49 protein-coding genes (2 of these 49 only partly in view) are annotated in these 55672 nt (G+C 69.6%); 23 read left to right on the plus strand and 26 right to left on the minus strand.

Annotated features, from left to right (window positions below; genetic code table 11):
- Window positions 1-90, minus strand: partial view of a LysR family transcriptional regulator gene (locus MKD50_RS24160; protein WP_115699381.1) — the 5' portion only. The gene continues 810 nt to the left of window position 1, outside the view; only the first 90 of its 900 coding nucleotides appear in the window; its start codon is at window positions 88-90; its stop codon lies beyond the left edge, outside the window.
- Between the two features lie 120 nt (window positions 91-210).
- Between MKD50_RS24160 and MKD50_RS24165 the strand changes: the two genes are divergently transcribed.
- From MKD50_RS24165 to MKD50_RS24175, 3 genes are all read left to right on the plus strand, one after another.
- Window positions 211-2004, plus strand: a complete 1794-nt coding sequence (locus MKD50_RS24165) for an acyl-CoA dehydrogenase family protein (RefSeq protein WP_252669005.1) — start codon at window positions 211-213, stop codon at window positions 2002-2004.
- 221 nt (window positions 2005-2225) lie between these two features.
- A complete protein-coding gene (locus tag MKD50_RS24170; protein ID WP_115699383.1) occupies window positions 2226-3200 on the plus strand; it encodes a Bug family tripartite tricarboxylate transporter substrate binding protein in 975 nt (324 codons plus the stop codon).
- Between the two features lie 22 nt (window positions 3201-3222).
- On the plus strand, window positions 3223-4344 hold the full coding sequence (locus tag MKD50_RS24175; protein ID WP_115699384.1) for a CaiB/BaiF CoA transferase family protein: 1122 nt from the start codon (window positions 3223-3225) through the stop codon (window positions 4342-4344).
- An 86-nt stretch (window positions 4345-4430) separates the two neighbouring features.
- Here the strand turns inward: MKD50_RS24175 and MKD50_RS24180 are convergent, their stop codons facing one another.
- The 4 genes from MKD50_RS24180 to MKD50_RS24195 all read right to left on the minus strand — a co-directional run bounded on the left by MKD50_RS24180 (window position 4431) and on the right by MKD50_RS24195 (window position 9326).
- Complete coding sequence (locus MKD50_RS24180; protein ID WP_115699385.1) at window positions 4431-6140, minus strand: lactate permease LctP family transporter; 1710 nt, start codon at window positions 6138-6140, stop codon at window positions 4431-4433.
- 263 nt (window positions 6141-6403) lie between these two features.
- Window positions 6404-7849, minus strand: a complete 1446-nt coding sequence (locus MKD50_RS24185) for a LutB/LldF family L-lactate oxidation iron-sulfur protein (RefSeq protein WP_252669006.1) — start codon at window positions 7847-7849, stop codon at window positions 6404-6406.
- Window positions 7849-8547, minus strand: a complete 699-nt coding sequence (locus MKD50_RS24190; RefSeq protein ID WP_252669007.1) for a LutC/YkgG family protein — start codon at window positions 8545-8547, stop codon at window positions 7849-7851. The genes MKD50_RS24185 and MKD50_RS24190 overlap by 1 nt, the downstream gene beginning before the upstream one ends.
- Window positions 8544-9326 (minus strand): (Fe-S)-binding protein, encoded by a 783-nt coding sequence (locus tag MKD50_RS24195; RefSeq protein ID WP_252669008.1) that lies wholly within the window; start codon window positions 9324-9326, stop codon window positions 8544-8546. The genes MKD50_RS24190 and MKD50_RS24195 overlap by 4 nt, the downstream gene beginning before the upstream one ends.
- A 125-nt stretch (window positions 9327-9451) precedes the next feature.
- Here MKD50_RS24195 and MKD50_RS24200 point away from each other — a divergent pair, with 125 nt between their 5' ends.
- Complete coding sequence (locus MKD50_RS24200; protein WP_172582319.1) at window positions 9452-10171, plus strand: FadR/GntR family transcriptional regulator; 720 nt, start codon at window positions 9452-9454, stop codon at window positions 10169-10171.
- Between the two features lie 166 nt (window positions 10172-10337).
- Here the strand turns inward: MKD50_RS24200 and MKD50_RS24205 are convergent, their stop codons facing one another.
- The gene (locus MKD50_RS24205; protein ID WP_115699390.1) at window positions 10338-11375 is read right to left on the minus strand and encodes an AI-2E family transporter; all 1038 of its coding nucleotides are present in this window, start codon (window positions 11373-11375) and stop codon (window positions 10338-10340) included.
- A gap of 223 nt (window positions 11376-11598) precedes the next feature.
- Here MKD50_RS24205 and MKD50_RS24210 point away from each other — a divergent pair, with 223 nt between their 5' ends.
- Window positions 11599-12981 (plus strand): ethanolamine ammonia-lyase subunit EutB, encoded by a 1383-nt coding sequence (locus MKD50_RS24210; protein ID WP_252669009.1) that lies wholly within the window; start codon window positions 11599-11601, stop codon window positions 12979-12981.
- Window positions 12982-13017: 36 nt separating this feature from the next.
- Complete coding sequence (gene eutC, locus MKD50_RS24215; RefSeq protein WP_371925391.1) at window positions 13018-13815, plus strand: ethanolamine ammonia-lyase subunit EutC; 798 nt, start codon at window positions 13018-13020, stop codon at window positions 13813-13815.
- Window positions 13816-13876: 61 nt separating this feature from the next.
- Here the strand turns inward: eutC and MKD50_RS24220 are convergent, their stop codons facing one another.
- Together MKD50_RS24220 and MKD50_RS24225 are read right to left on the minus strand one after the other, a co-directional pair.
- On the minus strand, window positions 13877-14350 hold the full coding sequence (locus tag MKD50_RS24220) for an aminoacyl-tRNA deacylase (RefSeq protein ID WP_115699392.1): 474 nt from the start codon (window positions 14348-14350) through the stop codon (window positions 13877-13879).
- 83 nt (window positions 14351-14433) lie between these two features.
- A complete protein-coding gene (locus MKD50_RS24225; protein ID WP_111520885.1) occupies window positions 14434-15357 on the minus strand; it encodes a LysR family transcriptional regulator in 924 nt (307 codons plus the stop codon).
- A 170-nt stretch (window positions 15358-15527) separates the two neighbouring features.
- Here MKD50_RS24225 and MKD50_RS24230 point away from each other — a divergent pair, with 170 nt between their 5' ends.
- A complete protein-coding gene (locus MKD50_RS24230) occupies window positions 15528-15869 on the plus strand; it encodes a hypothetical protein (protein WP_111520887.1) in 342 nt (113 codons plus the stop codon).
- Between the two features lie 15 nt (window positions 15870-15884).
- Here the strand turns inward: MKD50_RS24230 and MKD50_RS24235 are convergent, their stop codons facing one another.
- Window positions 15885-16634: an SDR family oxidoreductase gene (locus tag MKD50_RS24235; protein WP_115699393.1), complete on the minus strand. Its 750-nt coding sequence runs from the start codon at window positions 16632-16634 to the stop codon at window positions 15885-15887.
- A 259-nt stretch (window positions 16635-16893) separates the two neighbouring features.
- On the opposite strand from MKD50_RS24235, the gene MKD50_RS24240 reads away from it, so the two are divergent.
- Window positions 16894-17664, plus strand: coding sequence for a ferredoxin--NADP reductase (locus MKD50_RS24240; protein ID WP_240071387.1), 771 nt, complete (start codon window positions 16894-16896; stop codon window positions 17662-17664).
- Between the two features lie 58 nt (window positions 17665-17722).
- Here MKD50_RS24240 and fumC read toward each other — a convergent pair whose 3' ends face one another.
- On the minus strand, window positions 17723-19129 hold the full coding sequence (gene fumC / locus MKD50_RS24245; RefSeq protein WP_115699395.1) for a class II fumarate hydratase: 1407 nt from the start codon (window positions 19127-19129) through the stop codon (window positions 17723-17725).
- A gap of 130 nt (window positions 19130-19259) precedes the next feature.
- On the opposite strand from fumC, the gene MKD50_RS24250 reads away from it, so the two are divergent.
- On the plus strand, window positions 19260-20144 hold the full coding sequence (locus MKD50_RS24250) for a LysR family transcriptional regulator (protein WP_240071388.1): 885 nt from the start codon (window positions 19260-19262) through the stop codon (window positions 20142-20144).
- A 27-nt stretch (window positions 20145-20171) separates the two neighbouring features.
- On the opposite strand, the gene MKD50_RS24255 is transcribed toward MKD50_RS24250, so the two are convergent.
- Window positions 20172-20522, minus strand: coding sequence for a four-helix bundle copper-binding protein (locus MKD50_RS24255; RefSeq protein ID WP_018006016.1), 351 nt, complete (start codon window positions 20520-20522; stop codon window positions 20172-20174).
- Between the two features lie 322 nt (window positions 20523-20844).
- Between MKD50_RS24255 and MKD50_RS24260 the strand changes: the two genes are divergently transcribed.
- Entirely contained in the window at window positions 20845-21219 is a 375-nt protein-coding gene (locus tag MKD50_RS24260) for a hypothetical protein (RefSeq protein ID WP_240071389.1), read from the plus strand.
- On the opposite strand, the gene MKD50_RS24265 is transcribed toward MKD50_RS24260, so the two are convergent.
- Window positions 21213-23228 carry a sensor domain-containing diguanylate cyclase gene (locus MKD50_RS24265; protein WP_252669012.1) on the minus strand — a complete coding sequence of 672 codons (2016 nt, stop codon included), beginning with the start codon at window positions 23226-23228 and terminating at the stop codon, window positions 21213-21215. The two genes, MKD50_RS24260 and MKD50_RS24265, sit on opposite strands and share 7 nt — an antisense overlap.
- Window positions 23229-23490: 262 nt before the next feature.
- Between MKD50_RS24265 and MKD50_RS24270 the strand changes: the two genes are divergently transcribed.
- From MKD50_RS24270 to MKD50_RS24285, 4 genes are all read left to right on the plus strand, one after another.
- Window positions 23491-26691 (plus strand): bifunctional diguanylate cyclase/phosphodiesterase, encoded by a 3201-nt coding sequence (locus MKD50_RS24270; protein ID WP_252669014.1) that lies wholly within the window; start codon window positions 23491-23493, stop codon window positions 26689-26691.
- Between the two features lie 128 nt (window positions 26692-26819).
- Window positions 26820-27923 (plus strand): putative 2-aminoethylphosphonate ABC transporter ATP-binding protein, encoded by a 1104-nt coding sequence (locus tag MKD50_RS24275; protein ID WP_252669065.1) that lies wholly within the window; start codon window positions 26820-26822, stop codon window positions 27921-27923.
- Complete coding sequence (locus MKD50_RS24280; RefSeq protein ID WP_252669016.1) at window positions 27920-29647, plus strand: putative 2-aminoethylphosphonate ABC transporter permease subunit; 1728 nt, start codon at window positions 27920-27922, stop codon at window positions 29645-29647. The genes MKD50_RS24275 and MKD50_RS24280 overlap by 4 nt, the downstream gene beginning before the upstream one ends.
- A 65-nt stretch (window positions 29648-29712) precedes the next feature.
- Window positions 29713-30747: a putative 2-aminoethylphosphonate ABC transporter substrate-binding protein gene (locus MKD50_RS24285; RefSeq protein WP_252669018.1), complete on the plus strand. Its 1035-nt coding sequence runs from the start codon at window positions 29713-29715 to the stop codon at window positions 30745-30747.
- 87 nt (window positions 30748-30834) lie between these two features.
- Here the strand turns inward: MKD50_RS24285 and MKD50_RS24290 are convergent, their stop codons facing one another.
- Window positions 30835-31158 (minus strand): PadR family transcriptional regulator, encoded by a 324-nt coding sequence (locus MKD50_RS24290; protein ID WP_115682144.1) that lies wholly within the window; start codon window positions 31156-31158, stop codon window positions 30835-30837.
- Window positions 31159-31663: 505 nt separating this feature from the next.
- On the opposite strand from MKD50_RS24290, the gene MKD50_RS24295 reads away from it, so the two are divergent.
- Window positions 31664-32593, plus strand: coding sequence for a DMT family transporter (locus tag MKD50_RS24295; RefSeq protein WP_240071393.1), 930 nt, complete (start codon window positions 31664-31666; stop codon window positions 32591-32593).
- Between the two features lie 84 nt (window positions 32594-32677).
- On the opposite strand, the gene MKD50_RS24300 is transcribed toward MKD50_RS24295, so the two are convergent.
- The 4 genes from MKD50_RS24300 to MKD50_RS24315 all read right to left on the minus strand — a co-directional run bounded on the left by MKD50_RS24300 (window position 32678) and on the right by MKD50_RS24315 (window position 36601).
- Window positions 32678-32935 carry a hypothetical protein gene (locus MKD50_RS24300; protein ID WP_240071394.1) on the minus strand — a complete coding sequence of 86 codons (258 nt, stop codon included), beginning with the start codon at window positions 32933-32935 and terminating at the stop codon, window positions 32678-32680.
- Between the two features lie 35 nt (window positions 32936-32970).
- Window positions 32971-33459: a ferric iron uptake transcriptional regulator gene (fur, locus tag MKD50_RS24305; protein WP_115699403.1), complete on the minus strand. Its 489-nt coding sequence runs from the start codon at window positions 33457-33459 to the stop codon at window positions 32971-32973.
- 507 nt (window positions 33460-33966) lie between these two features.
- Entirely contained in the window at window positions 33967-35574 is a 1608-nt protein-coding gene (ggt, locus tag MKD50_RS24310) for a gamma-glutamyltransferase (protein WP_252669020.1), read from the minus strand.
- 43 nt (window positions 35575-35617) lie between these two features.
- Entirely contained in the window at window positions 35618-36601 is a 984-nt protein-coding gene (locus MKD50_RS24315) for a Bug family tripartite tricarboxylate transporter substrate binding protein (RefSeq protein ID WP_252669022.1), read from the minus strand.
- A 121-nt stretch (window positions 36602-36722) separates the two neighbouring features.
- On the opposite strand from MKD50_RS24315, the gene MKD50_RS24320 reads away from it, so the two are divergent.
- The 3 genes from MKD50_RS24320 (at window position 36723) to MKD50_RS24330 (ending at window position 38731) form a co-directional block, all read left to right on the plus strand.
- Window positions 36723-37688 (plus strand): LysR family transcriptional regulator, encoded by a 966-nt coding sequence (locus tag MKD50_RS24320; protein ID WP_240987428.1) that lies wholly within the window; start codon window positions 36723-36725, stop codon window positions 37686-37688.
- 209 nt (window positions 37689-37897) lie between these two features.
- The gene (locus MKD50_RS24325) at window positions 37898-38248 is read left to right on the plus strand and encodes a hydroxyquinol 1,2-dioxygenase (RefSeq protein ID WP_115682150.1); all 351 of its coding nucleotides are present in this window, start codon (window positions 37898-37900) and stop codon (window positions 38246-38248) included.
- A gap of 63 nt (window positions 38249-38311) precedes the next feature.
- Window positions 38312-38731 (plus strand): organic hydroperoxide resistance protein, encoded by a 420-nt coding sequence (locus MKD50_RS24330; RefSeq protein WP_115702394.1) that lies wholly within the window; start codon window positions 38312-38314, stop codon window positions 38729-38731.
- Window positions 38732-38820: 89 nt separating this feature from the next.
- Here the strand turns inward: MKD50_RS24330 and MKD50_RS24335 are convergent, their stop codons facing one another.
- Complete coding sequence (locus tag MKD50_RS24335; RefSeq protein WP_115699406.1) at window positions 38821-39531, minus strand: SDR family NAD(P)-dependent oxidoreductase; 711 nt, start codon at window positions 39529-39531, stop codon at window positions 38821-38823.
- 230 nt (window positions 39532-39761) lie between these two features.
- Between MKD50_RS24335 and MKD50_RS24340 the strand changes: the two genes are divergently transcribed.
- The gene (locus MKD50_RS24340; protein WP_115699407.1) at window positions 39762-40673 is read left to right on the plus strand and encodes a LysR family transcriptional regulator; all 912 of its coding nucleotides are present in this window, start codon (window positions 39762-39764) and stop codon (window positions 40671-40673) included.
- A gap of 9 nt (window positions 40674-40682) precedes the next feature.
- Here the strand turns inward: MKD50_RS24340 and MKD50_RS24345 are convergent, their stop codons facing one another.
- The 3 genes from MKD50_RS24345 to MKD50_RS24355 form a co-directional block, all read right to left on the minus strand.
- The gene (locus MKD50_RS24345; protein WP_115699408.1) at window positions 40683-41147 is read right to left on the minus strand and encodes a RidA family protein; all 465 of its coding nucleotides are present in this window, start codon (window positions 41145-41147) and stop codon (window positions 40683-40685) included.
- A 145-nt stretch (window positions 41148-41292) separates the two neighbouring features.
- Window positions 41293-42042, minus strand: coding sequence for a creatininase family protein (locus MKD50_RS24350; protein WP_252669024.1), 750 nt, complete (start codon window positions 42040-42042; stop codon window positions 41293-41295).
- 51 nt (window positions 42043-42093) lie between these two features.
- A complete protein-coding gene (locus MKD50_RS24355) occupies window positions 42094-43380 on the minus strand; it encodes an MFS transporter (RefSeq protein WP_252669025.1) in 1287 nt (428 codons plus the stop codon).
- A gap of 235 nt (window positions 43381-43615) precedes the next feature.
- Between MKD50_RS24355 and MKD50_RS24360 the strand changes: the two genes are divergently transcribed.
- On the plus strand, window positions 43616-44533 hold the full coding sequence (locus MKD50_RS24360) for a LysR family transcriptional regulator (protein WP_115699411.1): 918 nt from the start codon (window positions 43616-43618) through the stop codon (window positions 44531-44533).
- Between the two features lie 186 nt (window positions 44534-44719).
- Here the strand turns inward: MKD50_RS24360 and MKD50_RS24365 are convergent, their stop codons facing one another.
- A complete protein-coding gene (locus tag MKD50_RS24365) occupies window positions 44720-45418 on the minus strand; it encodes a hydrolase (RefSeq protein ID WP_252669026.1) in 699 nt (232 codons plus the stop codon).
- 367 nt (window positions 45419-45785) lie between these two features.
- Here MKD50_RS24365 and MKD50_RS24370 point away from each other — a divergent pair, with 367 nt between their 5' ends.
- Genes MKD50_RS24370 through MKD50_RS24380 form a run of 3 tightly spaced genes read left to right on the plus strand, consistent with a single transcriptional unit; the run spans window position 45786 to window position 48063 of the window.
- Window positions 45786-46082 carry a DUF3649 domain-containing protein gene (locus tag MKD50_RS24370; RefSeq protein WP_252669028.1) on the plus strand — a complete coding sequence of 99 codons (297 nt, stop codon included), beginning with the start codon at window positions 45786-45788 and terminating at the stop codon, window positions 46080-46082.
- Window positions 46082-47722 carry a PepSY-associated TM helix domain-containing protein gene (locus MKD50_RS24375; protein WP_252669030.1) on the plus strand — a complete coding sequence of 547 codons (1641 nt, stop codon included), beginning with the start codon at window positions 46082-46084 and terminating at the stop codon, window positions 47720-47722. The genes MKD50_RS24370 and MKD50_RS24375 overlap by 1 nt, the downstream gene beginning before the upstream one ends.
- Window positions 47719-48063 (plus strand): DUF3325 domain-containing protein, encoded by a 345-nt coding sequence (locus MKD50_RS24380; protein WP_252669032.1) that lies wholly within the window; start codon window positions 47719-47721, stop codon window positions 48061-48063. The genes MKD50_RS24375 and MKD50_RS24380 overlap by 4 nt, the downstream gene beginning before the upstream one ends.
- 33 nt (window positions 48064-48096) lie before the next feature.
- On the opposite strand, the gene MKD50_RS24385 is transcribed toward MKD50_RS24380, so the two are convergent.
- The 4 genes from MKD50_RS24385 to fusA all read right to left on the minus strand — a co-directional run.
- Window positions 48097-52536, minus strand: a complete 4440-nt coding sequence (locus MKD50_RS24385; RefSeq protein WP_371925390.1) for a response regulator — start codon at window positions 52534-52536, stop codon at window positions 48097-48099.
- Between the two features lie 145 nt (window positions 52537-52681).
- The gene (locus tag MKD50_RS24390) at window positions 52682-53107 is read right to left on the minus strand and encodes a PRC-barrel domain-containing protein (protein ID WP_062804057.1); all 426 of its coding nucleotides are present in this window, start codon (window positions 53105-53107) and stop codon (window positions 52682-52684) included.
- Window positions 53108-53301: 194 nt separating this feature from the next.
- On the minus strand, window positions 53302-54423 hold the full coding sequence (locus MKD50_RS24395) for a porin (protein ID WP_115699414.1): 1122 nt from the start codon (window positions 54421-54423) through the stop codon (window positions 53302-53304).
- A 529-nt stretch (window positions 54424-54952) separates the two neighbouring features.
- Window positions 54953-55672 carry the final stretch of an elongation factor G gene (gene fusA / locus MKD50_RS24400; RefSeq protein ID WP_115699415.1) on the minus strand. 1389 nt of this gene lie beyond the right edge of the window, so 720 of the gene's 2109 nt are visible here — the last part of the coding sequence; its start codon lies off the right edge, out of view; it ends in the stop codon at window positions 54953-54955.

A 55672-nucleotide genomic window follows, 5' to 3' on the forward strand; every position in this document is an offset into this window, starting at 1 on the left:
CGGCTGCGAAATGGCCAGCCGGCGCGCGGCGCGGCCGAAGTGCAGTTCCTCGGCGAGCACGAGGAAGTAACGCAGGTGGCGGAATTCCATGGCGATACAGAAATTATATGGATCAAGCCAATTTTAGAATTAGACGCAAATCCTTGGGGTTTGAATAATGGAGGCCAAAGGGGCCGCAAGCCGGCGCCCAAGCAAACCAGGAGACCAGCCATGCCATCCAGCGCCGTGCGCGACATCCCCCAGCAACACCCGGCCGCGCCCGCTGCGCATCCGGTGCCGGACCGCCACGGCGGCAGCCTGTTTGCCGCCGACCCGGACCTGCGCGCGCTGCTGCCGCTGTACCTGCCGCCCGACCTGTTCAACCACCTGTTGCCCCACCTTGAGCGCATGGGCGCGCTGGCCGGCGGCGTGCTCGACGAGCTGGCCGGCGTGGCCGATCGCAACCCGCCGGAACTGACTTACCGCACCCGCGCCGGCGTGGATGCGCAGCGCATCGACAAGCACCCGGCCTATGTCGAGATGGAGCGCGTGGCCTTTGCCGAATTCGGGCTTGCCGCAGCCTCGCACCGCGGCGGCGTGCTGGGCTGGGACAAGCCCATGCCGCCAGCGGCAAAGTACGCGCTCACGTATTTGTTCGTGCAGGCTGAGTTCGGCCTGTGCTGCCCGCTGTCGATGACTGATTCGCTGACGCGCACGCTGCGCAAGTTCGGCGACCCGGCGCTGGTCGGGCGCTTCCTGCCCAACCTGACCACGCAGGTCTTTGACGACCTGTACCAGGGCGCGATGTTCATGACCGAGCAGGGCGCCGGCTCCGACGTCGCCGCCACCGCCACCCGCGCGGTGCGCGATGCCTCGGCCGAGGGCGGCTGGCGCCTGCATGGCGACAAGTGGTTCTGCTCCAATCCCGATGCCGCGCTGGCGATGGTGCTGGCACGCGTGGAAGACGAGGCCGGCAACGCCGTGCCCGGCCACAAGGGCGTATCGCTGTTCCTGCTGCCGCGCAAGCTGGAACACGGCAGCGCCAACCACTACCGCATCATCCGGCTCAAGGACAAGCTGGGCACGCGCTCGATGGCCAGCGGCGAGATCCGTCTGGAAGGCGCGCACGCTTACCTGGTCGGCGAACCCGGCCGCGGCTTCGTGCAGATGGCGGACATGATCAACAACTCGCGCCTGTCCAACGGCGTGCGCGCCGCCGGGCTGATGCGCCGCGCGCTGACCGAAGGCCTGTTCATCGCGCGCGAGCGCCAGGCCTTCGGCAAGTACCTGCAAGACATGCCGCTGATGCGCCGCCAGTTGCTCAAGCTGACGCTGCCCACCGAGCAGGCGCGCACCATGGTATTCCAGACCGCCGAAGCGCTGCGCCGCGCCGACGCTGGCGAGCCCGATGCCTACGCGCTGATGCGCATCCTGACCCCGCTGATCAAGTTCCGCGCCTGCCGCGATGCGCGCAAGGTCACCGGCGACGCCATGGAGATTCGCGGCGGCTGCGGCTATATCGAGGAATGGAGCGACCCGCGCCTGGTACGCGACGCCCACCTGGGCTCGATCTGGGAAGGCACCAGCAATATCGTCGCGCTCGACGTGCTGCGCGCGGTCCGGCGCGAGGGTGCATTGCCGGTGCTGCAGGCGCACCTGGCCGCGCTGCTGGCCGATACCCCGATGCAGGCTGACGCCCGCGCCGTGTTCGAAGGCGCCGTCACCGCCGCCGCGCAGCTGGCCGGCCAAGCCGCAGCGGCCGGTGCCGACGGCGAGCTGCTGGCGCGCCAGGCGGCCTCGGCGCTGTACCACGTGACCAGCGCGGTGGCGATGGCCTGGGAAGCCGGGCGCATCGGCTCGGTGCGCCGCATGCGGCTGGCGCAGCTGGTGCTGCGCCACCGCGTGCTGCCGCAGGACCCGCTGGCGGCAAGCGAGGAGCCGGCATGGCTGGCCGAGACCGTGGCGCCCCCTGCTGACGGCGTGGTGCGCGCCACTGGCGCGGTCGATGCGGTTAACGTGTTCTGACATCGCTTGCCCGAACCCGCTGTTTGCTCCCCTCTCCCGCGTGCGGGAGAGGGGCCGGGGGTGAGGGCAGGCGGTGGCATACCGAAAGCACCGACTTCGTGAGAGGCTCCCGCCCTCACCCCAACCCTCTCCCGCAAGCGGGAGAGGGAGCACCCCCAACCCCAGCGCCCCAACCATCCCGCCTACCCCGCGGGAGACGTCCTACACCAGGAGACAACGCCATGAAACTCTGGCACCGCGTCGCGGCCCTCGCCGCGTGTTCGCTGTTTATCGCCCCCGCCTTCGCGCAGAAGGACTTTCCCTCCAAGCCGATCATGATGGTGGTCACCTATCCGCCGGGCGGCCCCACCGATGCCATGGCGCGCACGCTTGCCGCCGCGCTCAAGACCAGCCTGGGCCAGCCGGTGGTGGTGGAGAACCGTGCCGGCGCCGGCGGCAATATCGGCGCCGAGGCGGTGGCGCGCGCCGAGCCCGACGGCTACACGCTGATGTTCGGCACCTCGGCGCCGCTGGCGATCAACGTCAGCCTGTACCGCAAGATCAACTACGACCCGGTCAAGAGCTTCACCCCGGTGATCCAGATCGGCCAGCTGCCCAACGTGCTGGTGGTCAATCCGTCGGTGCCGGCGAAGAACGTCACCGAGCTGATCGCCTACGGCAAGGCGCATCCCGGCAAGCTGACCTATGCCTCGTCCGGCAATGGCGCTTCGTCGCACCTGGCTGGCGTACTGTTCAACAACGTCACCGGCACCGATTTCCAGCACATCCCGTACAAGGGCACCGGCCCGGCGCTGAACGACCTGCTGGGCGGCCAGGTCAGCATGACCTTCACCGATGTGCTGACCGCGATGCCCTTCATCAAGAGCGGCAAAGTGCGCGCGCTGGGCGTGACCACCAGGGCGCGCTCGCAGGCGCTGCCCGACGTGCCGACGGTGGCCGAGCAGGGCGTGCCCGGATTCGACGTGTCGGTGTTCTTCGGCGTGGTCGCGCCGGCCGGCACGCCGGCGGAGGTGGTCGGCAAGCTCAACCGCGCCTTTGCCGAGGCGCTCAAGCAGCCCGACGTGCGCAAGACGCTGCAGGCGCAGGGGCTGGAGTTCGCGCCGTCGACCACGCCGGAGCAGCTCGGCAGCTTCGTCAAGGCCGAGGTGGGCAAGTGGCGCGCCGTGGTGCAGAAGTCCGGCGCCCAGCTTGACTGACAACGCCCGGAGGATTGCAGCCATGACCCAAGCCCGTCCCGGCGCGCTCGCCGGCATCCGCGTGGTCGACCTGTCGCGCATCCTGGGCGGCCCGTACTGCGGCCAGATCCTGGGTGACCACGGCGCCGACGTGCTCAAGATCGAACCGCCGCAGGGCGACGACACCCGTACCTGGGGGCCGCCGTTCAAGGACGGCGTGGCCTCCTACTACTTCGGCCTGAACCGCAACAAGCGCGTGATGCGGCTGGACCTGACGGCCGAGCCGGACCGCGAGGTGCTGCTGGCGCTGCTGGCCGAGGCCGACGTGCTGGTCGAGAACTTCAAGACCGGCACGCTGGAGAAGTGGGGGCTGGGCTACGACGTGCTGTCGGCGCGCTTCCCGCGGCTGGTCCATTGCCGCGTGTCCGGCTTCGGCGCCGACGGCCCGCTGGGCGGCCTGCCCGGGTACGATGCCGCGATCCAGGCCATGTCCGGCATCCTGAGCATCAACGGCGAGGCCGATGGCGAGCCGCTGCGCGTGGGCTTGCCGGTGGTCGACATGGTGACCGGCCTCAACGCCGTGATCGGCGTGCTGTTGGCCCTGCAGGAGCGCGCCCGCAGCGGGCGTGGTCAGTTCGTCGAGGCCGCGCTCTATGACTCGGGGCTGTCGCTGCTGCATCCGCATGCGGCCAACTGGTTCATGAGCGGCAAGACGCCGCAGCGCACCGGCAATGCGCATCCCAACATCTATCCGTACGACACCGTCGCCACGGCCACCGACCCGGTGTTCCTGGCGGTGGGCAACGACCGGCAGTTCCGCATCCTGTGCGAGCACCTGCAGCTGCCGGCGCTGGCCGACGACGAGCGCTACGCCACCGCCGGCGCGCGTTCGGTCAATCGCGTGGCGCTGAAGGCCGAGCTGGAAGCGCGCATGCGCACGCTCGACGGCAAGGCGCTGGCGGATACGCTGGTGGCCGCGGGCGTGCCGTGCGCGCCGGTGCTGTCGGTGGCCGATGCCTTGCAGCATCCGCATACGCGGCACCGCGAGATGGTGGTGGAGATGGAAGGGGGGTACCGGGGCCTGGGTGCGCCGGTGAAGCTGAGCCGGACGCCGGCGACGTACCGGTATGCGCCGCTCACTGAAGGGAACGAGTTCCTGGAGTAGAGGCGACGTGGTCAGACTCTCACCGCTGGTTTGCTCCCCTCTCCCGCAAGCGGGAGAGGGAGCACGCAAGCGGTGCGATACGGGCGTTACCCCGGAATCATCCCCGGCAGCCAATACGCCTGCACCATCGTCATCACCCCGATGATCACAGCGAACAGCAGGCTGTGCTTCACGGTGAAGCGGAACAGCTCCGATTCCTTGCCCACCAGGCCGGTCGCGGCACAGGCCACCGCGATCGATTGCGGCGAGATCATCTTGGCGGTGACGCCGCCGGTGGTGTTGGCCGCGACCATCAGCGTGTCAGACACGCCGATCTGGTGCGCGGTGGTGTTCTGCAGCGCGCAGAACAGCGCATTCGACGAGGTGTCGGACCCGGTCAGGAACACGCCCAGCCAGCCCAGGAACGGCGAGAAGAACGGGAACGCCGCACCGGTGCCGGCCAGCAGCAGCGCCAGTGTCGAAGACATGCCGGAGTAGTTGGCGACAAAGGCGAACGCCAGCACCAGCCCGATCGACAGCACCGGGCGCGCCAGTTCCACCAGCGTTTCGCCGAACGTGGCCAGCAGGTGGCGCGGCTTCATGCGCAGCAGCACGGCGGAGATCAGCGCGGTCAGCAGGATCGCGGTGCCGACGGCGGAGAGCAGGTCGATCTTCAGCACCGCGTCATAGGCCTTGGGCGTGGTCACGATCGGCGCGGCCTTGATCACCAGTTGATCCAGACCCGGGACCTTGAACTTCAGCACCGTGCCCGCCAGCGGGCCGTTGGCGCCGAACAGCGCCTTGAACGGCTGCAGGCTCCACACCGTGACGATGGCGGTCAGGATGCCGAACGGCGCCCACGCGCGCAGCGTCTGCGCTAGCGTGTAGGGCGATGCCTTGCGGCTCTGCACCGCGCCGCCGAAGCCGCCGCCAAAGCCCGCCAGCGCGACCGTGCCGCCGCTGACGTTGCCGGTGCCGCCGCCGGCGCGCTGCGATGCGCTGCGCGGCTGCCACACCTTCAGGAACGCCGCCAGCGATACCAGGCTCACCAGCGCCGAGGTGATATCCGGGAGTTCCGGCCCGATATGGTTGGAGGTGAAGTACTGCGTCACGGCAAAGCTGCCGCCGCACACCAGCGCCGCCGGCCAGGTCTCGCGCACGCCCTTGGCGCCATCCATCATGAACACCAGCCAGAACGGCACCAGCAGCGACAGCAGCGGCAACTGGCGACCGGCCATGGCGCCGATATGGAACGGGTCCAGGCCCGTCACCTGCCCGGCCACGATGATGGGAATGCCCATCGCGCCGAACGCCACCGGCGCGGTATTGGCGATCAGGCACAGCCCCGCCGCGTACAGCGGGTTGAAGCCCAGCCCCACCAGCAGCGCCGCGGTGATCGCCACCGGCGCGCCGAAGCCCGCCGCGCCTTCCAGGAAGGCGCCGAAGGCAAAGCCGATCAGCAGCATCTGCAGGCGCTGGTCGTCGGTGATCGACAGTACCGAGGCGCGGATCACCTCGAACTGGCCGGTCTTGACCACGATCTTGTAGAGGAACACCGCGGTCACGATGATCCACGCAATCGGCCACAGGCCGTAGGCAAAGCCGAATCCGGCCGCGGCCAGCGCCTGCTGCGCGGGCATGCCGTAAGCGAAGATCGCCACGGCCAGGGCCAGCAGCAGCGTCACCGCCGCGGCGACATGGCCCTTCATCCGCCATACCGCGAGCGCGATGAAGAAGAACAGGATGGGGATTGCTGCCGCCAGCGAGGACAGCCACAGGCTGCCTAGTGGTGTGTAGAGTTGGGTCCAGGGTTGCAAGGGTGGTCTCCTGATTTGGTGGTGGTTCGGGAAAATTCTTGTTTTGTGTGCGAGTACCGAGGCCGTCCCCGTTCCCGCTTGTTTGCTCCCCTCTCCCGCTCGCGGGAGAGGGGCGGGGGAGAGGGCAGGCCGTCGTTATGCGGCAGCGTTGTACTTCGTCGATGCTCTCGCCCTCTCCCCAACCCTCTCCCGCAAGCGGGAGAGGGAGTACACAGTCGGGTGCTGGAAGCGTCAGCGCTGTACTGCGCCGCGCCTGGCGCCGCTTACTCCGGCTGCCCCTTTTCCTTCAGCAGGTCCGCCAGGCTCTTCGCCGCCGGTTTCAGCGGCGTGCGGTGCTGCGTCCAGCCCAGCTGCCGCGCCGGAGTCAGCGCGCGCAGCCGCGTCGCGGCCCAGCGGAACAGCCGGTACGCCGCCGGGTGCGCATAGGCGCCGCTCCAGAAGCGCCACACCAGGTGCTCGCCGCGGCTGTACTTCGCGCCCTGGCCGCGCAGCGGGTTGGCGACCTGCTCTTCGGGATCGCGATTGGCCTCGGTGCGCAGTCGCACCAGCAGCTGCGGGATCGGGATGCGCACCGGGCACACTTCGCCGCAGGCGCCGCAGAGGCTCGATGCCGTGGCCAGGTCCGCGGTCGCCTCCAGCCCCAGCAGGTGGGGAGAGATGATCTTGCCGATGGGGCCGGGATAGGTCGTGCCATAGGCGTGGCCGCCGATGCGGGTGTAGACCGGGCAGTGGTTCATGCACGCGCCGCAGCGGATGCATTGCAGCGTGGCGCGCAATTGCGCATCGGCATAGGCCTGGGTGCGGCCGTTGTCGAGCAGCACCAGGTGCACTTCGCGCGGGCCGTCGCGCTCGCCCGCGCGGCGCGGGCCCGAGATCAGGTTGAAATAGGTGGTGATGGCCTGGCCCGTGGCCGAGCGCGTCAGCAGCGTCGACAGCGGCACGATGTGCTCGAGCCGGGCCACCACCTTCTCCATGCCCATGATGGCGATATGCACGTCGGGCACGGTGGTGGACAGCCTGCCGTTGCCCTCGTTCTCCACCAGCCACAGCGTGCCGGTGTCGGCGGCGGCGAAGTTCACGCCGGACAGGCCGATATCGGCCTCGACAAAGGCCTGGCGCAGCGCGCGGCGGCCGGTCTGGATCAGCGCGTCGACGTCCTCGGTATAGGGCGTGTCGGGGATATGCTCGGTGAACAGCTGCGCGATATCACCCTTGGTCTTGTGGATCGCCGGCATCACGATATGCGAGGGTTTCTCGCCGGCCAGCTGGACGATGTACTCGCCCATGTCCGACTCGATGCATTCCACGCCGCGTTCAGCCAGGTAATGGTTCAGCTCGATTTCCTCGCTGGCCATCGACTTGCCCTTGATCACGCGCCTTGCCTGCCTGGCGCTGGCGATGCCGTGGATGATGGCGTTGGCCTCGTCGGCGGTCTCGGCCCAGTGCACCTGCACGCCGGCGGCGGTCAGCTTCTGTTCCAGCTGCACCAGCAGGTCCGGCAGGTTGGCCAGCGCGTGCTGGCGCACCGCCTCGCCCAGGTCGCGCAGGCGTTCGAGCTCGTCGGCGTCGGGAAACTGCGCCAGGCGCTTGCCTTGCAGGAAGTCCATCGCGCCGCGGAAGCTCTGGCGCAGCTTGGGGTCGTCCAGCGCCTCGCGGGCGCGGGCCTTGAACTCTCGCGGCGCAACGAATTGCAGGGTCTGCTGGCTCATCACGCGGCCTCCGCGGTGTCGGTTTCGATCACGACCCACAGCCGGCGCGGACCATGCGCGCCGTAGGCCAGGGTTTGCTGGATGTCCGAGGTCTTGGACGGGCCGGAGACCAGCACCAGGTTGGTCGGCATGCCGTTGGCCCAGCGCTCGGCGCGCGCGGCCATGTGCAGGTCGTCATGCAGCGTCGAAGCCCGCACCAGCGCCACATGCAGCGGCGGCACCAGCGACACCGTGCGCGGCGAGCCCGCATCGGGCGCCAGCACCAGCGTGCCGGTGGCGGCGATGCCGGAGCGCGCGACGGTGAAGCCGGCATCGACGGTGTCGAACAGTTCGGCCTTCCACGCCTCGATCGGGCGGTCGTAGCCGATCACTTCGATCCCCGCCGGCAACGCGGCTGCCAGCGCCGCGCCAGCCGCGCTGGCCGGATCGAGCAGCAGCCGCTTCACGCCGGCGCTGGCCAGTTCCGCAGCCAGCAAGGCCGGCCAGGCGGTGGCGTCGGCGCGCCAGACCTCGGCATGCAGGCCCTGCAGCGCCGCCTGCATCGCGGCGACGCGCTCGTCCGTCGCGGGCGTGCCGTGGCGGCGCGCTTCGAAATGGCTGTCGATGCGGCGATCGAGCTCGGTAGTTTGCGGCGACGGCACGGGCGCGGCGGCGCGCAGCCGCCCCAGCATGCGTTCGCGGGCGCCAGGTGTGCTCATGCGGCACCTCCGGTACGGCGCCACAGGAAGCTGGCCAGGTGTTCCACCTGCAGCGGGGCGCGGTCGTGCGCGGCGGTATGGCCGATATTGAGCAGGCAGCCGCAGTCTGCCGAAACCAGGCGGTCGCAGCCGGTGGCACAGGCCGAGGCCACCTTGTCGCGCACCATGGCGCCCGAGATATCGGGATGCTTGAGCGAGAAGGTGCCGCCGAAGCCGCAGCATTCTGACTCGCGCGCATGCTCGACGCGGGTCACGCCCGGCAGTGCATCGACCAGCGCCACGCCGTGCCCGCGCGTGCCCATTTCGCGGCGCGCGCCGCACGAGGTATGCAGCACGATGCGCTCCGGTGGCGGGGCCGACGGCGCGGCGGTGCCGAAGTCCACCTTCAGCACGTGCAGCAGGAACTCGCCCAGCTCATAGACGCGCCCGGCCAGTTCGCGGGCCTTCGGGCCGGCCACCGGATCGTCGGCAAAGAGCTGCGGCCAGTGGTGGCGCATCATGCCGGCGCACGAGCCGGACGGCACGATCACCGGCCAGGGCTGGCCGAATAGGTCGAGCTGGGCGCGCGCCACCGCACGCGCCGCGTCGGGGTTGCCGCTGCTGTAGGCGGGCTGGCCGCAGCAGCTCTGGCCGCGCGGGAAATGCACGGTCAGGCCTTCGCGCTCGAGCAGCCGCACGGCATCGAGGCCGGCCTGCGGCACGAACATGTCGACCAGGCAGGTGGCAAACAGGTAGGCCTGCGTGGGGGCAGGGCCGCTGGGGTACTGACGATCCTTCATGTCTCGCTCCACACGTGCTGGGTCGCACGTTTGGGCGCATAATTCCCGCTTCCGCGCGGCGGTTCAAATTGGTCGGACCAATTCAAAATGAGCGCCGCGCACGTTCAGGAGCGAGGGAGTACGGCATGACGGCAGCCAGGCACGGGCATTCCCGCGGACGCGTGGAGTCGGTGATGCGGCGCATGGAAACCGCGCTGCTCGACGGCACCTGGCCGCCCGGCACGCGTCTGCCGGCGGAGCGCGTGCTGGCCGAGCAGTACGCGGTGGCGCGCAACACCGTGCGCGAGGCGATCCAGCGCCTGGCCGCGCGCGGCCTGCTGCAGAGCCGGCGCGGCGCGGGCGTCTATGCCACCGACCAGCTGCGCGCCGGCATTGCCTCGCCGTGGGGCCAGCTGGTGGCCGACCATCCCGCGCTGCGCGAAGACATCCTCGAGTTCCGCCGCGTGCTGGAAGGCGCCACGGCCTACTTCGCGGCGTTGCGCGCGGATGCCGCCGACGTGAAGCGCATCCGCGCGCTGATGGCCGAACTGGAGCGGGCGCGCGCCGCCGACGACAAGCAGGCCGAGGCCGATGCCGACGCGCAGCTGCATGACGCCATCGCCCAGGCCTCGCACAACACCATGTTCCTGCACCTGCATACCAGCGTGATCGGCATGCTGCGCGAGCACATCACCATCAACGGCACCGGCCTGCGCGAACAGGACGATGGCGCCTCGGACCTGCTGTTGCTGCAGCACCGCACGCTGTGCGATGCCATCTGCGCGCGCCGGCCCGAAGAAGCGCGCACGGCGATGCAGACTCACATCGACTTCGTGCGCAGCCGCGTGGAGCAGGACGGGGCCTGAATACAGGGTAGAGGAATACCGTCATTCCTTCGCAGGCGGGAATCCAGCGTCTTTGAAAGTCACTGGGTTCCCGCCTGCGCGGGAACGACGGTCGTTAACTTAACGGCATTTGGGTAGAGGCCCGCTTATTGGTCCTACCACCGGCCCGGCGTGCCGGCTGCGGCATTCAGATCAGACCGGCGCCGGCGAGCTCGCGCTTCAGGTACGCGTAGAAAATCGGCCCGGCGATCACGCCCGGGATGCCGTACAGCGTCTCCATCAGCAACATCACCATCAGCAGTTCCCACGCCGCGGCCTGGATGCGCGCGCCGATGATGCGCGCGTTCAGGAAATACTCGAGCTTGTGGATCACCACCAGGAACACCATCGATGCCACCGCGATCGGCAGCGACACCGACAGCGAGGCCACCACGATCGCCGTGTTCGAGATCAGGTTGCCGAGCACCGGCAGCAGCCCCGCCACGAAGGTGATGACCACCAGGGTCTTGCTCAGCGGCAGGTGCACACCGAACAGCGGCAGCACCAGCAGCAGGTAGACCGCGGTCAGCACGGTGTTGATCGCCGAGATCTGGATCTGCGCGAAGATAAACTGCGAGAACGCCAGCTGCAGCGTACGCGCGCGCGCCACCAGCGCGGCCGCCAGCGGGCGCCGGTTGGGGCGCGCCACCGCGCGGTACAGCGCCACCATCGCGCCGATCACCAGGCCGATCAGGATATGCACCAGCGTGCGCAGTACCTCGGCGCCCAGCTTCTGCGCCATCGCGGCGTGTTCGCGCAGCGTCTCGATCAGCGTGTTGGCCAGTTCGTCGACGCCGTTGGGCAGCGCGTCGCTGACCCACGGCGGCAGCTGCCCGCGCGAGCGGTCGATGATGTCGGCGACGTGGTTGAGCAGGCCGTCCAGGGTATTGCCCTCGCCGCTGACGAAGCGCACCAGCAGCCAGCCCGCCAGCGTCAGCCCCAGCAGGATCAGCGCCGACAGGATCGCCACCGCGAGCGCGTCGTGGCGCTGGTGCAGGCGCTTCAGGCGCGGCGCCAGCACGTCCACCAGCGAATACAGCAGCAGCCCGGACAGCAGCGCCGCCACCAGGTTGGCGTGCAGCACGGTCCAGAGCGCCAGCGCGGTCAGCAGGTAGGCGACAGTGCCGACGCTGTACCACGCGGCCGGCGGCAGGCGCGGGGTGGCGGTCGGTTCGGGCTCTTTCATTGGTGTCTCCGGCATGCAATTTGCTGAAAAATTATTCCTGGATTCTCGCCGATCCAGATGTAACGGCTGCGTCAGTCGCGGTTTCGGTCGCCCGGCCGCCGCGACCTGGCGCCGATGTTGGCATATCGGCACACGCAAAGGGTGTCTATATTAGGGGGAATCGTGCACGGCCAGCCGTTCGCCGCGCTGTCTTCGATTGTCGCCCGGTACAGGAACGCAACGCATGGCCTACACCCATACCATCGGCAACCACCGCCACGTCTTTGCCGACCTGCGCTCGCTGCTGGCCAGGGCCAGCCCGGCGCGCTCCGGCGACGCGCTGGCGGGCCTCGCCGCGCAAAGCGAACAGGAGCGGATGGCGGCACGGCTGGCGCTGGCCGAGGTGCCGCTGACGCGCTTCCTGAGCGAGGCGCTGGTGCCTTATGAAGACGACGAGGTCACGCGCCTGATCCAAGACCGCCATGACGCCGCTGCCTTTGCCGCGATCGATGCCACCACCGTGGGCGATCTGCGCAACTGGCTGCTGCGGCATGAGACCGACAGCGCCATGCTGGCGCGGGTGGCGCCCGGCATCACGCCGGAGATGGCGGCGGCGGTCAGCAAGCTGATGCGCAACCAGGACCTGGTCGCGGTGGCGCGCAAGTGCCAGGTGGTCACGCGCTTTCGCAGCACGGTGGGCCTGCCGGGCCGGCTGGCGGTGCGGCTGCAGCCCAACCATCCGACCGACGATCCCAAGGGCATCGCCGCCTCGATCATCGACGGGCTGCTCTATGGCTGCGGCGATGCCACCATCGGCGTCAATCCGGCCTCGGACAACCTCGGCGCGATCGTCTCGCTGCTGCGCATGATCGACGAGCTGCGCAGCCGCTTCGACATCCCCACGCAGTCCTGCGTGCTGACCCATGTCACCAACACGCTGCGCGCGATCGGCCAGGGCGCGCCGGTGGACCTGGTGTTCCAGTCCGTGGCCGGCAGCGAGCGCGCCAATGCGGCCTTCGGCATCAGCCTGTCGCTGCTGGCCGAGGCGCACGACGCCGCGCAGGCGCTGGCGCGCGGCACCGTGGGCGACAACCTGATGTATTTCGAGACCGGGCAGGGCAGCGCGCTGTCGGCCGACGCGCACCATGGCGTCGACCAGCAGACCATGGAGGCGCGCGCCTATGCGGTGGCGCGCGCGTTCTCGCCGCTGCTGGTCAATACCGTGGTCGGCTTTATCGGGCCGGAGTACCTGTACGACGGCAAGCAGATCATCCGCGCCGGGCTGGAAGACCACTTCTGCGGCAAGCTGATGGGCGTGCCGATGGGCTGCGACGTCTGCTACACCAACCATGCCGAGGCCGACCAGGACGACATGGATACGCTGCTGACGCTGTTCGGCGTGGCCGGCATCAACTTCATCATGGGCGTGCCTGGTGCCGACGACATCATGCTCAACTACCAGAGCACCTCGTTCCACGACGCGCTGTACCTGCGCGAAGTGCTGGGGCTGCGCCCGGCGCCGGAATTCGAGGCCTGGCTGCAGCGCATGGGCATTGCCGACGGCGCCGGCCGGCTGCTGGAGCCCGCGGCGCGCCAGCCGCTGCTGCAGATGGCCCACAGCTTGTAAGGAGCCGCGATGACCTCCGAACACCAGGCTCCCGCCATGCCGGACCCCGACCCCGCGGTGGCGGCCGAAGCCGACCCGTGGCAACGGCTGCGCCGCTTCACGCGCGCGCGCATCGCGCTGGGCCGCACCGGCCACAGCCAGCCCACCGACGCCGTGCTGGCGTTCGGCCTGGCCCACGCGCAGGCGCGCGATGCGGTGCACCTGGCGCTGGAGGTGGGCGCGGTCACCGCGGCGCTGGATGCGGCCGGGCTGGCGCACGTGGCAGTGCACAGCGCGGCGCCGGACCGCGAACACTACCTGCGCCGCCCCGACCTGGGCCGTCGTCTCGACGACGTCAGCCGTAAGCGGCTGGACGCGGCGCGGCCGCAGCAGGCGCCTGATGTGGTATTCGTGATTGCCGACGGCCTGTCCGCGCTGGCCACGCAGCGCCATGCGCTGCCGCTGCTTCAGGCGGCGCGCGAGCGCCTGCCGCCGGACTGGCAGATCGGTCCCGTGGTGGTGGCCGAGCAGTCGCGCGTGGCGCTGGGCGACGAGATCGGCGAGCGCCTGGGCGCGCGCCAGGTGGTGATGCTGATCGGCGAGCGGCCCGGGCTGAGTTCGCCCGACAGCCTCGGCATCTACCTGACCCATGCACCGCGCGTCGGCCGCACCGATGCCGAGCGCAACTGCATCTCTAACGTGCGCCCGGAGGGGCTGTCCTACGCACAGGCCGCCGACCGGCTGGTGTTTCTGCTTTGCGGCGCGGCGGCGCTCGGGCGCTCAGGCGTGGACCTGAAGGACGACAGCGCGGCGGCGTTGTCCGCAGGCGGCGAGGCCTCGCCACAGATCCGCTGAAACAGCAAAACGGCCACCGCGCGGGCCGCGACCCGCGTGTTGGCCGTTGCCGTCGCACCGCTTACATCATGCGGCGCGAGAATTGCCCATGCCCCGCATCCGACATCAGTTGCTTGAACTGGTCGCCACTCATGTGCACCAGGTCCTGGTGGTCGCCGCCCTCGAAATACACTTCGGGCTGCTGCATCAGGCTGTCGTCCACATAAGTTGTCATGCCGTATGCCATCGCCACCGGCGGAATCGCACCGAGGTCGCAATCCTTGAATATCTCGCGGATCTCGTCCTCGTGCGCCAGCACCAGGTCGCGCCCGGTCTGTTCGCAGATGGCGGCCATCTGCAGGTGATGGCTCGAAGGGATCACAGCGGCGACATAGCCGCGTTCATCCTCCAGCAACAGCGTCTTGGCCAGCCGGTCCCCGGGCACGTGCGCGGCCTCTGCCGTGGCCATGCTGCTCAGGGTGTAGGGGTGGCGGATGATGTCGTAGCGGGTGTTCTTGCTGCTCAGGCAGTTTGCGAGCGTACTAGCCAGGGCCATGGTTGCTCCTAGGTTCCGGATGCGCCGACGGTTATCCTTGTGCTCCTAATATAGTGCCCCGGCGCCATGGCGATGGCCTGTTGCTAGCGGTGCAGCCGCGGCCACACCGCCTGCAGTTCGGTCTTCAGGAAATTCAGCAGGTAGCGCGTGGCCAGGGTCTGGTAACGGTTGGGCATGGTCAGCATGTAGAGCTTGCTGCCGAACACGCTGATGCGGTAGTCGGACAGCAGCGGCACCAGTGCGCCGCTGTCCAGTTCCGCGCCGATCGCATAGATCGGGAAGATGCCGACGCCCAGGCCGGCCAGCACCGCCTCTTTCAGGAAGGCGAAATTCTCCGAGCTGAGCGTGGGCTCGAGCACCACTTGTTCGCGCACCTCGCCATCGTTGCCGCCTGCGCGCGAGCCCGATGCCTTGAGCTTCTGCCCCACCGGCGACGCGCACACGATGGCATGCGACTGCAGCCCCGCCAGTGCCTGCGGCGCCGGGTGGCCGGCAAGATACGCGGGCGCGGCGCAGACGATCCAGTCGACCGCGCCGATCTCGGTGGCGACCACCGAATCGGGCGGCGTCGAGATGATGCGCAGCGCCACTTCCACGTCCTCGGACACCAGGTTGTGCACGCGGTTGTCGAACACGACATCCAGCGTAATGTCCGGGTAGCGCTGCTTGAACCGCACCAGCAGCGGCGACAGCAGCGAATGGCCCAGCCCGGTGGGCACCGACAGCCGCACATGGCCCTGCAGGCTCTTGCCCATGTTGCTGATCAGCGCATTGGCCGCCGCGACCTCGCCCAGGATATTGCGGCCGTGCTCGTACAGCCCGGCGCCGACCGGCGTCGGCTCGACGTGGCGCGTGGTCCGGCGCAGCAGCTGCACGCCCAGCTCTTCTTCCAGCGCCTTGAGCCGGTAGCTGACATTGGCGCGCGTCATCTTGAGCTTGCGCGCGGCCGCGCTCAGGTTGCCGGCGTCGACGATGTCGACGAACAGGCGCAGGGCGTTCAGGTCCATGGGGATGATCAGAGCAAGACGGCGGGCGGTGACAGGCCCCCGTATACTGCCACGCCGGCGCCGCCGCGCGCCGCAATGCGATGTTGCGCGCACTGCGGCTTGCACTGTGCGCGGGTCTGGGCAATGATTCGAGCCGGACCCTCAACTGGCCTACTGCGCCCCCGTTTGCCATGCACCGCTCGTTGCGCCGATGGCTGTGCCTGCCTTTGTTCTTTGCCGGCGCCAGCGCCTCCGCCCAGGATCTGGTCGACTGCAAGCGGATCGAGCATGACCAGCTCATCATCGCCTCCCAGGAAACCCTGCTGTTCCTGCGCTGCCGCGCGCGCCAGGTTGCGTACGAGGCGCCGCGCCTGAAGGGCGTGTCGCAACGCGTCAAGGACGACCTGGTGTTCGCGTGCCTGGACCAGGCCGACGCCGTCGAACACCAGCTGCGCGTGCGCCATGGCTATTCGCGCGAAGCGCTGGCGCGCCAGCGCTGCGAACTGTCCGGCGCGCTCACGCCCGGCGGGTGAAGCCGGGACGTCGCTTCAGGCATAGCCGCCATTGGCGCGCAGCACCTGTGCATTGACCCACGCACCGTCCGGCCCCGCCAGGAAGGCCACCGCCGCGGCGATGTCGTCGGGCGTGCCGAGCCGCTCCAGCGGCGCCAGTTTTGCCAGCTGCGCCACCTGCTCCTCTGACTTGCCGTCGAAGAACAGGTCGGTCGCGACCGGGCCCGGCGCCACCGCGTTGACAGTGATGCCGCGGCCGCGCAGTTCGTTGGCCAGCACCCGCACCAGCCCTTCGACGCCCGCCTTGGCCGCGATATACGGCCCGTAGCCTGGGAAGGCGCGCGCAATCACGCTGGTCGACAGCGCGATGATCCGTCCGCCCTGGCCCAGCCGCGCGGCGGCCTCGCCCAGCACCAGGAAGGCGCCGCGCAGGTTGGTGGCGATGGTCTGGTCGAAGGCGTCGACGCCGGCCGGCGCCACCGGCTTCAGCGTCATGATGCCGGCGCTGTTGACCACCACGTCGAGCCGGCCGAAGGCGTGTTGCGCGGCATCGAACAGGCGCGCCACGTCCGGCGCCTGCGCCACGTCGCCCTGGACGGCGATCGCGTTGGCGCCGGCCGATCGTGCCGCGGCGACGGTCTCTTCGGCGCGGGCCGCGTTGCCGGCATAGCCGATGGCTACGTCAAAGCCGTCGGCGGCCAGCCGCAAGGCAATGGCGCGGCCAATGCCGCGGGAGGCGCCGGTGACGAGCGCGGCACGGCGGGAAGTAGCGGGAACGGAGGTCATGGCAGTTTCCTGGTCGGGTTGGGGATGGCTGCATGATGGATGTTGGCGCTTCCTGGATAAATGCCCTCCGGAAAAAAGGATTAGCCAAAACCGATCAACAATCCCGGACGTGATGGCTTCGTCTCACGCGCGCCGGATTGGCGCTAATCCCTTGCTGGCGTTGCAGGCTCCGCCTGCGCCGAGCCGGGGCTTGCGTTAAGATCGCTTCCTTCCCAGCCGTTTTTTTGGCGCGCCGTTGCGCTGTATTCCGCGTCTTGCCATGAGCAATCTGAACCAGCAATCCATCCTTTCCGTCCATCACTGGACCGACACCCTTTTCAGCTTCACCTGCACGCGCGACCCCGGTTTCCGCTTTGAAAACGGCCAGTTCGCGATGGTCGGCCTGGAAGTGAATGGCCGCCCGCTGCTGCGCGCCTACAGCATCGCCAGCGCCAACTACGAAGAGACGCTGGAATTCTTCAGCATCAAGGTGCCCGACGGCCCGCTGACCTCGCGCCTGCAGCATCTGCGCGAGGGCGACCAGATCTACGTCGGCAAGAAGCCGACCGGCACGCTGCTGGTGGACAACCTGCTGCCCGGCAAGACCCTGTGGCTGCTGGCCACCGGCACTGGCCTGGCGCCGTTCCTGTCGATCATCCGCGATCCCGACGTCTACGAGCGCTACGACAGGGTGGTGCTGACCCATACCTGCCGCTTCGTCGAAGAGCTGGCCTACCGCGAACTGATCCAGGAACACCTGCCGCAGCACGAGCACCTGGGCGAGCTGGTGCGCGAGAAGCTGGTGTACTTCCCGACCGTGACCCGCGAAGAGTTCGACAACCGCGGCCGCATCACCGACCTGATCGCCTCCGGCGAGCTGTTCGAGCGCCTGGGCGTGGCGCCGTTCTCGACCGAGAACGACCGCATCATGCTGTGCGGCAGCCCGGATATGCTGAAGGACGTGCGCGCCATCCTGGAAGCGCGCGGCTTTGCCGAAGGCAATATGAGCCACCCCGGCCATTTCGTGCTGGAAAAGGCCTTCGTCGGCTAAGGCCGGCCCACCCCGGCGCGGAACCGCGCCGGGCGTCCCGGTTGTGTCCCCTCGCGCGCTACACCTCGCGCGTCATCCCCTTCAAATCGATCCACTCGGCAAACTGCGCCTCGGTGACATGCCCCGAGGCGATCGCGGCCTCGCGCAGCGACAGGTTGCGCTTGACCGCGAGCTTGGCGATTTCCGCGGCGCGGTCGTAGCCGATATGCGGATTGAGCGCGGTCACCGGCATCAGCGAGCGCTCCAGCAGTTCGGCGATGCGTGCGCGGTCGGCCTCGACCCCCTCGACCATATGCTCGGCGAAGCTCGACGCCGCGCCTGCCAGCAGGCTCACCGATTGCAGCAGGCTGTAGATGATCACCGGCTTGTAGGCGTTCAGCTCGAGCGTGCCCAGTCCGTTCGCCAGCGTCACCGTGGTGTGGTTGCCGATCACGCGGCAGCACACCATCGCCAGCGCCTCGGCCTGGGTCGGGTTGACCTTGCCCGGCATGATCGACGAGCCCGGCTCGTTGGCCGGCAGCACCAGCTCGGCAAAGCCGGCGCGCGGGCCCGAGCCCAGCAGCATGAAATCGCGCGCGATCTTCAGGAATGACGAGGCGGTGGTGTTGAGCGCGCCCGACAGGTCGGCCAGCGCGTCGTGCGCGGCCTGCAGCGCATAGCGGTTAGGCGCGGGCTCGAACGGCAGGCCGGTGTAGTCGGCCAGCGCGCGCGCAAAGGCGGCGGCAAAGCCGTGCGGCGCGTTCAGGCCGGTGCCGACCGCGGTGCCGCCCTGCGCCACCGGCATCGCCCGCAGCATGGCCTGCTGCAGGCGCGACTGGGCATCGGCCACCTGCGCCATGTAGCCGGAGAATTCCTGCCCCAGCGTCAGCGGCACCGCGTCCTGCAGGTGGGTGCGGCCCACCTTGACGATATCGGCAAAGGCTTCGACCTTGCGCGCGAAAGTCTGCTGCAACTGTTCCAGTGCGGGCAGCAGTTCCTGCTGGATCGCGCGCGTGGCGGCGATGTGCATCGCGGTGGGGAAGCTGTCGTTGGACGACTGGCTGGCGTTGACGTGGTCGTTGGGGTGCACCGGGGTCTTGCTGCCGACCTCGCCGCCCAGCAACTGGATGGCGCGGTTGGCGATGACCTCGTTCAGGTTCATGTTGGTCTGCGTGCCCGAGCCGGTCTGCCAGACCGACAGCGGGAACTCGTCAGGCCAGCGGCCTTCGATGACCTCGGCGGCGGCCTGCTCGATGGCATGCGCCAGTTCGGGCCGCAGCACGCCCAGTTCGCCGTTGGCGCGCGCCGCGCACAGCTTCAGGATGGCAAAGGCCTCGATCAGCGCGGGCGGCATTTTCTCGGTGCCGATGCGGAAGTTCTGGCGCGAGCGTTCGGTCTGCGCCCCCCACAAGTGGTCGGCGGGCACGGGCACGTCGCCCAGGCTGTCTTTTTCGATGCGGGTGGCGGCGGTGGACGGGTCTGGCATGGGCTGGCTCCTTGGCAAGGCGGCGGACGGCTGGGCCGGAGGGCATGGTGCGGTCCATTAGAATACCGCTTCGCCAAGGCGGGTGCCCGCGCCCCGCTGTCTTGCCGGCTATCGCGACAACTTCCGCCGCATGCTCATCGCCCAGCTCAAATCCTTCTTCATGGTGGCCCGCATCGGCAGCGTCACGCAGGCGGCCAAGCGCCTGGGCCTGTCGCAGCCCACCATCACCGCGCAGATCCGCGCGCTGGAAGAGGCCTACGGGGTCGAGCTGTTCCATCGCGGCGGGCGCCGGCTGGCGCTGTCCGACGCCGGTCTGGCACTGCTGCCCCGGGTCGAGGCGCTGGTGCAGCAGGAAACCGAGATCGATTTCTTCCTGCGCCATTCTGGCGACCTGCGCACCGGCAGCCTGCGCGTGGGCGCCACCGCGCCTTACTACGTGCTGGAACTGATCCGCCGCTTCAGCGAGCGGTTCCCGGCCATCGACGTGAGCGTGGTCACCGGCAACTCGCGGGAGGTGCTGGAGGCGCTGCAGGAATACCGCGTCGACCTCGCCACCTCGTCGCAGCGCGTCGACGATGCGCGCCTGTCGCGCATGCTGCTGGGGGTGGACCCACTGATGCTGGTGGTGCACCGCACCCATGCGCTGGCCGGGCATACCGAAGTGCCGGTGAGCGCGCTGGCGGGCTGTCGGCTGCTGATGCGCGAGCTGGGGTCGACCACGCGCATCGCCACCGAGGACATGCTGGCGCAGGCGCGCGTCAGCCCGGCGGCGCAGATGGAAATCGGCAGCCGGGAATCGATCCGCGAAGCGGTGATCCGCAACCTCGGGGTTTCGGTGATCGCCCGGCATGAGGTGCCGAGCCATCCTGACCTGCGCGTGCTGGGCTTCACCGATGCCGCGCCGTGCCTGCACGAATACCTGTATTGCCTGCGCGAGCGGCGCGGCGCGCGGCTGATCGATGCCTTCGCCGCGCTGGCGGATTCGCCGCCGGGGCAGGCGCCCGGCGGCGACTGAGCCAGGCGGCGCCCGAGCGCGCCCGCGCTACGCGGTCATTTTCAGGCACTGCTCCATGCAGGCGGCGCAGGCGCGCGCGCATTCCTGGCAGTGCTCGGCATCATGGCGCTCGCATTCCTCCTTGCACCACTTGCAGACCTCGGCGCAGTCCTCGCACACCAGCGGCGCGAACTCGCTGTTGCGCAGCATGTAGGACGCGGCCAGCTGGGCGATGCCGGCGCAATCCATGTCCAGCGCAATGCAGCGCGCCATCTTGCGCACGTCCTGTTCTTCCAGGCAGGCGGCCGCGCACTTGAGGGCGGCCGCCGCCGCGGCATTGCAGGCGGCAATGCAGTCGGCGTAGCGGGCGGCGTTTTCCTGCACGGTGGGTCGGATCATGGAACGTCCTCCTTCGGGGTAGGTGGATGGAACCGGCATGCCCGCGGTGCGGCAGGCGGCGCATCCGCGCCCGCACGGGGCATCGTTATCCACAATAGCAGGCGCTGCCGCTTCCTGTCGGCCCGGTATTTGCAGCGCCGCGCTGGTTACAATGCCGGGTAGGCGCGGACGGCAGGCGCCGGCCCGCAGGCATCGCGGCCGTCACCTGGCCACGGTCCGGGGCACCACCGGCCCGCATTGCGCATCTAACAGGCACGGCACCGGCCAGAGCGGCCGGCCGCTGCAAACACACACACCGGCAGCACGGGAAGGAAGGAACATCATGGGCGAGGCAAAACGGCGGGGAACTCCCGAGGAGCGTGCGGCACAGGCACGCGCAAAGATCGAGGCCTTGCGCCCCGCCCAACTGGTGTGCGGGCACTGCAAGACCGCGTTTGCGCAGTTCGACGCGCTCGACGTGCCGGGCCTGCCCGGCATCGACGCGGTGTTCGGCGGCGAATGCCCCAGCTGCGGCAACGACGTGGTGGTGTTCAAGGGCGCGCCCGAGGCCGTCGCCCAGGCCATGATCGCCTGGGAAAAGATGCTTGGCGCCGACGCCCAGCTCGGCTACCAGTCCAGCGACGGCCGCCACGTGCCGTTCGAGCCCGAGGGCGCGGCCGGCGCGGTGCCGGACAAGCCCGCCGGCACGCTTCACTGAGCCGCGGACGGGCCCGCGTGCTGCGGGCTGGGTTCATCCGCCAGCTCGGGCGGGCCGATCTCGTAGCGGCCGCGGCCCGCGCCCTTGGCGCGGTATAGCAGCACGTCCGCGAGCCGCATCAGCTCGTGGTCCTGCGCCGGGCCGCCGCGGTACAGCGCCAAGCCGATGCTGACGTCGACGTCGGCGCGCACGCCCTCGAAGCTGAACGGGACATCCATCGCCTGCAGGATCGCCTGCGCCACGCGGCGTGCCGCCGCGGGCCGGGGCAGTTCTTCCAGCACCACGGCGAACTCGTCGCCGCCCAGGCGGGCCACGGTATCGGTGTCGCGCACGCAGTGGCGCACGCGCCGGGCAAAGTCTTGCAACAGCAGGTCGCCGGCGGCGTGCCCGTGGATATCGTTGACCGCCTTGAAGCGGTCCATGTCCAGATACAGCAGCGCCATCAGCGTGCCCTGCTCGCGGCTGCGCGCCATGGCCGCGTGCAGCTGGCCTTCGAAGGCGCTGCGGTTGAGCAGCTGCGTCAGGTGGTCGGTGCGCGACATGCGCGCCAGGCGCTGGGTTTCGAGCTTGCGCTGGGTGATGTCCTGCACGTGGACATGCACGCCCACCACTTCGCGGCCGTCGGGGCTCCATTCCGGACGCAGGCTGGTTTCCATGCAGTGGTAGTCGGGACTCTCGTCCTCGGTTTCGAAGGTCACCGCGCTGCCGGCCAGCGCGCGCTCCAGGAACGGCCGCACGCGCGCGAAGCGGGCTTCGCCGAGTACCTCCCGCATGGCCTTGCCGCGCAGTTCTTCGGGCTTCAGGCCGAACACGCGCTCATAGGCCAGGTTGTTGAACACATAGCGCGCTTCGGTATCGACAAAGGCCAGCAGCGACGGCAACGTGTCGGTCACCGCGCGCAGCCGCCGCTCGCTGCGGTCCAGCGCCTGGCGGCGCTCGCGCACGTCGCGCATCAGCTTGATGAAGGCGCGCGTCAGGTCGCCGATCTCGTCGCGCTGCTGGCGCGTGGGCAGCCGCTCGAATGCGGACAGGTCGTTGGCGCTCGCCAGCACCACCCGGTGCAGGCGCGACAGCGGCATCAGCTGGCGCCGCACCGCTAGCCAGATCAGCAGCGCCACCCCTGCCATCGCCACCCCCGCCATGCCGAGAAAGCGCTGCTGCATCTGTCGCAGCGGCGCGTAGGCTTCGCGCGCCGGCAGCAATGCCACCAGTTCCCAGCCGGTGCTCGACATCAGGTAGCGCGCGATCACCGGCCGCGCCGGCGTCAGGAATTCCAGCGGCGCGGGGCTGTCGTCCTCGCCGCAGGTATCGGCCACGGGCCGGGCCGGCTGGCGTGCCTGGGAGGGATCGGGATGGCGCACGTAGACCGGCTCGCGCCCGGCCGAGACCAGGCAGTAGTAGCCGGTGGTGCCGAGCCGGTTGTGCAGGATGTCGACCAGGAAGTTGGCGCTGGACAGGTCCAGCCATCCGCCCACCAGACCCAGGAAGCCGCGCTGCGGCGACAGCACCGGCACCGCCACCAGCACGCCCATCTGGCCGCTGGTGCGCGAGCGGATCGGCGGCGACACCACCGGGGCCAGGGTGCGCGCGGCCTCGCGGAAGTAGGCGCGGTCGCTGACTGCGGCGCCGTCGCCCTGGTCGCTGAGGACATTGCCGTGCTGGTCGGCGACCAGCAGCGCGTTGAACGCCGCCGGCACCGGGATCGCGGCGGACAGCGCCTGCAGCGTGCGCTGCCGCGCCGCGGCAGCCTGCGCGCCGTGCGCCTGCGCGAGCAGGCCGCCGAGCTGGTCGGCCTGGTGCGCCAGCAACTGGATACGGTCGTTCATGGCCGTGTCGAGCTGGTTGGCGGTCAGCTTGACCACGGAATCCTGCTGGCCTTCGAGCGCATCGTGCAGATCGCTGTGCGCGTCATACAGGGCGATCAGTACGATGCCGGTGCCGAATACCGCGGCCAGCACGGTGGTGATGATCGCTATGCGCGCTTTCAGCGTGGGCGTGTAAACGGGCATGTCGGGTGCAGTGGGGGCGCAAGGCCAGCGAGGAACGGCGCAGGCTTGTCGCAAACTGCAGGTCGAGTCTCGGGTGCAACCCTACCATACCCCTGCCTTGGTGGGGTATCGGGCATTTCACCCGCACCGCTTGCCATGCCGCGGCGGGGCTGTGCGCGCTGCCTGCGCCACGGTATAGTCCCCCGCTAAGGCGAAGGCCGGCCGCGTGGCGGCATGCCTGCGCAGGGGCGGTGCCCCTGCCGCATGCCGGAACCCACCGACCATGAGACTGACTTCGCTTTCTCCCGCCCTGTTGTCATTGCTGGTCGCGGCCGGCGGCGCGCTGCTGACGGCGGGGGCATGGCTGCAGGCCGACCGGCTCGAGCGCCGCGCCGCGCAGCAGCACTTCGATGCGCTGCTGGCGCAGGCCGGCAGCGCGCTGCGCGAGCGCATGCTGGAGAACGAACGGCTGCTGCGCGGCGTGGCCGCGGTGATGACGGCCAATCCCGGCAGCTCGCGCGCGCAATGGCGCAACTACCTCTATACCGCGCAGCGCGACGACCTGCCGGCCGGCACCCAGGCCATCGGCTATGCGCCGCTCGCCACGCCACGGCAGGTGCCGCAACTGGTGCAGGCCGCCCGCGCCGACGGCCTTGCCGATTACAGCGTCCATCCCGCCGGCGCGCGGGAGCTGTACGCGCCCATCCTCTACATCGATCCGCTGGACGGGCGCAGCATGCGCATCGCCGGTTTCGACATGCTGTCCGAGCCCACCCGCCGGGCCGCGCTCGAAGCCGCGCGCGACAGCGGCGAGCCGCGCCTGAGCGCCGGCCTGGATCCGATCGGCGAAGTCGAAGCCACCGGGGCCGCGGCGCGCCAGCGCGGCGCGCTGGTGTTCCTGCCGGTCTATGGCGGCGGTGCTCCGGTCGGCACGGTGGCGCAGCGGCGCGAAGCCGTGCTCGGCTACGTCTACCTGTCGCTGCGTTTGGGCGACCTGATGCGCGCGGTCGGGGCCTCGGCGTCGAACGAACTCGAGCTGTCGCTGCACGAAGGCGGCCCCGCCGCTGCCGGCGCGCTGCTGTCGGGCGGTCCCACCGAAGGCGAGCTGCGCGAGGACGGCAGTGCCCCGCAGCTGCGGGGCGAGCGCCAGTTCCACTACGGTGGCCGCAGCTGGACGCTGCGCGCCGCTACCCGTCCGGCTTTCGAAGCCGCGCATGGCCCGCGGCCCGCCTTGCTGGTCCCGGCCGCGGGTGCGCTGGCGACGCTGCTGCTGGCCTGGCTGACCCATGCGCTGGCGCGCCAGGGCCGCGCCGCGCGCCAGCGCGAGGCGCGGGCCGTGCACGCCTGGGAAGACGACAGCGCCATGCTGCAGGCCTGCCTGGCGCAGTCCGCCGACGGCTTTGTCGTGACCGATGCGCAGGGCGTGGTGGTGCGCGCCAGCGAGCGCGCCGGGCAATTGCTGGGCACCGATGCCAGGCGCCTGGCCGGACGCAGCCTGGACGCGCTGATTCCCGGCGCCGCCGGGGTGGTGCCCGCCGACGCCGCCGCGGGTTCCGCGACCCACCGCGAACTGGCCGGCGTGCGTGCCGACGGCGACAGCTTCGCGCTGCGCGTCAGCGTCGCGCGCCTGCCCGCTGGCGACGGCGTCGCGCCGCACCGGCTGTGGGCGGTCACCGACCTCGCGCCCGCGCGGCGCGCACAGGATGCCGCCGCGGTGCAGGCGGCGCGCTATGCCGGCCTGCTCGACCATGCCGCCTTCTGCGTCATCACCTTCGACGAGCACGGCCTGATCACCGGCATCAACGCGGCCGGCCAGCGCATGCTGTGGTACAGCAGCGCCGAGCTGGTCGGCCACATGCCCATGACCGGCCTGCATGTCGCCGCCGAACTGGCCGACCACGCGCGCGCGCTCAGCGCCGAGCTGGGCGCGCCGGTGCCGCCGGGCCTGCCCGCGCTGCTGGCCAAGCCGCGGCTGGGGCTGACCGATGAACGCGAATGGACCTGGGTGCGCAAGGGCGGCTCGCGCATGCCGGTGCGGCTGGCGGTGTCGGCGCTGCCGATGACTGCAAGCGCCGCGCCGACCGGCTACCAGGCGCTCGGCCATGACCTGACCGAGCGCCTGCGCGTGGACGAGTACATCCGGCACCTGGCGCTGCACGATCCGCTGACCGGCCTGCCCAACCGCGCCGAACTGAGCGAGCGCGCGCAGGCCTTGCTGCTGCACGCGCGCACCCGCGGCGAGCGCGTCGCGCTGCTGCTGCTCGACCTGGACCACTTCAAGCGCATCAACGATTCGCTCGGCCACCCGGTGGGCGACGACGTGCTGCGCACCATGGCCGACCGCATCAAGGGCACGGTGCGCCAGGGCGACCTGGTGGCGCGCATGGGCGGCGACGAGTTCGGCGTGGTGCTGGCCGGCCTGCGCCACGACAGCGAAGCCGAGCTGATCGCCGCCAAGATCCAGGCGCGCGTCAATGAAGAACTGGTGGCCGGCGGCCAGCGCCTGCGCGTGACGCCGTCGATCGGCATGGCGGTCTTCCCCGACGACGGCGACACGCTGACCGAGCTGCTCAAGTCCGCCGACTCGGCGGTCTACGCCGCCAAGCAGGGCGGGCGCGCGCGCCTGTGCCGCTTTGCCAGCGCGATGGCCGAGGCCTCGCTGACGCGCTTCACCATCGAAGGCCTGCTGCGGCGCGCGCTGGCCGGCAACGAATTCCGGCTGCGCTACCAGCCGATCGTCGATACCGCCACGCTGACCATTCCCGCGGTCGAGGCGCTGATCACCTGGGAGACCGCCGAGCGCGGCGCAATGCAGCCGGCCGAGTTCATCCCCATTGCCGAACAGAGCGGCCTGGTGGTGCCGCTGGGCGAATGGGCCCTGGCCACCGCCTGCCGCGAGATCCAGGCCTTGCGCGAGGAACTGGGCCGCGAGCTAGAAGTGGCGGTCAATATCTCGCCGCTGCAGCTGCGCCAGGCCGACTTTCCCGACACCGTGGCGCGCTGCCTGCAGCAGGCCGGCCTGCCGCCGCAGGGGCTGGTGATCGAAGTCACCGAGGGCATCCTGGTCGATGGCGGCGAGACCACCATCGAAACCTTCCGCCGCCTGCGCGAACTGGGCGTGGGGCTGTCGATCGACGACTTCGGCACCGGCTACTCGGGGCTCAATTACCTGACCCGTCTGCCGATCAGCCGGCTCAAGATCGACAAGTCCTTCGTCGACGGCGTGGACACGCCCGGCCATGACCAGGCCGTGGCCGCGGCCATCATCGCGCTGGGGCACCAGCTGCATCTCAAGGTGATCGCCGAAGGGGTGGAGACCGCGGCGCAGTTTGCCTTCCTGCGCGCGCAGGGATGCGACGGGCTGCAGGGCTTCCTGTTCAGCCAGGGCGTGCCGCAGCAGGCGCTGCGCGAGGTGCTGCGCACGCCGCTGGCAGTGCCGGATACGGCCGAGATCCCCCCGGCGTCCACAACTCAACAGGCCTGAGCGCGCCTGCGCCGCATCCCAAATCCCCCGATACCTCCATCGAAAACCTTTGCCGATCTGCCATATGGCTGGCATCTGCGCTGCCTATGCTGGCGGCCAATTCGATCGAGATGCAGGGAGATTCGGTGATGCAGGCAGGCAAGCCAACGCAGGGCAGGGCATTCCTGGCCGTGGAGCAGGTCAGCAAGCGCTTTGGCGGCTCCGGCGGCTTCCTCGCACTGGACGGCGTGTCGCTGTCGGTCGGGCAGGGCGAGCTGCTGTGCCTGCTGGGCCCGTCCGGCTGCGGCAAGACCACGCTGCTGCGCATCATCGCCGGCCTGGAGCGAGAGGACGCCGGCCGCATCCACGCCGGCGCGCGCGAGCTGACCTGCCTGCCGCCGCAGGCGCGCGACTACGGCATCCTGTTCCAGTCCTACGCGCTGTTTCCCAACCTGACCGTGGCGCAGAACGTTGCCTACGGCCTGCACGGGCGCGGCATGGGACGCACGCACCGCAACGCGCGCGTGGCCGAGATGCTCGACCTGGTCGGCCTGGCGGGCAGCGAGCGCAAGTTCCCGGGGCAGCTCTCTGGCGGCCAGCAGCAGCGCGTGGCGATGGCCCGCGCGCTGGCGCCGGCGCCTTCGCTGCTGCTGCTGGATGAGCCGATGTCGGCGCTCGACGCGCGCGTGCGCGAGCACCTGCGCGCCGAGCTGCGCCAGCTGCAGCGCCGCCTGAACATCACCACCGTGATGGTCACCCACGACCAGGAAGAGGCCATGACCATGGCCGACCGCATCGCCGTGATGGATGGCGGGCGCATCGTGCAGGCGGGCACGCCCGCCGAGATCTACGAGCAGCCGGCGTCAGCCTTCGTCGCCGGCTTTGTCGGGCAGGCCAACTGGCTGCCCGGGCACAGCGGGCCGGCCGGGCGCTTCACCATCGGCGAGGGCGGCCAGGCGGTCGAGTTGCTGGTCGACGCGCCGCTGCCGGTGGCCGGCGCCGGCCGGCTGTGCTGCCGTCCGGAAGCGGTGCGGCTGGACCCGGACCCCGCCGAGCCCAACCGTCTGCTGGCGCGCGTGGTCGACCAGACCTACCTGGGCAACCGCTACCGGCTGGCGCTGGAGGCCGACCGCCTGCCTGGCCTGCCCCTGATTGCCGACGTTGCGCGCGAGGCGCGGCACAGGCTGCCGCAGGCGGGTGGCCACAAGTTCTGGATCGCCCTGCCGGCGCCAGCGCTGCGGGTGTTCGCATGATGCGCGCCGCCACCGCCGCGTTGCCGGCGCAGGCACCGGCGTCGCATCGGCGCGGCACCGGCCTGGGCGCGCGGCTGGCGCACGGCGCCCCGGCCGCGATGAAGTGGCTCTGGCTGGCCGGGCTCGCCGTCGGCCTGCTGCTGCCGCTGCTGGCGCTGTTCCGCCAGGCCTGGTTCGATGGCGCGGGCCAGTGGGTGCTGGGCGCGCGCATGGCGGCGCTGGTATCCGGCCCCAACTTCCTGCCGATGCTCGGGCGCAGCGTGGCCGTGTCGCTGACGGTGGTGGCGCTGGTGGTGCCGCTGGCGTTCGGCTTTGCCTACGCGCTGCAGCGTTCCTGCATCGCGCTGCGGCCGCTGTGGCGCGGCATTGCGCTGCTGCCGCTGTTCGCTCCGTCGCTGCTGCCGGCGATCGCGCTGGTCTATCTGTTCGGCAACCAGGGCATCTTCCGCGAGGTGTTCGGCCCGGGCGGCATCTACGGCTTCTGGGGCATCGTGCTGGGCGAGGCCTTCTACACCTTCCCGCATGCGCTGATGGTGCTGGTGGCGACGCTGTCGCTGGCCGATGCGCGCCTCTATGAAGCGGCGCGCGCCATGGGCGCCGGGCCGTGGCGCAGCTTCCGCACCGTGACGCTGCCGGGCGCGCGCCAGGGCCTGTTCGCCGCGGCGTGCCTGGTGCTGACGCTGGTGATCACGGACTTCGGCGTGCCCAAGGTGGTGGGAGGCGGCTACCCGGTGCTGGCGCTCGAGGCGTACAAGGCCGTGGTAGGGCAGCAGCAGTTCGACCGCGGCGCGCTGATCGGCATGCTGCTGCTGGCGCCCGCGCTGCTGACCTTCGCCGTGGACATGGCGCTGCAGCGGCGCCAGCGCATGCAGCTTGGCAGCCGCGCGCAGGTGTACGTGCCGGCGCCGGAGCGCGGCCGCGACGGCGCGTGCCTGCTGCTGGTGCTGGTCGTCAGCGCCGCGCTGCTGGCGGTGGTCGCCACCGCGGTGTGGGCGTCGCTGGTCAAGCTGTGGCCGTACAACCTGAGCCTGACGCTGGCGCACTACGACTTCGACAACATGGATGGTGGCGGCTGGCTGGCCTACCGCAACAGCCTGAAGCTGTCGGTACTGACCGCGCTGGCAGGCACCGTGGCGATCTTCCTCGGCACCTGGCTGACCTTGCGCACGCGCGGGCCGGCCTGGCTGCATGGCGTGTTGCGCGCGGGCTTTCTGCTGCCGATGGCGGTGCCGGGCCTGGTGCTGGGGCTGGGTTATGTGTTCTTCTTCAACGCGCCCGGCAATCCGCTGCATGCGCTGTACGGCACCATGGCGCTGCTGGTGGTGTGCAATGTCGCGCATTGCTACACCACCGGCCACCTCACCGCTGCCGCCGCGCTGCGCCAGCTCGACCAGGAGTTCGAGGCCGCCGCGCTGTCGCTGGGCGTGGCGCCGCTGCTGACGTGCTGGCGCGTGACCGTGCCGGTGTGCCTGCCGGCGCTGCTCGACATCTTCCGCTACCTGTTCGTGTCGTCGATGACCACGGTCTCGGCGGTGATCTTCCTGTACAGCCCCGACACCGTGCTGGCCGCGATCTCGGTCCTGAACATGGACGATGCCGGCGATACCGCGCCTGCCGCGGCGATGTCGACGCTGATCCTGCTCACCGCCGTGCTGGCCGCGCTGTTGCTGCACGCGCTCGCGGGCGGCTGGCTGCGTCGCGCGCAGCGCTGGCGCGCCGGCTGAGCCGCACCCGTTTTGTCATCCCGCTGACTTGCGCAACACACTGACCGATTCCAAAGGAGGAAACCATGTCCCGCATCACCCGCCTTTCCGCGGCCATTGCAACCGTGGCCGCCGCCACGCTGCCGCTGCTGGCCGGCCACGCCGCCGCGGCCACGGTGCTGTCCGTCTACACCGCGCTCGAAGCCGACCAGATCGCCGCCTACAAGGCCGCGTTCGAGAAGGTGCATCCCGAGATCGAGATCAAGTGGGTGCGCGACTCCACCGGCATCGTCACCGCCAAGCTGCTGGCCGAAAAGGCCGCGCCGCGCGCCGACGCGGTGTGGGGACTGGCCGGCTCCAGCCTGGCGATCCTCGACAAGGAAGGCATGCTCGACCCGTACGCGCCGAAGAACCTGGCCGCGATCGATGCCAGGTACCGCAGCCCGGCCAACCCGCCGGCATGGGTGGGCATGGATGTGTGGGGCGCGGCGATCTGCTTCAACACGGTCGAGGCGCAGAAGCAGGGCCTGCCCAGGCCCACCTCGTGGGCCGACCTGACCAAGCCGGTCTATGCCGGCAAGGTGGTGATGCCGCATCCGGCCTCGTCGGGCACGGGCTTCCTCGACGTCAGCGCATGGCTGCAGATGATGGGCGAGCAGAAGGGCTGGCAGTACATGGACGCCCTGCACAAGAACATCGGCCTGTACACGCACTCGGGTTCCAAGCCGTGCAAGATGGCCGCGCAGGGCGAGTTCCCGATCGGCATTGCGTTCGAGTACCGCGCCATGAAGTCGAAGAAGGAAGGCGCGCCGATCGATATCGTGCTGCCCAGCGAAGGCCTGGGCTGGGACATCGAGGCGACCGCCATCGTCAAGGGCACGAAGCATCTGGATGCCGCGCGCAAGCTGGCCGACTTCTCGGCGTCGCGCGAGGCCATGGCGCTGTATGAAAAGAACTTCGCGGTGCTGGCCGTGCCCGGCATCGCCAGGCCCGACGCGCTGCTGCCGGCGGATTACGAGAAGCGCCTGATCAGAAACGACTTCCGCTGGGCCAGCGATAACCGCGACCGCATCCTGGCCGAATGGAACAAGCGCTACGAAGGGAAGGCGGAGAAGAAGTAAGACGGCTGGTCCGGGCGCCGCTCCGACGCCAAAGCAGCCCGCAGAAACGGGTACGCTGTCGGCGCCGCGGCCGCCGGCAGGCCGGGCTCAGGCCCGGCGTTGAGCGTCGTCGGTCGCGGGCAGGCCGGCGTGCAGGCGGCGGTAGAGTTCGTCGATGCGCTGGCGGCTGGCTTGCAGTTCTTCGCGGCCGCGTTCGGTCAGCAGGTAGACCCGGCCGATGCCGTCGCGCAGCACGCTTTCCAGGTAGCCTTCCATTTGCAACGCCCGCAGCAGCGGACGCACCGAGCCGATATCGACCTGGAAGCCATATTCCAGCAGCATGTCGGCCAGCATGGCCACCGTGGCGGGGACTTCCAGCGCAAATTGCAGGACGTAGACGCGGGCCAGCAAGCCCAGGAACTGTCGTTTCATGTGGATTGGCAACGCGACTGGCGCCGCGCCGGTTGACGCAGGATGCGGGCAGGGTGATGCCTGCGGCGCGGCAGGACGGGGCGGCCAGCGGGGATGTCGCGTGCCGGCGCGCCGGGCAGCGCGCATTTTACCGGATCAAAAAAAGAAGCCGCCAGGGGGCCTGGCGGCTTGTCGGGAATGCGTCGGAGGGGTCAATTAACTCTGGCGCAGACCAGATTTTAATTTAATCTAATGCAGATTGTCACGCGCCAGCGACGCGCCCCCTCCTGCGAGGGGAGCGGATGAAAGCTCCCGGTAAGAAAGTGACGTATTTACGTGACATTGTGGCGTAAAAGTCTCTCAATTTCCGCGTAAATCTGCGAACGTGCCGCCATCCCATGGCCCGGCAGGCGCCCCGCGCGGCGCCTGCCGGGCCACAGGTCCGAATCCGGCTTGCGGGCGGTCCCGCACCGGCGTTCAATGCGACATCGCTGATCCTGCCGGCGGGGCGCGCCCCGCCCGACCGATGAAACCCCTCGACCTGCTTCGCTTGCTGGCCCTGGCCGCCCTCTGGGGCGGCAGCTTCCTCTTCATCCGCATTGGCGCGCCGGTGCTGGGGCCGCTGCCGACGGCCTTCGTGCGCGTGCTGATCGGCGCGCTGACGCTGGCGGCGTGCCTGCCGCTACTCGGCCTGCGCTGGGACATGCAGGGCAAATGGCCGGCAGTGCTGGCGCTGGGCGTGGTCAACTCGGGCATTCCGTTCGCCATGTACGCCGTGGCGGCGCTGTGGCTGCCGGCCGGTTACTCGGCGGTGTTCAACGCCATGACCCCGCTCATGGGCGTGGTGATCGGCGCCATCGCCTTCTCCGAACCGCTGACGCGCGCGAAAGCGATGGGGGTGGTGCTCGGGGTGGCGGGGGTTGCGCTGCTGACGCGCACCGGGCCGGTCGCCTTTTCCTCAGAGTTGCTGCTGGGCGCGCTGGCCTGCCTGTTCGCCACCGCCTGCTACGGGCTTTCGGGCTTTCTCGCGCGGCGCTGGATCACGCAGCGGGGCGGGCTCGACAGCCGGCTGGTCGCCGCCGGCAGCCTGGTCGGCGCTGGCGCCTTCCTGCTGCCTTTCTGCGCCGCGGCGCTGTGGCGCCACAACACGCTGCCGGACGCCGGCGCTGGCGTCTGGGCGGCCATGCTCGGCTTGGGCACGCTGTGCACGGCACTGGCCTACATCCTGTATTACCGGCTGATCGCCGACCTGGGCCCGGTGCGCTCGCTGACCGTCACCTTCCTGATCCCGCCGTTCGGCATGGTCTGGGGCGCGCTGTTCCTGGGCGAGGCGCTGTCGTGGGCGCATGCCGCCGGCGGCGCGCTGATCGGCATGGCGGTGTGGCTGGTATTGCGGCCGGGGGCTGCCCGGCAAACGGGCAGCAGCCATACCGCCGCAGCTGGCGTTGAACGTTGACGCGGGCCAGATAAGAAAAACGCGGATTGCCGCAGCGCTCGGCATCACGGCAGCACAGCTCGATGTCTGACCGCGGCGGCCGGTTCAGGCCGGTGCCGCGGTGCCCACGTTGTACTGCGCGCGCACCATCGTCACCACGCGGCGTGCCTGGCGCCAGTGGCGCACGGCGTCGGCTTCGCTGCGTTCGGGGAAATCGACCTCGGCGCTCCAGTTGCAGCCGGTGTGGTCGGGGCGGTGCACGCACACCGCGCGCAGCTGGCAGTCGTGGCAGCCGGGCTCCTGGCGCAGGCACAGGTTGATCAGGTGCTTCAGTTCGGACAGGGGTTTGGTCAGGCGCTCCATGGATGGCTCCGTCAGGCGCTCGGCATGCGGCGGGCTCAGGCGCCGGCCGGCAGTTCCGGCATGCGCTCCGCGTCGGCGGCGCCCGCGCGGCATTGCGGGCACACGCCATACAGCACCAGCATATGCTCGCGCAGCTCAAAGGCGTTGTCGGCGGCGACCTGGCGCTGGCGCTGCTCGATGCGCTCGTCGCGGAACTCCTCCACGCGGCCGCACGCCACGCAGATCAGGTGGTCGTGGTGACCGCCTTCGTTCAGTTCAAATACGGCGTGATCCGACTCGAAGCTGTGGCGCAGCAGGATATCGGCCTGCACCAGCTGGTTGAGCACGCGGTAGACCGTCGACAGCCCGGCATCCTCATCCTGGGTCAGCAGGATGCGGTAGACATCTTCGGCGCTCAGGTGGCGCCTGGCGCTGGTGCGGAACACTTCGAGGATGCGCATCCGCGGCGACGTCGCCTTCAGGCCGGCGCGCTTGAGATGGATCGGGTTGGTGCTCTCGGATGACATGGCGGATGGCATAGGCATGCTGCGGCTGGCGCCCCGCAGTCAGGGCGGCGCCCGGCCTGGCGCCGCACGGGCACGGCGTCAGTGGCTTGGCGGAATTTCAGGCGGGAAGCGCCAGGGCCGGCCGGGCGCTGGCGGCCCTCGTCCCTGGCGGCGCGACGTGCCTGCACGGCGCGCGGAATAAAAAGGTGGCCTGGCTTGCCGCCGGAAGACGCGATCGGGAAAGCGGGGTCTGGTTGCTTTCCCGATCTTCCGGAGACTGGCTACTACCAAACGCTCCGCGTGACGGAGCGGTCCCCACAAAAGTCGGTATCGAAGGCCGCGGGGGCGGCATCCGGAAATCTGTCCTGCCTGCCAGGCTGAGGTGCCGTCGCGTGCCGCGAGGTGCAGTCTGGCCGGTCTGCCCGCGCCATCCGGTGCTTGTTTCGGTACACCGTGCGGCAGGCAGTGATCGAATAGTAAATGGGAATCGATCTCATTACAAGGAAAATTTTCGGCAGGCGCGATTTCCCTTCTTGTGACACCCGCTCAGGCGATCGCCGTCTCCAGCGCCACCCCGTCGCGCCCGGGGTCCGCGCCGCCATCGAGCTCGCCGTTTGCCAGTCGGATCGCGTGCACCCAGGCAATGGTGTAGTTGTACGGATTGCGAATCACCTCATAGCCTTGCGCTTCCAGTTCCGCGGTGAGATAGCGCGGAATCCGGTTGCATACGTCGATGGCATTGCTGGTCGACGAGAAGCGTGGCGCCGACACGGCGGGCTGCATTGCCATGCCGAAGTCGACCACGTTCAGGATGGCCTGCAGCACGCCCATGGCGATCTGGGTGCCGCCCGGTGCGCCAAGCACGATCTCCGGCTTGCCGTCGCGGAACACAATCGAAGGGCACGACGAGGTGAAGCGCCGCTTGCCCGGCGCGATGCTGCCCGCGCGGCCCGGGCGCGGATCGAACACGCCCATGCAGCCGTTGTGCAGAAAGCCGAGGCCCGGCGTCATGACCCCCGACGGCATCGCCAGCGAATGCGTCAGCGCAATGCAGTTGCCCTCGCCATCGACCACCGACAGATGCGTGGTATCGCGCGGCACCACATGGCCGGGATTGACGCGGGCAATGTCGATCCTGTCGCCGGCAACGATGCCCGCGGCAAGCTCGCGGGCATAGGCCTTGTCGAGCAGGCGCGCCAGCGGCACCTCGACAAAGGCCGGATCGCCGACGTGCAGATCCTTGTCGCGCGTGGCTGCCTTCATCGCCTCGCAGACAATGCGCAGGTATTCCGCGGTGTTGTGGCCGATCCGGGCCAGGTCGAAGCGCTCGAGGATGTTCAGCATCTCGATCAGCATCACGCCGCCGCCCGGCGGCTGGTTGGTGGTAATGGTGCGGTCGCGATAGGTGCCGGCCAGCGGCGCCGTGCGCTCGACCCGGTAGCCCGCCAGGTCCGCGCGCGACAGCAGCCCGCCGTTGGCCTCCATGTCGGCGACGATGCGCCCGGCGATATCGTGCAGATAGAACGCGTCCGCGCCGTCGCGCGCGATCTGCTCGAGCGTGTCGCCGAAATCCGGATTGCGCAGCGGCGTGCCGATGGTCCTGGGCGAGCCGTCTTCACGGCAATAGAGGCGCCGGCCATCGGCGCTGTACGCCAGGCGTTCGCGGTTGCTGGCGCGGCCCAGCGTGCCCTCGTCGATCCAGAACGCATACATCCCCGGCCGCACGAAATAGCCCTGGCGCGCCCAGCGGATCGCCGGCGCGATGACTTCCCGCCAGGGCAGCCTGCCATAGCCGCGGTGAATCGCCTCCAGGCCGCGCAGCGTGCCCGGCGTGGCGACCGACTGGTAGCCGATGTCGTTGAGCCGGTCCTTGACGAAGAAGCCGAAGCCGTCGCGGGCCTCGCCTTCCAGCTTGTCGGCCCACATGTCCGGCGTGGCGCGCGCCGGCGCGGTGGCGTGGAAGTCGATGTACTCGTGCGCCTGGTGCGACGGCATATACACCGCGGCAGTGCCGAACCCGGCGATGCCGCACATCAGCGGATCGACCACGGTCTGGGCAAACGCGCAGGCGACCGCGGCGTCCGCCGCATTGCCGCCGGCCCGCAGGATTTCGATGCCTGCTTCCGCCGCTTCGGGCTGCGGGCAGACGACCATGCCTTTTTTCATTGTTACCTCTGGATCTGGTGTCGGGTGGGCTTCAATTGGCGCGCAGGTTCAGGTCGCCGATGGCGTCCTTCCACTTCACCGTGTCGCGCGCGGTCAGCTCGGCCAGCTTGCCGACCGGGCCTGGCATCGGCGTGACCTGCATCGCGCGGAGCTTGTCCACCACCGTGGGATCCGAGAGGAATTTCTGCGTGGCCGCATGCATGCGCCGGATCGGTTCCGCGGGAGTGCCGGCCTTGGCGGCGATGCCCGACCAGCCGATGTCCTCGAAGCCCTTCAGCCCGATTTCCGGCGCTGCCGGCACCTCGGGCAGGTCCGGCACGCGTTTGGCGGCGAACACCACCAGCGGCACCAGCTTGCCGGCGCGAATCTGCGGCAAGGCGGTGCTGAGCACCGGCGCCATCACCTGCGTTTCACCCGAGACCGTGGCGATCACACCGTCGGGCTCACCCTTGTAGGGGACGTGGGTCATGCGCAGGCCGCGCTGCTTGAGCAGCATCTCGACCACGAGGTGGGTCGAATTGCCAAGTCCCGACGAGGCGAAATTGATCGCACCGGGCTTGGCGCGCGCCGCTTCGCTGAGGTTGTCCAGCGTGCGCAGCCCGCTCTGCGGATTGGCCACCAGCACGAACGGCACGTTGGTCAGCGTCGCGACCGGTGTGAAATCCTTCTCGGGCGAATAGGCCAGCGGCGCGTAGGCGAACTTGTTCAGCACCATCTGCGACACGCCCGCCAGGAACAGCGTGCAGCCGTCCGCCGGTTGCGCCAGCACCGACTTGGCGGCAATGACGCCGCCGGCGCCGGGCTTGTTCTCCACCACCACCGTGGTGCCGAGTTCCTTGCCCGCATGCTCGGCCCACATGCGCGCGATGGTGTCGGTGCTGCCGCCGGCTTGCTGGGACACCACCAGGCGGATGGGCCGGTTCGAGCCCGCCTCGCCGCAGCTCCAGGCGGGCAGAGCCAGGCCCAGGGCGATTGCCGCCACGGCCAGGTGCGAAACAACTGAGAGTTTCTTCATAGGTATAAAGCCTGAGAACAATGTGAGGAAGCTGAGAAGGCCCGGGAACTCCTGCGCATTATTGAATTGGCTTACCATGAGCGCCAGTGAATTGTTCCGATAGATATATTAGTAAACACTCATGACTGAACCTGCGGATAGCGTGGCCTGGGCGCGCCGGCTGCGCATGCGGCATCTCGAATCCTTCCTGATCCTGCTGGACGCCGGGACGCTGTCCGCGGCGGCGCAGCGGCTGCACATGACGCAATCGGCGATGTCGCACTGGCTGGGCGAGATGGAAGCGCTCGCCGGCGCGCGGCTGCTGGTGCGCGGGCGGCGGCTGCAGCTCACGCCCGCCGGCGACGCGGTGCGCAAGCTGGCGGTCCGCGTGCTGGGCGAGGTGTCGCGCGCACATGAAGAACTGGGCTCGATTGCCAAGGGCGCGGTGGCGCGGCTGCATGTGGGCAGCGTTTTTGCCGGCGTGGCGCACCTGGTGCCGCGCGCCATCGTCAGCTTCCAGCAGGCGCAGCCCAACGTGCAGATCGCGGTCACGGAAGGCGTCTTCAATACCTTGCTGGAGCGCCTCGAGCGGCGCGACTACGACGTCATCGTCGGCTCCATCGACGCGCGCGCCTATGGCCCCCACCTGGCGCACGAGGTGCTGTTCGAGGATGGCATCGGCGTGGTGGTGGCACGGCATCATCCGCTGGCAGGCCGCCAGCGCATCGCCTGGCGCGACCTGTTCGATTTTCCGTGGGCGATGCCGCCGCGCGAAACGCTGATGCGGACCCGGCTCGACACGGTGCTGCTGGAACGCGGCGCTGCCGGGCTGCAGCCGCGCGTGGAAACCGGTTCCGTGCTGACGCTGGAGTCGGTGCTGCGCGGCACCGATTACATCGGGGTCTGTTCCGGCGCGATGGCGCGTCACCTCGAAGCGCTGGGTCTGCTGTGCGTACTGCCGGTGGCCGACGCCGAATCGTTCGGGCCGGTGGGCGCGGTATGGCGCCAGGGCGGGGCGGGCGAGGTCGTGCACGCGTTTGTGCGCGCGCTGCGCGAGGAGGCAGGGCGCCTCGGCCTGGGTGCCGATGAGGGCGCGGCAGCCACTTAGCGGCGGCGACGGTCGCGCGCCAAGCCACCACTTTGTACCGCTTTGTATCCTGCCGGCGGCTCGACACGGCGGCTGACAAAGGCGGCCCGCATCGGCTACATGGCCGATACACCGGTCACCTTAAATACGTTCCGTGGCCGCGGCGTCGGATACCCCGAAAGCGAAAGCCGGCCCGCTCAACCCTCAACGTGAACTTAAGGAAACCGATCATGACTACCCAAATCGCCCGCCGCTTTGTCCTCGCCCTCGCCCTCGCCGCCGCCGCTGCCGGCGCCCAGGCCGCCAGCTTCTCGGCCGCCGGCGCCCGCGACCCGTTCACCGACGGTGCCCGCAGCGCGGTGGACGCCCGCGACCCGTACAGCGAAGGCGCGCGCTCGGTGCAGGAGCCGCGCAGCCCGTACAGCGACGGCGCCCGCAGCGTCGATCCGTTCAGTGACGGTGCGCGCAACGTCGATCCCTACACCGACGGTGCCCGCTCCGTGGCCGGGCTCGATCGCAGCGGCGTGTCGGCGGACCCGGCGCGCAGCGTCGATCCGTACCTCGACGGCGCCTACGCCTGAGCCGTGCCGGCCGGCGCGCCGGCCAGCTTTATCACCACCAACACCACCCAACAGGAACCAGACATGACCCGTATCGAGAAAGTGCTGTACACCGGCAAGGTCCACATCACCGCGGGCGGCCGCGACGGCGAGGCGCGCAGCGATGACGGCCGCCTCAACCTGCAGCTGTCACGACCCGGATCGCCCGGCGCCGGCACCAACCCGGAGCAATTGCTGGCAGCAGGCTGGTCGGCATGCTTTATCGGCGCGATCGGGCTGGCCGCCGGCAAGCGGCAGGTCAAGCTGCCGTCGGACCTGTCGGTCGATGCCGAGGTTGACCTGGGCATGGCCGGCGACGCCTACCTGCTGCAGGCCCGGCTCAATGTCAGCATTCCCGGCATCGAGCGCGAGCTGGCGCAGGCACTGGTCGATACCGCGCACCAGACCTGCCCTTACTCCAAGGCGCTGCGCGGCAACATCCACGTCGAGACCCGGCTGGTCTGAAGCAAGGGGCTGCCTCATCGCGAGGCAGCCCCCATCCTGCATGTCATGACCGCGGCAGCCCTGGGCTGCCGCGGTCGCATGCCGCGTGGTCAATGGCCGGCGCTCTGCCCGCCGTCGACGTGCAGGATCTCGCCGGTCACGAATGGCGCCGAATCCAGGTACAGCACGGCGTCGACGATATCGCGCATCTCGCCCATATGGCCCATCGGGTGCAGCGCGCCCAGGGCCGCGTGGGTCTCGGGCGCATGCATCGGCGACTTGATGATGCCGGGCGAGACGGCGTTGGCGCGGATGCCGGTGCGGGCGTATTCAATCGCCAGCGAGCGGGTGGCAGCATTGAGGCCGCCCTTGGTCAGCGACGCCAGCACCGATGGCACCCCGCTGAGCGCATGGTCGACCAGGCTGGTGGTGATGCTGACCACGTGGCCGCTGCGCTGTTTCTCCATCTCGGCGATGGCCAGTTGCGTGATATGGAAAAAGCCCGCCAGGTTGATGCCGGTGACCGCTGCGTAGTCCGCGCCGGTATAGCTGGTGAACGGCCTGGCGACGAAGATGCCGGCGTTGTTGACGAGCGTATCGATCCGGCCGAACCTGGCCACGCCCTCGGCGATGACGCGGCGTGCGGTGGCCGGGTCGGCGAGGTCTCCGGCGACGGCCAGGAGGTCCTGGTCGTCGGACGGGCGGATGCTGCGCGCCGTGGCGACGACGCGATGGCCGCGTTCGCGGAAGGCCTTGACCAGTTCCGCGCCGATGCCTTGCGATGCGCCTGTGATGACGACGACTTTCTGTGCTGCACTCATGTTTTCACCTCGATGTAGGTTGGTCCGGCTAGCGTGCCGATCGGGCCCGCGGCGCCGATGGGTTCCAATCTAGAGGCTCGGGTCGGGCTTTCGAAGGCACCGGCCGCACAAACAGTTATGCGCGGCGCGTACTAATGCACGGGCGCGTCAGTCGACTTCGGCGGGGCGTGAACCTATGATGGCGACTGCCCCGGATACCGAACCAGGTCCGTCACCAGCAGGGGGAAGCAATGAAACGCCAATTCGATGACCTCCAGCTGGGCAGCATCGAACTGTTTTGCCTGGCCGCGGAACTGGGCAGCTTTACCGCGGCCGCGGTCGCCGCCGGCGTGACGCCGCCCGCGGTCAGCCGTACCGTGCAGCGGCTGGAAGAGCGGCTGGGCGTGCGGCTGTTCGTGCGCACCACGCGGCAGATCCGCCTGACCGACGAAGGCCGCCTGTACTTCGAGCAGAGCCGCGCCGCGCTGGCGCAGCTGGTCGATGCCGAACGGCAGATCGGCGGCCAGCACGCGACCCCGGCGGGGCGGCTGCGCATCAGCCTGCCGACGCCGTATGCCCACTATCGCGTGTTGCCGGTGCTGCCGGCATTCCGGGCCCGGTACCCGGAGGTCCAGATCGATGTGCACATCAGCAACCGCAATGTGGATTTCGCCGATGACACCTATGACCTGTGCGTGCGCGGACGCGCGCCGGATGATTCGAACCTGATCGCGCGCAAGCTCGAAGACGCCGAGCTGGTGGTGGTGGCGGCGCCCGCATACCTGCGGCAGGCCGGCACGCCGCAAACGCCGGAAGATCTGCTGCGGCATGAATGCATCCAGTTCGAGCGTCCCAGCAGCGGACGCAGGATTCCCTGGACCCTCCGGGTCGACGGCACGGAAACCGATATCGTCACGACCGGCTCGTACACGGCGTCGGAGGATATTCTTGGCGGCGCCACGCTGGTGCGCGCCGGCGCCGGCCTGTTCCAGACCTATCGCTTCGTGGTGGAACAGGACCTGCGCGACGGCACGCTGGTGGAAGTGCTGCGCGAATACGGCGGCAGCGCGCGCCCGTTCGTGCTGCTATACCCGTCCGCGCGCCATGTCACGCGCCGGGTCCGGGTCTTCGTTGACTTCCTGCTCGAAAAATTCTCGGCGTAGCAGTTCGGCTCATGCCGGCCGGAGCTGGGCGATGACCACCAGGATCACGGCTGCGTTGCCCGGCTGCTGGAAGTGCGAAGAGATCGTGCGCGCGTGGCCGGCCTTGTCGCCCAGCACGTCGCGGAACAGGTCCGACGCCGCGTCGAGCACCGCCGGTTGTGCGAACCAGCCGGGTGCGCTGGCAATGTGGCCGTCGACCCGCACGAGGTGATCGAGCCGCGCAAAGCCGCCCAGATGCGCGTCGATCTGCGCCAGCACATTGAGCGCGGCCAGTTCGGCGGCACGCCTGCCTTCGTCGACGCTCAGGTCCTTGCCGACCTGGCCCTGCCAGATCACCTTGCCGTCCTGCAGCGGCAACTGCCCGGAAATAAACAGCAGGTCCCCGGCCTGGCTGACCGCGGTATAACTGCCCAGAGGTTGAGGCGGTTGCGGCAGCGCCAGGCCGCGCGCTGCGAGTCGTTGCTGGACCGACATGGTGGCTCCCAATCCAAAGGTGTCATGGCTCACATGGCAGACTCTATGGGCTCGCCGGCACGCGATAAAGTCATCGGCGGGAACAGGACTTGATACATGACGTAACCAGTCCCGGCCCGCAGCCCCCATAAGCCTGCCCGCGACCTCAGTCCGGCATCGGTTCGCGGCCGAACGCGTCCAGTTCCCGGACCAGGCTCTGCGCCGCCAGCCGGACCAGCGCAGCGCCTTTCTCGGCCGTTGCCAGTCCGGGGTCCGAGCCGATGCGGCCGTCCGGATAGCGCGCGCGGAAGTCCAGCGCCTCGCGTATCGGGCCGGTGGGCGCGATCCGTGGTGCATAGTCGGCATGCTTGCGCGCATCCGGAAAGGCCCACTGGGTGATCGCGATTTCGGAAGGCGTGGCGTGCGAGCCATGGCCGGTCGGGAACTGGTCGCGCGCCAGTTCGCCCACGCCAGGCAAGTCCCACCAGTTGCACAGCTTCAGCGCAAAGCCGGCGCGGCGCCGGGCGAAGCTGGCTTCGGCGTAGAGTTCGGAGAAGGCCGCATCGATCGAGGCAACGTTGCCGCCATGGCCATTCAGGAACAACAGCTTCTCGAAGCCATGCCCTGCCAGCGAGCGTACCCAGTCCCCGATCGCGGCGATGAAGGTCGACGGACGCAGCGAAATCGTCCCGGCGAATGCCAGGTGATGCTGCGCCATGCCGATATTGAAGGTCGGCGCCACCAGGATATCGTCCTGCTGCTCCGCCTCGCCTGCAATGATTTGCGGGCACAACCAGTCGGTGCCGAGCAGCCCGGTCGGGCCATGTTGTTCGTTCGAGCCGATGGGGATCACGATGGTACGGCTGCGGGCCAGGTATTGCTCGATCTCCGCCCAGGTTGAAAGATGAAGTTGCACGGGAAGCTCCTTGGTGAGTGATGGTCGGGATCACGGCGTCGCGATGCCGCATCAGCGGCGCGCGGGCAGCTTGTTGCACAGGATGATGATGGCGGCCAGCAGCGGCAGCGCGGCCATCATCAGCATGCCGAGATGGAGGTTGCCGGTGGCGGTCTTGGTCCAGCCGATGGTGGCCGGTCCCCAGAAGCCGCCCGACAGGCCGATGGTGTTGATCAGCGCAATGCCGCCCGCCGCCGCCGGGCCCTGGATGTATTCGGCCGGCATGGCCCAGAACACGGTGTACGCCATCCACAGTCCCATGGTGGCGAGCGTCAGCAGCACCAGCGTCGCCACCAGGTTGCCATCCGCCAGCACCGAGGCCGCCAGCAGCATGGCTGCCGCCAGTGCCGGCAGCGCGCAGTGCAGGCGCCGCTCGCCCGAGCGGTCGGACTTGCGGCCCATGTAGTACATGCCGAACGCTGCCGCCACGTATGGAATGGCCGCGTACCAGCCGAGCCGCACGGTATCGTCCACGCCCTGCGCCTTGATCATGGTCGGCAGCCAGAAGCTGATGGCGTAGATCGCCGCGATGATGCAGAAGTAGGCCAGCGCCAGCACATAGACGCGCGGGTCGCGGGCCACGGCGCCGAAGCCATGCTTGTGCGCGGCGACCGGCCCCAGTTCGGCTTCCAGCAGGCGCCGTTCGGCGTCGCTGAGCCAGCTCGCCTGCGCCGGGCGGTCCGGCACCAGCGACAGCGCCAGCATGCCGAGCAGCACGCAAGGCAGGCCCTCGACCAGGAACATCCATTGCCAGCCCGCCAGGCCGCCATGGCCCGCCAGCGCGGTCATCAGCCATGCCGACGCCGGTCCGCCGACGATGCCGCCGATCGGTCCCGCCAGGAACACGATGGCGATGGCGCGCGCCATGCGTTGCGGGCCGTACCAGCACGACAGGTAATAGATCATGCCGGGCGCGAAGCCGGCCTCGAACACGCCGAGCAGGAAGCGCAACGCGTAGAACGTCGGCACGTCCCGCACGAACACCATGCAGGCCGAGGTAAGCCCCCACAGCACCAGGATCCGGCTGAAGGTCTTGCGGGCCCCGACCCGCGGCAGCATCAGGTTGCTCGGCAGTTCGAACAGCACATAGCCCACGAAGAAGATGCCGGCGCCCACGCCGTAGGCCGCGTCGGAAAAGCCCATGTCGCTTTGCATCTGCAGCTTGGCAAAGCCGACATTGACCCGGTCCAGATAGGCGAACAGGTAGCACACCAGCAGGAAGGGCAACAGGCGCCAGTTGATCCGGCTGTAAAGGCTGGAAGCGCCGTCCATGGCGCCCGCGGTAGGGATGGCTAGCATGCTCGTTGTCTCCGGTGTGGTTGCGGCCCGGTGGGCTCGGTGGGGCCTGGTCGTGTCCCTCGTGGACTGAATCGTGGCAGCCGCGGGCGGGCTGGCAAACAGCAACTCGGGCCACACTTCGTTCTGTTCCGGGCAACGCACCGGTCCAGGTGGCCCACGCTGCGCATGGCAAGCAAGGCGAGGCGCGTTCGGGTATCGTTACCGCTGCGGAAAAACGGAGGAACAGGCGTTCGACATGCGAGAGATCAATCAGCAGCGGCTGCGATACTTCCGTGAAGTGCTGGCGCACGGCACCATCCGCGGCGCGGCGGACAGCCTGAACACCTCGCCCTCGGTGATCACGCGGCAGATCCGGCTGCTGGAGGAAGAACTGGGCGCGCTGCTGTTCGAGCGCGAGCCACGCGGGCTGCGGCCCACCGCCGCGGCGGCGCACCTGGTGGAATTCTGGCGCGGCTACCGTTCGCACCAGGAGAAGCTGGAAGACCAGCTGCACGCGCTGCAGGGGTTGCAGCAAGGCGAGGTCAGGCTGGTCCTGAGTGAGGGCTACGTCGACCTGCTCGTCAACGAAGTGCTGGCGCGGTTCTGTGCGCGCTATCCGCGCCTGGATATCCGCATGGACATCCTTGCGGTCGATGGCGTGCTGGAGGAAGTGGCGGAAAGCCGCGCGCATATCGGCCTGGCCTACAATCCGCCGCCGCACCCGCGCATCGAATACCGCGCGAGCGCGTCGCAGCCGGTGGTGCTGCTGGTCAGGCCTGACCACCCGCTGGCGCTGCGCGGCGGCGCGGCCAGTGTCGCCGACCTGCAGGCCTATCCGCTGGCCATGATGCCGGCATCGTTCGGCGTCGGCCATGCCTTGCGCATGGTCGAGTTCGCCGAGAACATTTCGATCCGCGCGACGCTGGTCAGCAACTCGCTGACCGCGCTGAAGCAGTTCGTCGCCTACGACCAGTACATGACGCTGATCGGGGAATTCGCCGCGTATCGCGAGATCGCGGCGGGCACGCTGGCGGTGGTGCCTTTGGACCATCCCTTGTTTTCAGGCACCCAGGCCCGGCTGCTGGTGAAGGCCGGGCGGCCCCTGCCCGCGGCAGCGCTGGAACTGCTCGACCATATCGGCCGGCATATGTCGATGTTCGCGCAACGGCGCTAGCCCGGCCGCGGCTGCGGCGTCTTGCCGGCTGCGTACCGCCGCTCAGGCCAGCGTCTGCGCGACGATGGCCGCGGCGGCCAGGCTCGAGGTGCCGATGGCCAGCCAGCATCCGAGCAGCAGCGCGCCATGGGCGAGGCTTCGGCTTGGCTTCATGGTGTGGTCTCCGTCAGATGCTGGCTGCGTGGATCAGCGCTCGATCACCGGTGCGTGCACCGGGGCGATCGATGCGTGCGGCGTGGCGGTGCGTTGCGCGACCTTGTGCACCATGGTGTAGGCGTAGTCGATGCCCATGCCGTAGGCGCCCGAATGTTCCTTGGCGATGCCGGTGACGGCGTCATAGGTGTCGCGGTTCTTCCAGTCGCGCTGCCACTCCAGCAGGACCTGCTGCCACGTCACCGGCACCACGCCGGCCTGGATCATGCGCTGCATGGCGTAGTCGTGCGCTTCCTTGCTGGTGCCGCCCGAGGCGTCGGCAACCATGTAGATCTCGTAGTCGCCTTCCAGCATCGCGCTCAGCGCGAAGGTGGTGTTGCAGACTTCGGTCCACAGTCCGGCCACCACCACCTTCTTGCGCCCGGCGGCTTGCAGTGCGTCGCGCACCTTCTGGTCGTCCCACGAATTCATCGAGGTGCGCTCGAGGGTCTGCTTGCCGGGAAACACATCCAGCAACTCCGGGTAGGTGTAGCCGGAGAACGAATCGCTCTCGACGGTGGTGATGGTGGTCGGCACGTCGAACACCCGGGCCGCCTTGGCCAGCCCGATCACGTTGTTCTTCATGGTCTGGCGGTCCATCGACTGAACCCCGAAGGCCATCTGCGGCTGATGGTCGATGATGATCAACTGGCTGTTGCGCGGGGTCAGGACTTCGAGCTTGGCGTTCGACATGATGTTCTCCTAAAAATGATTCAAAATTGTTGATTGTGGTAGCGGCGCTGTGTGTTTGTGTCGCGCAGCCATGAGCAGAACTATAGCGAACGCCGTGATGCTTTCTGCCGACATTCATTGTCATTGTTGTTCAAAAAAATTGAAAAACGAATCGCGGCTCTGTCCAGGCGGCGGGCAGGGATTGCCTTGAGGTTGGAAATGCGAATTGTTATCATTTGTGGTCGTTTCCTGCCCGCATCGCTCTATGCCCGCCGCTTCCTTTGCCCTCTATGCCCGCCGCTTCCTTTGCCGCTTGCCATCTTTGTCCTCTCAGCCACGCCGCTCGCGCTGAAAATGCCGCCGCATATGTGGCGCTGCGGGTGCCGGCGTGAGCAAGGCGCTGCAGGCTAGCGGGTGGCGCTATCGCGCGGGCGTGGGCGTGCGCGCCGTTGCCGCCATTGCCGGCGGCTATGGGCTGGCCGCGCTGGCCACCGCGGTGCTGGCGCGCTATCTGCCGATGGCGCGGCACGATGCCGTGACCACGGCGACGCTGCTGTCGTTCGCCATCTATGCCGGCGCGGCGGTCTGGGTGTTTGCGGCGCGTAGCGCCTGGCGTGCATGGGCGGGCATGGCGCTGCCGGCCGCGTTGCTGTCGGCAATGCTGGCGCTCGGACGGGGGGCGTGATGCGCGCGGGATTCAGGCAGTCGATGGCATGGCTCCACACCTGGAGCGGCCTGCTGGTGTGCTGGGTGTTGTTCCTGATGTTCTGCGGCGGCACCGCCAGCTACTACAAGGAAGAGATTTCGCTGTGGATGCGGCCGGAGCTGCATCGCACCGCACCTGCCGAGGCCGCGCAGGTTCCGGCCGCGCAGATGGCACAGAACGCGTTGCGCTATCTGGAGCATCAGGCGCCCGATGCCGCGCGCTGGATCATCACGCTGCCCGATGCGCGGCGCGACGCGGTCAATGTGCGGTGGACCTACAAGCCGGGGCAGGCGCCGCGCGATGCCGACGGCAAGCCGCGCCGCTTCGACGCGCGCCTGCTCGATCCGGCCACCGGCGTGCCGCTGCAGGCCGCGCGCGAGACCCGCGGCGGCGAGTTCCTCTACCGGCTGCACTTCGACCTGCATTACATGCCGGCCAAGTGGGCGCGCTGGATCGCCGGCTTTTGCGCCATGTTCATGCTGGTGGCGATCGTCAGCGGCGTAATCACCCACCGCCGCATCTTTGCCGACTTCTTTACGTTCCGGCGCGGCAAGGGCCAGCGCTCCTGGCTCGATGCGCACAACGCGCTGGCGGTGCTGCCGCTGCCGTTCCACCTGATGATCACCTACACCGGGCTGGTCACGCTGCTGTTCATGTACATGCAGTGGGGCGTCGAGGCGGCATACGGCGGCGATCTGCGCGCATTCCAGGCGCAGACCAGGCTGCGCCCGCTGCCGCCCAAGGCCGCCGGCACAGCCGCGCCGCTGGCAAGCGTGCCGGACATGATGGCGCAGGCCGGGCGCGCGTGGCAGGGCGGGCAGGTGCGTCGCATCGTGGTCAACCTGCCGGGCGATGCCAACGCGACCGTGACCCTCTCCCGCGCCGAGCCCGATACGCTCTCGCACGATCCGCTCGCGCTCGAATTTGCGGGTGCCAGCGGCGCGCTGCTGGGAGCGTATGCCGAAGACAAGTCCGCCGCCGAACTGACGCGCAGCGTCATGACTGGCCTGCATATCGCCAGCTTTGCACCCCCCGGCCTGCGCGCGCTGTTCTTCCTGTGCGGGCTGGCGGGCTGCGCCATGGTCGCCACCGGCGCCATCCTGTGGGCGGTGCGCACGCGCCAGCAGCAGGCCAGGGCCATCGCGGCGCGGGGCCGGCCCGGGTTCGGGCTGCGCCTGGTCGAGGCGCTCAATATCGGCGCCATCGCCGGCCTGCCGGTGGCCTTTGCCAGCTATTTCTGGGCCAACCGGCTGTTGCCGGTGGCAATGGCGCAGCGGCCCGAGGCCGAGATCCGCTGGTTCTTCATGGCCTGGGCCGCGTGCGCGCTGCTGGCGCTGTGCCGGCCCACGCGCGCCATGTGGCGCGCACAGCTGTGGGCGGGCGCGGCATTGTTCGGCACCCTCCCGCTGCTCAATGCGCTGACCACCGGCTCGCACCTGGGCGTGACCCTGCTGCAGGGGCATGGTCCGGCGGCCGTGGCCGGCTTCGACCTGGTGTCGCTGGCGCTGGGCCTGGCGCTTGGCGCCGCGGCCTGGATCACGGGCCGCCGGCAAGCCGGGGGCGCACGCGTGGCATCGCGGCCGCGCAACGTCGCCGCCACCACGCAGGAGGCCGCATGAACGCGCTGGCCGGGTTCGCGCTGTCGCTGGCCGGGTTTGCCGCGCTGGCGCTGTCGCTCGAGCGCCATCATGCCGATATCCATGGCCGCGGCAGCGTGCCGTCGCGCGGCGCGGTGGCGCGCTTGCGCCTGCAGGGCGCGATGGCGCTGGCACTGGCGTGGGGACTGCATATCGCCGCGCAGGGCGGGCCGATGGGCACGGTGTCGTGGGTGGGCACGCTGACGGCCAGTGCCATCGCCGTGGCGCTGGGCCTGTCCTACGCGCCGCGCGTGGTGCAGCGCCTGGTGCCCGGCGTGGCGCTCGTCGGGCTGGCCGGCGCCGCCTGGCGGCTTGCCGGCTGAGCGGCGGCGCCTGGCGCTGGCGCCGCGGCGTGTTCAGCTTGCCGGCTGTGGCCGGCCGGGGGCTTCGGCCCGCGCGGCATCGCCCCGGATCTCGCCGACGACATCGCGCAGGACTTCGAGCAGCGTCTGCGGCGGATAGGGCTTGCGCAGCACCGCCACCGCGCCCAGCGCGGCGTGCTGTGCCGGCGTCAGCTCCAGCGCGTAGCCGGTGGCGAACACCACGCCCAGCCCCGCTTGGCGCGCGCGTGCCGCCAGCGCCAGGTCCACGCCGGAATCCCCGGCCAGCGCGACGTCGGTCACCAGCACGTCGACCGCGTTGCCAGCCAGCACGGCGAGCGCCGCGCTCTCACTGTCCGCTTCCAGCGCGTGCATGCCATAGGCACGCAGCACTTCCGCGGTGCCGGCGCGTACCAGCGCGTCGTCGTCCACGCACAGCACGCGTAGCGGCGCGGCGTCCGGCGCGTGCCCGACTGGCGCCAGGTGCTGGCCCACCGCGGCCGTCGCGGCGCGCTGGCTGCGATTTGCCAGCACGTGGCGCACCTTGCGTGCCAGCGCCTCATGGGTGTAGGGCTTGCTGAGCAGTTCGATGCCGGCATCGAGGCGTCCGTCATGCACGATGACGCTGTCGGCATAGCCCGAGGTGAACAGCACGCCCACGTCCGGCATCCGTTCGCGCAGCTTGCGCGCCAGCTCCGTGCTGCGCAGCGGGCCGGGCATCACCACGTCGCTGAACAGCAGGTCCACCGGCACGCCGCGCTCGACGATGGCCAGCGCGCTGTGCGCGTCGCGCGCGCGCAGCACGTGGTAGCCCAGGCTGGCGAGCATCTCGACCACCGTGGCGCGCACGTCCTCGTCGTCTTCCACCACCAGCACGGTCTCGCTGCCGCCGCGCGCCGCGCCCGCGTCCAGTTCGATATCCGGGTCCTCATCCTCAAGCACGCGCGGCAGGAACAGCGTGACCGTGGTGCCGCGCCCCGGCTCGCTGGCGATCTTCACGTGTCCGTCGGACTGGCGGATAAAGCCATACACCATGCTCAGGCCCAGTCCGGTGCCCTGGCCCTCGGGCTTGGTGGTGAAGAAGGGCTCGAACACGCGTTCCTGCACCTCGGGCGGCATGCCCACGCCGGTGTCGGTGACCGACAGCAGCACATACTGCATCGGCGCGGCTGGCGCGGCTTTGTTGGCGGCTTCGCTGGTGGCTTCGCCCGGCCGCGCATTGCGCGCCGCGAGGGTCAGGCGCCCGTGCCCGTGCATGGCGTCGCGCGCGTTGATCGCCAGGTTCAGCAGCGCGTTCTCGACCTGGAACGGATCGACCAGCGTGTTCCACAGGTCGGGCGCGACCACGGTTTCGACCTCGATGCCGTCGCCCAGGGCCCGGCGCAGCATGTCGTCCAGCGTGCGCACCAGCCGGCCCAGGTTGACCACCCGCGGCGCCAGCGGCTGGCGCCGCCCGAACGCCAGCAGCTGCGATGCCAGCTTGGCGCCGCGCGCGACGCCGGCCAGCGCGTTGCGCAGGCGCGGCCCGGCGCGGTCATCGCTGGCAAGGTCGCGCGTCAGCAACTGCAGGTTGCCGCCGATCACCTGCAGCAGGTTGTTGAAATCATGCGCGACGCCGCCGGTCAGGTTGCCGATCGCCTCCATCTTCTGCGCCGTGCGCAGGGCCTCGTCGGCGTGGCGCAGCGCGGCCTGCGCTTCGCGGTCGCCGGTGACGTCGCGGCCCACGCCGTGGATATGGCCGTTGGCCGGATCGACCGACAGGGTCCAGGCCAGCCAGCGCAGTGCGCCGTCCGCGCGCTGCTGCCGGCATTCAAAGCGCACCGGCACACCATCGTGGCGCAGGGCGTCGAGCTGCGCGCTGGCGCCGGCGAGGTCGTCGGGGTAGATGAACGACAAGTAAGCGCGTCCCAGCACCTGCTGCGGCGCGTGGCCGAGCGTGCGCGTCCACGCCGGACTGACCCGCTGCAGGCAGCCATCGAAGCGCGCCACGATCAGCAGGTCTTCGCTCAGCTCCCACAGCCGGTCATGGTCGGCCACGGCCTGCGCGACGCGGCGCTCCAGCGAGGCGTTGAGTTCCTGCAGGCGGTGCTCGGTGGCCCGGCGCAGTGCCGACAGGCGCAGGTTGCTGGCCACGCGCGCCAGCAGCTCGCGCGCGGAGAAGGGCTTGACCAGGTAGTCGTCGGCGCCGCTGCCCAGGCCGCTCACGCGTGCCTCCTCGCCGGCGCGGGCGGACAGCAGCAGCACCGGCGTGTCGCTCAGCGCGGCATCGGCGCGCAGCGCGCGCACCAGGCCAAAGCCGTCCAGGCGCGGCATCATCACGTCCGACACCACCAGTGCCGGCGCGTGCACGCGCGCCAGCGCCAGCGCCGCTTCGCCGTCGGCGGCCACGGCGACGCGATGGCCAGCGGCGCCCAGCAGGCGGCGCATGTAGTCGCGCAGGTCGTCGTTGTCGTCCGCCACCAGCACCAGGGCGCTGCCATTTGCCGCATCGCCGGCTGCGGCCGAGACTTGCGCGGAAAGCAAGGGAAGATCGTCCGCTGCCACCGGCGTTGGCGGCGGTGCCATTTCCGCCCGCGGCCAGCGCAGCGCGGTTTCGACATAGGCGCGCGCCTGCACGCCCCTGGCCAGGGGGGCGGCCTCAGCTTGCGTTGCCGCGTCAGTGACCGCATCCATGGCGGCCGGCAGGCGCACGGTGAAGCAGGTGCCCTCGCCCGGCACGCTCTGCACGTCGATCGTGCCGCCGTGCAGCCGCACCAGCTCCTGCACCAGCGCCAGGCCGATGCCGCTGCCTTCGATGCTCCGGCCCTGCGCACCTTCGACGCGATGGAAGCGCTCGAAGATGCGCGGCAGTTCCGCCGCCGGGATGCCGATGCCGGTGTCGCGCACGGTCAGTGCCACGGCGTCGTCGCCCTGCGGCGCGACCGCCACGGTGATGGTGCCGGCGAAGGTGAACTTGAAGGCGTTGGAGACCAGGTTCAGCACGATGGTCTCCCACATGTCGCGGTCCACGGCGACGGCGTGCGCGAGCGGCGGGCATAACGGCGGGCAGTCGACCCGCAGCGTGATGCCGGCCGCTTCCACGCTCGCCCGGAACAGCGAGGCCAGGTCCGCCGTCAGCGCGGCCACGTCGGTGGGCTGGCGCCGCATCGTCACGCGGCCGGACTCGATCCGCGAGAAATCCAGCAGTGCGTTGACCAGCTTGAGCAGGCGCAGCCCGTTGCGATGCGTCATCTCCAGCATGGCGCGGTCCTCGCCGGGACCGGCGCGGCGCACCAGTTCCTCGAGCGGGCCCAGCATCAGCGTCAGCGGCGTGCGGAACTCATGGCTGATGTTGGAGAAGAAGGCCGTCTTGGCGCGGTCGATCTCGGCCAGCGCCTCGGCGCGCTTGCGCTCCGCCTCATAGGCCAGCGCCGAGTGCATGGCCGCGCCGATCTGCCCCGCGGCCAGCGTCAGGAAGCTGCGGTAGCGCTGGTCGAACAGGCGGAACGGATTCAGGCCGACCACCAGCACGCCGCGATGCGACGCGCTGCCCGAGGGCGCCACCTCGATCACGGCCGCGCGTGACGGCGGCGCGCCCCAGGCGCCGCCCGGCAGCGGCACGGCGAAGCGCTCGGCCAGGCCGTCCAGCAGCACCGGGCGCTGCTGCGCCAGCACTTCGGCCACGGGCCACGGCCACTGCGCGTCCAGCGCGATCTGCGCCGGCGCGCCCGGGTGGCCGTCATCGATGCCGATGGCGCCGGCGCGCTGCAGCGCGCGCGCGCCGGGCTCGGCGATGTACAGCAGCGCGAACACGATGTCGCGCGGGTCCGACGACAGCGCCGCCATGGCGCGCTCGCACGCATCGCGCCACGCGCGTGCCTCGCTGGCCGTTGCCGCCACGTCGCGCAGCACGTTCAGCTGGCGCTCGGCCAGCACGCGTTCGGTGTCGTCGCTATTGGCGCAGATGATGCCGCCGGTGCCGCCGTGGTCGTCGGGCACCGGGCTGTAGGAAAAGGTGTAGTAGGTCTCCTCCGGGTAGCCGTTGCGCTCCATGATCAGCAGCTTCTGCTCGACGAAGGTACCTTCGCTGCCGGTCATCGCGGTGGCCAGCAGCGGGGCGATCTCGGGCCAGATCTCGCGCCACACCACCGACGTGGGCTGCCCCAGCGCGCCGGGGTGCTTGCCGCCGATGATCGATTTGTAGGCGTCGTTGTAGAAGAAGTGCAAGGCATCGCCCCAGCCGATCCAGATCGGCTGGCGCGAGGTCAGCATGATGCGGATCGCGGTCTTGAGGCTGTGCGGCCAGCCTTGCGGCGGCCCGAGCGGGGTGGAGTCCCAGGCGAAGGCGCGCATCAGCGTCCCCATCTCGCCGCCGCCGGCCAGAAAGCCGGGCATGTCGCCGGGCGGGACGGGCGCCGCGCTGGCGCCGGCAGTTGCGGTTTCGGCCGGGGGCGGCGGAGATGGCAAGGGCGTCATGCTGGCGGCGGGTGTCTTCATGGTCGTCTCTGGGGGCACGTGGTGCCGGCGTCCGGCCCGCGCGTCCTGGCAGACTGTGCCTAGCCTGGCCGTGCAATGCAAGCGGGCCGCGAGGCGCCTGTCGCGGCGCACTCGCGGCCCTGGTTCGCAGCGTGCTGCAATCGCCTTACAGCGGCGGAGAGACCCAGTACGGGTCGCGCCCGTAGTATTCGTGCAGCGACTTGCCCCACTGCGGGTCGGCCATGCTCGGCCAGCTGTCCTTGTTGAAGCCCGGCGCGGACTTGATCCGGTCCGCCGTCACGGCGATCCGGAAGCACTTTTCGTCAGTATCCATGACCAGTGCGTTCCAGGGGATGGCGTGCAGCGTGTCGCCCATGCCGAGGAAGCCGCCGGTGGTCAGCACCGCATAGGCAATGCGTCCATGCGGCACGTCCAGCATGATCTCGGAGATCTTGCCGACATGCTCGCCGTCGGACGAATAGGCCTTGGTGCCATCCAGGCTGGAAGCCGCCATCACTTCCGGGCCCGGGCCTTCGCCCACGCCGGAACCGACGATGGCTGCGCCTTGACTGCTGGGAGGTTGGGTTTGCATGCTGTGCTCCTTGTCGCGAGACGGTGGAATGCTTGGCGTGCGCAATGACCATGCCTGCGCCGCTTTGGCGTGGTTTCCACGTGGATCGCCCCGCGGCGGCGCCCGCTGGCGCCCCTGGCGGAGGTAATTCTTTCGCGTGGCTTGCAAAAACAACGCATTCGCACGGGCGCCCGCGCGGGGATCCGGCAGCCGCTTCAGAAGTGGTGCCGCATGCCAAGCATCACGCCCACGCGCGTGCTGCGCGCCACGCCGGTGGCGGGCGTGCCGGCCCAGTACTCGGTCTCGCGGCCGACCGCGCCGCCGCGCGCGCGCACCACGTCGGCTTCCAGGTACAGGCTGGTGCGCCGGGACAGGGCGTAGTCGGCCACCACCGCGACGCTGTCGGCATTGCCGCTGCCCAGCAGCACCGGCACCTGCAGGAACTGCGTGGTCACGTTGCCGCGCTGCCAGTAGCGGTAGTAGGCGCCGGACAGATGCAGCGCGGGCGTGAGCTGGTAGCCCAGCCCGGCGAAGGCGATGCTGAAGCGCGCGCCGCCGGCGTCATGGTGCCGCGCCGATTCGCGCCGGCCCATGTGGCCCACGTAGAAGGTGGCCTTGCCGGATGCGTACGAGCCGCCCACGGCGTAGTTGCGGACGGTGTGGCCGCCGTCGTCGCTGCGGCGCTGGTCATAGGCCGCGCCCAGCGCCAGCGCGCCCTGCTGCAGCATCAGCCCGCCGCCCAGCGTGGCGCCGCGCGCCAGGCTGCCGGCTTGCCCGCCGGCGCCGTAGTCCAGTTGCAGCGTCAGCGGCCCGGCGCTCTTCTTGTAGACCACGCTGTGGTCGATGCGATAGTCCTGGAAGAAGATGTCGCCGCCGAGGTAGATCGGATCGGACCAGAAATTGCCCCAGCCCTGGTCCAGCGGATTGAAGGCCCAGCCGATATTGTTCAGCGCGTTGTACTGGCGCCCGAAGGTCAGGCTGCCCCAGTCGCCAGCGAGGCCGGCATAGGCCTGGCGGCCGAACAGCGCCTGGTAGCCGGCGCGGCCGTCGTCGCTGCCGATGCCGGCCTCGAGCTGGAAGACGGCATGCTGGCCGCCGCCCAGGTCTTCGTCGCCCTTCAGGCCGAAGCGGCTGCCGACCATGCCGCCGGAGACCAGCGCCGCCTGGTCGTGGTGATGGCCATCGAGGTTCGAGGTATAGCGCACGGCCGTGCTGACGATGCCATATACGGTGACGCCCGGCTCCGCATGGGCGCGCCCCGCGATGAGGGCGGTGGTAAGGGCAGCGACGGGCAACAGCCCGGCCGCCGGCAGCCAGTGGCTGGCTGTCTTCTTCATGGAGGGTCCTCCGGAGGGCCGGATCCGGCCGGCGCGGTGGCGTGCCGGCGGATCCGTCAGGCCGATGGCCTGCGGGTTCCAGTCCCGCGCGGGGCACGCGGGTCGTCATCGGGCCAGGCGCAACGGATGCGCGGCCCGGGCGAGGGTCGAAGCGGGCGACGATGCCTGGAGGGGCGGCGAATGCCGGCAGTATTGCCGGGCAAGCCTTGGGCAGCGCCGCTTGCCGGCGCCACGGGAGCGGCCCGAAGGCCATTGAGCGGGTTCGCCGGCGCCCGCTTCGGCAAGCGTTTTTCGGCCATGGCCGATCGGGCTTGGAAGGCGCATGCCGGGTCGTCCCCGGCGCGGCGAACAGGGCGTTAGTTTACCCGCACTGGGTCAGTGCCCTTGAAAAGTGCTTTGTCCAGCGCTGGTTGCGGGCCTGCAACAGGCCACTGGTGTGCTCCCTCTCCCGCATCCGGGAGGAGGCTGGGGACAGGGCGCCGGCGCGTCAACGAAGTCGCTCGCGACACACCGGCCGGGGGCGGACGCCTCAGCCCACCCGCTTCGCCGAGATCACCGCTTCCGCCACATTGGCGGGCGCCTCGGCGTAGTGCTTGAACTCCATGGTGAAGGTCGCGCGTCCCTGCGTCAGCGAGCGCAGCGTGGTGGAGTAGCCGAACATGGTCGCCAGCGGCACTTCGGCGCGCACGATCTTGCCACCGCCGCCGGCGATGTCTTCCATGCCGTGCACCATGCCGCGGCGTGACGACAGATCGCCCATCACGTTGCCGGTGAATTCCTCCGGTGTTTCCACCTCGACCGCCATCATCGGCTCCAGCAGCGTCGGCCGGGCGCGGCGCATGCCTTCCTTGAACGCCATCGAGCCGGCCATGCGGAACGCGTTTTCGTTCGAGTCGACGTCGTGGTAAGAGCCGAATACCAGCGTGGCCTTGATGTCGACCACCGGGTAACCGGCCAGCACGCCCGACTGCATGGTCTCGCGGATGCCCTTGTCGACCGCGGGGATGAACTCGCGCGGCACCACCCCGCCCTTGATCGCGTCGACGAACTCGTAGCCGCCGCCATGCGGCATCGGCTCCAGGTTCAGCACCACGTGGCCGTACTGGCCGCGCCCGCCCGACTGCTTGATGAACTTGCCCTCGACGTCGCGCGCCGGCAGGCGGATGGTTTCGCGGTACGCCACCTGCGGCTTGCCGACCGAGGCCTCGACGCCGAATTCGCGCCGCATGCGGTCGACCAGGATTTCCAG

The organism is Cupriavidus mimosae (assembly GCF_023952485.1).
GTDB classification, from domain to species: Bacteria; Pseudomonadota; Gammaproteobacteria; order Burkholderiales; family Burkholderiaceae; genus Cupriavidus; species Cupriavidus taiwanensis_C.

Bases quoted from the DNA above. Each gene is read 5' to 3' on its own strand.
- MKD50_RS24165 (WP_252669005.1), top strand. From the start codon at position 211: ATGCCATCCAGCGCCGTGCGCGACATCCCCCAGCAACACCCGGCCGCG.
- MKD50_RS24170 (WP_115699383.1), top strand. From the start codon at position 2,226: ATGAAACTCTGGCACCGCGTCGCGGCCCTCGCCGCGTGTTCGCTGTTT.
- MKD50_RS24175 (WP_115699384.1), top strand. From the start codon at position 3,223: ATGACCCAAGCCCGTCCCGGCGCGCTCGCCGGCATCCGCGTGGTCGAC.
- MKD50_RS24185 (WP_252669006.1), bottom strand. From the start codon at position 7,849: ATGAGCCAGCAGACCCTGCAATTCGTTGCGCCGCGAGAGTTCAAGGCC.
- MKD50_RS24190 (WP_252669007.1), bottom strand. From the start codon at position 8,547: ATGAGCACACCTGGCGCCCGCGAACGCATGCTGGGGCGGCTGCGCGCC.
- MKD50_RS24195 (WP_252669008.1), bottom strand. From the start codon at position 9,326: ATGAAGGATCGTCAGTACCCCAGCGGCCCTGCCCCCACGCAGGCCTAC.
- MKD50_RS24200 (WP_172582319.1), top strand. From the start codon at position 9,452: ATGACGGCAGCCAGGCACGGGCATTCCCGCGGACGCGTGGAGTCGGTG.
- MKD50_RS24205 (WP_115699390.1), bottom strand. From the start codon at position 11,375: ATGAAAGAGCCCGAACCGACCGCCACCCCGCGCCTGCCGCCGGCCGCG.
- MKD50_RS24210 (WP_252669009.1), top strand. From the start codon at position 11,599: ATGGCCTACACCCATACCATCGGCAACCACCGCCACGTCTTTGCCGAC.
- eutC (WP_371925391.1), top strand. From the start codon at position 13,018: ATGCCGGACCCCGACCCCGCGGTGGCGGCCGAAGCCGACCCGTGGCAA.
- MKD50_RS24220 (WP_115699392.1), bottom strand. From the start codon at position 14,350: ATGGCCCTGGCTAGTACGCTCGCAAACTGCCTGAGCAGCAAGAACACC.
- MKD50_RS24225 (WP_111520885.1), bottom strand. From the start codon at position 15,357: ATGGACCTGAACGCCCTGCGCCTGTTCGTCGACATCGTCGACGCCGGC.
- MKD50_RS24230 (WP_111520887.1), top strand. From the start codon at position 15,528: ATGCACCGCTCGTTGCGCCGATGGCTGTGCCTGCCTTTGTTCTTTGCC.
- MKD50_RS24235 (WP_115699393.1), bottom strand. From the start codon at position 16,634: ATGACCTCCGTTCCCGCTACTTCCCGCCGTGCCGCGCTCGTCACCGGC.
- MKD50_RS24240 (WP_240071387.1), top strand. From the start codon at position 16,894: ATGAGCAATCTGAACCAGCAATCCATCCTTTCCGTCCATCACTGGACC.
- fumC (WP_115699395.1), bottom strand. From the start codon at position 19,129: ATGCCAGACCCGTCCACCGCCGCCACCCGCATCGAAAAAGACAGCCTG.
- MKD50_RS24250 (WP_240071388.1), top strand. From the start codon at position 19,260: ATGCTCATCGCCCAGCTCAAATCCTTCTTCATGGTGGCCCGCATCGGC.
- MKD50_RS24255 (WP_018006016.1), bottom strand. From the start codon at position 20,522: ATGATCCGACCCACCGTGCAGGAAAACGCCGCCCGCTACGCCGACTGC.
- MKD50_RS24260 (WP_240071389.1), top strand. From the start codon at position 20,845: ATGGGCGAGGCAAAACGGCGGGGAACTCCCGAGGAGCGTGCGGCACAG.
- MKD50_RS24265 (WP_252669012.1), bottom strand. From the start codon at position 23,228: ATGCCCGTTTACACGCCCACGCTGAAAGCGCGCATAGCGATCATCACC.
- MKD50_RS24270 (WP_252669014.1), top strand. From the start codon at position 23,491: ATGAGACTGACTTCGCTTTCTCCCGCCCTGTTGTCATTGCTGGTCGCG.
- MKD50_RS24275 (WP_252669065.1), top strand. From the start codon at position 26,820: ATGCAGGCAGGCAAGCCAACGCAGGGCAGGGCATTCCTGGCCGTGGAG.
- MKD50_RS24280 (WP_252669016.1), top strand. From the start codon at position 27,920: ATGATGCGCGCCGCCACCGCCGCGTTGCCGGCGCAGGCACCGGCGTCG.
- MKD50_RS24285 (WP_252669018.1), top strand. From the start codon at position 29,713: ATGTCCCGCATCACCCGCCTTTCCGCGGCCATTGCAACCGTGGCCGCC.
- MKD50_RS24290 (WP_115682144.1), bottom strand. From the start codon at position 31,158: ATGAAACGACAGTTCCTGGGCTTGCTGGCCCGCGTCTACGTCCTGCAA.
- MKD50_RS24295 (WP_240071393.1), top strand. From the start codon at position 31,664: ATGAAACCCCTCGACCTGCTTCGCTTGCTGGCCCTGGCCGCCCTCTGG.
- MKD50_RS24300 (WP_240071394.1), bottom strand. From the start codon at position 32,935: ATGGAGCGCCTGACCAAACCCCTGTCCGAACTGAAGCACCTGATCAAC.
- fur (WP_115699403.1), bottom strand. From the start codon at position 33,459: ATGCCTATGCCATCCGCCATGTCATCCGAGAGCACCAACCCGATCCAT.
- ggt (WP_252669020.1), bottom strand. From the start codon at position 35,574: ATGGTCGTCTGCCCGCAGCCCGAAGCGGCGGAAGCAGGCATCGAAATC.
- MKD50_RS24315 (WP_252669022.1), bottom strand. From the start codon at position 36,601: ATGAAGAAACTCTCAGTTGTTTCGCACCTGGCCGTGGCGGCAATCGCC.
- MKD50_RS24320 (WP_240987428.1), top strand. From the start codon at position 36,723: ATGACTGAACCTGCGGATAGCGTGGCCTGGGCGCGCCGGCTGCGCATG.
- MKD50_RS24325 (WP_115682150.1), top strand. From the start codon at position 37,898: ATGACTACCCAAATCGCCCGCCGCTTTGTCCTCGCCCTCGCCCTCGCC.
- MKD50_RS24330 (WP_115702394.1), top strand. From the start codon at position 38,312: ATGACCCGTATCGAGAAAGTGCTGTACACCGGCAAGGTCCACATCACC.
- MKD50_RS24335 (WP_115699406.1), bottom strand. From the start codon at position 39,531: ATGAGTGCAGCACAGAAAGTCGTCGTCATCACAGGCGCATCGCAAGGC.
- MKD50_RS24340 (WP_115699407.1), top strand. From the start codon at position 39,762: ATGAAACGCCAATTCGATGACCTCCAGCTGGGCAGCATCGAACTGTTT.
- MKD50_RS24345 (WP_115699408.1), bottom strand. From the start codon at position 41,147: ATGTCGGTCCAGCAACGACTCGCAGCGCGCGGCCTGGCGCTGCCGCAA.
- MKD50_RS24355 (WP_252669025.1), bottom strand. From the start codon at position 43,380: ATGCTAGCCATCCCTACCGCGGGCGCCATGGACGGCGCTTCCAGCCTT.
- MKD50_RS24360 (WP_115699411.1), top strand. From the start codon at position 43,616: ATGCGAGAGATCAATCAGCAGCGGCTGCGATACTTCCGTGAAGTGCTG.
- MKD50_RS24365 (WP_252669026.1), bottom strand. From the start codon at position 45,418: ATGTCGAACGCCAAGCTCGAAGTCCTGACCCCGCGCAACAGCCAGTTG.
- MKD50_RS24375 (WP_252669030.1), top strand. From the start codon at position 46,082: ATGCGCGCGGGATTCAGGCAGTCGATGGCATGGCTCCACACCTGGAGC.
- MKD50_RS24380 (WP_252669032.1), top strand. From the start codon at position 47,719: ATGAACGCGCTGGCCGGGTTCGCGCTGTCGCTGGCCGGGTTTGCCGCG.
- MKD50_RS24385 (WP_371925390.1), bottom strand. From the start codon at position 52,536: ATGAAGACACCCGCCGCCAGCATGACGCCCTTGCCATCTCCGCCGCCC.
- MKD50_RS24390 (WP_062804057.1), bottom strand. From the start codon at position 53,107: ATGCAAACCCAACCTCCCAGCAGTCAAGGCGCAGCCATCGTCGGTTCC.
- MKD50_RS24395 (WP_115699414.1), bottom strand. From the start codon at position 54,423: ATGAAGAAGACAGCCAGCCACTGGCTGCCGGCGGCCGGGCTGTTGCCC.